At 61.8% G+C, this 56,282-nt stretch carries 54 protein-coding genes (2 of these 54 only partly in view); 21 read left to right on the top strand and 33 right to left on the bottom strand.

From position 1 onward, the window contains the following. Window positions 1–813, bottom strand: the 5' portion of a protein-coding gene (locus LDB26_RS05410) for an ABC-F family ATP-binding cassette domain-containing protein (RefSeq protein ID WP_257540838.1). The gene continues 966 nt to the left of window position 1, outside the view; only the first 813 of its 1,779 coding nucleotides appear in the window; it begins with the start codon at window positions 811–813; the stop codon falls past the left edge of the window. Window positions 814–955: 142 nt separating this feature from the next. Here LDB26_RS05410 and LDB26_RS05405 point away from each other — a divergent pair, with 142 nt between their 5' ends. From LDB26_RS05405 to LDB26_RS05385, 5 genes are all read left to right on the top strand, one after another. After that, window positions 956–1,693, top strand: a complete 738-nt coding sequence (locus tag LDB26_RS05405) for an SIMPL domain-containing protein (RefSeq protein ID WP_257540835.1) — start codon at window positions 956–958, stop codon at window positions 1,691–1,693. Window positions 1,694–1,772: 79 nt separating this feature from the next. Then, window positions 1,773–2,111 (top strand): hypothetical protein, encoded by a 339-nt coding sequence (locus LDB26_RS05400; RefSeq protein ID WP_257540833.1) that lies wholly within the window; start codon window positions 1,773–1,775, stop codon window positions 2,109–2,111. 39 nt (window positions 2,112–2,150) lie between these two features. Next, window positions 2,151–2,813, top strand: a complete 663-nt coding sequence (locus tag LDB26_RS05395) for a response regulator transcription factor (RefSeq protein WP_062064599.1) — start codon at window positions 2,151–2,153, stop codon at window positions 2,811–2,813. 145 nt (window positions 2,814–2,958) lie between these two features. Further along, complete coding sequence (locus LDB26_RS05390) at window positions 2,959–4,263, top strand: HAMP domain-containing sensor histidine kinase (protein WP_257541984.1); 1,305 nt, start codon at window positions 2,959–2,961, stop codon at window positions 4,261–4,263. Beyond that, entirely contained in the window at window positions 4,263–4,616 is a 354-nt protein-coding gene (locus tag LDB26_RS05385) for a YbaN family protein (RefSeq protein WP_062064595.1), read from the top strand. The genes LDB26_RS05390 and LDB26_RS05385 overlap by 1 nt, the downstream gene beginning before the upstream one ends. A gap of 13 nt (window positions 4,617–4,629) precedes the next feature. Here the strand turns inward: LDB26_RS05385 and LDB26_RS05380 are convergent, their stop codons facing one another. Next, complete coding sequence (locus tag LDB26_RS05380) at window positions 4,630–5,853, bottom strand: polyhydroxyalkanoate depolymerase (protein WP_257540831.1); 1,224 nt, start codon at window positions 5,851–5,853, stop codon at window positions 4,630–4,632. A 122-nt stretch (window positions 5,854–5,975) separates the two neighbouring features. Here LDB26_RS05380 and LDB26_RS05375 point away from each other — a divergent pair, with 122 nt between their 5' ends. Continuing rightward, on the top strand, window positions 5,976–6,632 hold the full coding sequence (locus LDB26_RS05375) for a glutathione S-transferase (protein ID WP_062064592.1): 657 nt from the start codon (window positions 5,976–5,978) through the stop codon (window positions 6,630–6,632). Window positions 6,633–6,651: 19 nt separating this feature from the next. On the opposite strand, the gene LDB26_RS05370 is transcribed toward LDB26_RS05375, so the two are convergent. The 4 genes from LDB26_RS05370 to LDB26_RS05355 form a co-directional block, all read right to left on the bottom strand. Continuing rightward, a complete protein-coding gene (locus tag LDB26_RS05370) occupies window positions 6,652–7,356 on the bottom strand; it encodes a glutamine amidotransferase (RefSeq protein WP_257540829.1) in 705 nt (234 codons plus the stop codon). A 231-nt stretch (window positions 7,357–7,587) separates the two neighbouring features. Next, the gene (acnA, locus tag LDB26_RS05365; protein ID WP_257540827.1) at window positions 7,588–10,257 is read right to left on the bottom strand and encodes an aconitate hydratase AcnA; all 2,670 of its coding nucleotides are present in this window, start codon (window positions 10,255–10,257) and stop codon (window positions 7,588–7,590) included. Between the two features lie 627 nt (window positions 10,258–10,884). Further along, window positions 10,885–11,088, bottom strand: a complete 204-nt coding sequence (locus LDB26_RS05360; RefSeq protein ID WP_257540825.1) for a DUF5818 domain-containing protein — start codon at window positions 11,086–11,088, stop codon at window positions 10,885–10,887. Window positions 11,089–11,092: 4 nt separating this feature from the next. Continuing rightward, window positions 11,093–11,278 (bottom strand): DUF1328 domain-containing protein, encoded by a 186-nt coding sequence (locus tag LDB26_RS05355; RefSeq protein ID WP_062064587.1) that lies wholly within the window; start codon window positions 11,276–11,278, stop codon window positions 11,093–11,095. A 121-nt stretch (window positions 11,279–11,399) separates the two neighbouring features. On the opposite strand from LDB26_RS05355, the gene LDB26_RS05350 reads away from it, so the two are divergent. The 6 genes from LDB26_RS05350 to LDB26_RS05330 are packed head-to-tail and all read left to right on the top strand — an operon-like array spanning window position 11,400 to window position 15,342. Next, on the top strand, window positions 11,400–11,663 hold the full coding sequence (locus LDB26_RS05350; protein WP_062064585.1) for a hypothetical protein: 264 nt from the start codon (window positions 11,400–11,402) through the stop codon (window positions 11,661–11,663). Further along, the gene (locus LDB26_RS05345; RefSeq protein ID WP_257540823.1) at window positions 11,660–12,100 is read left to right on the top strand and encodes a Spy/CpxP family protein refolding chaperone; all 441 of its coding nucleotides are present in this window, start codon (window positions 11,660–11,662) and stop codon (window positions 12,098–12,100) included. Before LDB26_RS05350 ends, LDB26_RS05345 begins: the two co-directional genes overlap by 4 nt. A 5-nt stretch (window positions 12,101–12,105) precedes the next feature. Next, window positions 12,106–12,429: an RNA polymerase sigma factor gene (locus tag LDB26_RS21525; protein ID WP_306812052.1), complete on the top strand. Its 324-nt coding sequence runs from the start codon at window positions 12,106–12,108 to the stop codon at window positions 12,427–12,429. A gap of 59 nt (window positions 12,430–12,488) precedes the next feature. Further along, window positions 12,489–12,677: an RNA polymerase sigma factor gene (locus LDB26_RS21520; protein ID WP_306812051.1), complete on the top strand. Its 189-nt coding sequence runs from the start codon at window positions 12,489–12,491 to the stop codon at window positions 12,675–12,677. Between the two features lie 8 nt (window positions 12,678–12,685). Then, entirely contained in the window at window positions 12,686–14,452 is a 1,767-nt protein-coding gene (locus tag LDB26_RS05335; protein ID WP_257540820.1) for a copper resistance system multicopper oxidase, read from the top strand. Then, window positions 14,449–15,342, top strand: a complete 894-nt coding sequence (locus LDB26_RS05330) for a copper resistance protein B (protein WP_257540818.1) — start codon at window positions 14,449–14,451, stop codon at window positions 15,340–15,342. Before LDB26_RS05335 ends, LDB26_RS05330 begins: the two co-directional genes overlap by 4 nt. Before the next feature lie 273 nt (window positions 15,343–15,615). On the opposite strand, the gene LDB26_RS05325 is transcribed toward LDB26_RS05330, so the two are convergent. After that, window positions 15,616–16,614 carry a D-glycerate dehydrogenase gene (locus tag LDB26_RS05325; RefSeq protein ID WP_257540815.1) on the bottom strand — a complete coding sequence of 333 codons (999 nt, stop codon included), beginning with the start codon at window positions 16,612–16,614 and terminating at the stop codon, window positions 15,616–15,618. 125 nt (window positions 16,615–16,739) lie between these two features. Here LDB26_RS05325 and LDB26_RS05320 point away from each other — a divergent pair, with 125 nt between their 5' ends. Next, entirely contained in the window at window positions 16,740–17,207 is a 468-nt protein-coding gene (locus LDB26_RS05320; protein ID WP_257540813.1) for an SH3 domain-containing protein, read from the top strand. A gap of 162 nt (window positions 17,208–17,369) precedes the next feature. On the opposite strand, the gene LDB26_RS05315 is transcribed toward LDB26_RS05320, so the two are convergent. Further along, entirely contained in the window at window positions 17,370–19,178 is a 1,809-nt protein-coding gene (locus LDB26_RS05315) for a peptide MFS transporter (protein ID WP_082635182.1), read from the bottom strand. Window positions 19,179–19,304: 126 nt separating this feature from the next. Here LDB26_RS05315 and LDB26_RS05310 point away from each other — a divergent pair, with 126 nt between their 5' ends. Further along, complete coding sequence (locus LDB26_RS05310; protein WP_257540811.1) at window positions 19,305–19,886, top strand: nitroreductase; 582 nt, start codon at window positions 19,305–19,307, stop codon at window positions 19,884–19,886. Window positions 19,887–19,958: 72 nt separating this feature from the next. After that, a complete protein-coding gene (locus tag LDB26_RS05305; protein WP_062064571.1) occupies window positions 19,959–20,303 on the top strand; it encodes a GntR family transcriptional regulator in 345 nt (114 codons plus the stop codon). Between the two features lie 13 nt (window positions 20,304–20,316). Here LDB26_RS05305 and LDB26_RS05300 read toward each other — a convergent pair whose 3' ends face one another. From LDB26_RS05300 to LDB26_RS05265, 8 genes are all read right to left on the bottom strand, one after another. Further along, the gene (locus LDB26_RS05300) at window positions 20,317–22,287 is read right to left on the bottom strand and encodes a tetratricopeptide repeat protein (RefSeq protein ID WP_257540809.1); all 1,971 of its coding nucleotides are present in this window, start codon (window positions 22,285–22,287) and stop codon (window positions 20,317–20,319) included. Window positions 22,288–22,303: 16 nt separating this feature from the next. Further along, a complete protein-coding gene (prsR, locus tag LDB26_RS05295) occupies window positions 22,304–23,662 on the bottom strand; it encodes a PEP-CTERM-box response regulator transcription factor (RefSeq protein WP_257540807.1) in 1,359 nt (452 codons plus the stop codon). After that, window positions 23,662–25,737, bottom strand: coding sequence for an XrtA/PEP-CTERM system histidine kinase PrsK (prsK, locus tag LDB26_RS05290; protein ID WP_257540805.1), 2,076 nt, complete (start codon window positions 25,735–25,737; stop codon window positions 23,662–23,664). The genes prsR and prsK overlap by 1 nt, the downstream gene beginning before the upstream one ends. 10 nt (window positions 25,738–25,747) lie before the next feature. Beyond that, window positions 25,748–27,136, bottom strand: coding sequence for a TIGR03013 family XrtA/PEP-CTERM system glycosyltransferase (locus LDB26_RS05285; RefSeq protein WP_062064566.1), 1,389 nt, complete (start codon window positions 27,134–27,136; stop codon window positions 25,748–25,750). 146 nt (window positions 27,137–27,282) lie between these two features. Further along, window positions 27,283–27,561 carry a hypothetical protein gene (locus tag LDB26_RS05280; RefSeq protein ID WP_156415267.1) on the bottom strand — a complete coding sequence of 93 codons (279 nt, stop codon included), beginning with the start codon at window positions 27,559–27,561 and terminating at the stop codon, window positions 27,283–27,285. A gap of 44 nt (window positions 27,562–27,605) precedes the next feature. Beyond that, a complete protein-coding gene (locus LDB26_RS05275) occupies window positions 27,606–28,238 on the bottom strand; it encodes a sigma-70 family RNA polymerase sigma factor (protein WP_156415266.1) in 633 nt (210 codons plus the stop codon). A 117-nt stretch (window positions 28,239–28,355) separates the two neighbouring features. Then, the gene (locus LDB26_RS05270; protein WP_257540803.1) at window positions 28,356–28,487 is read right to left on the bottom strand and encodes a hypothetical protein; all 132 of its coding nucleotides are present in this window, start codon (window positions 28,485–28,487) and stop codon (window positions 28,356–28,358) included. Window positions 28,488–28,564: 77 nt separating this feature from the next. Beyond that, window positions 28,565–29,359, bottom strand: a complete 795-nt coding sequence (locus LDB26_RS05265) for a response regulator (protein ID WP_062064558.1) — start codon at window positions 29,357–29,359, stop codon at window positions 28,565–28,567. 377 nt (window positions 29,360–29,736) lie between these two features. On the opposite strand from LDB26_RS05265, the gene LDB26_RS05260 reads away from it, so the two are divergent. Both LDB26_RS05260 and LDB26_RS05255 read left to right on the top strand, forming a co-directional pair. Then, window positions 29,737–29,889, top strand: coding sequence for a NepR family anti-sigma factor (locus LDB26_RS05260; RefSeq protein WP_197413742.1), 153 nt, complete (start codon window positions 29,737–29,739; stop codon window positions 29,887–29,889). Window positions 29,890–29,931: 42 nt separating this feature from the next. After that, a complete protein-coding gene (locus tag LDB26_RS05255; RefSeq protein WP_257540801.1) occupies window positions 29,932–31,509 on the top strand; it encodes a sensor histidine kinase in 1,578 nt (525 codons plus the stop codon). Window position 31,510: 1 nt separating this feature from the next. Here LDB26_RS05255 and tgt read toward each other — a convergent pair whose 3' ends face one another. Beyond that, entirely contained in the window at window positions 31,511–32,641 is a 1,131-nt protein-coding gene (tgt, locus tag LDB26_RS05250) for a tRNA guanosine(34) transglycosylase Tgt (protein ID WP_257540798.1), read from the bottom strand. A gap of 463 nt (window positions 32,642–33,104) precedes the next feature. Between tgt and LDB26_RS05245 the strand changes: the two genes are divergently transcribed. Further along, complete coding sequence (locus LDB26_RS05245; RefSeq protein WP_062064553.1) at window positions 33,105–34,058, top strand: crotonase/enoyl-CoA hydratase family protein; 954 nt, start codon at window positions 33,105–33,107, stop codon at window positions 34,056–34,058. Window positions 34,059–34,072: 14 nt separating this feature from the next. Here the strand turns inward: LDB26_RS05245 and LDB26_RS05240 are convergent, their stop codons facing one another. The 3 genes from LDB26_RS05240 to groES form a co-directional block, all read right to left on the bottom strand. After that, complete coding sequence (locus LDB26_RS05240) at window positions 34,073–36,058, bottom strand: bifunctional diguanylate cyclase/phosphodiesterase (RefSeq protein ID WP_257540796.1); 1,986 nt, start codon at window positions 36,056–36,058, stop codon at window positions 34,073–34,075. Window positions 36,059–36,270: 212 nt separating this feature from the next. Further along, window positions 36,271–37,914: a chaperonin GroEL gene (groL, locus tag LDB26_RS05235; protein ID WP_062064549.1), complete on the bottom strand. Its 1,644-nt coding sequence runs from the start codon at window positions 37,912–37,914 to the stop codon at window positions 36,271–36,273. Between the two features lie 50 nt (window positions 37,915–37,964). After that, entirely contained in the window at window positions 37,965–38,252 is a 288-nt protein-coding gene (gene groES / locus LDB26_RS05230) for a co-chaperone GroES (protein ID WP_021243753.1), read from the bottom strand. Window positions 38,253–38,602: 350 nt separating this feature from the next. On the opposite strand from groES, the gene LDB26_RS05225 reads away from it, so the two are divergent. Beyond that, entirely contained in the window at window positions 38,603–39,037 is a 435-nt protein-coding gene (locus tag LDB26_RS05225) for a universal stress protein (protein ID WP_062064547.1), read from the top strand. Between the two features lie 85 nt (window positions 39,038–39,122). Continuing rightward, window positions 39,123–39,995 carry a glutathione-dependent disulfide-bond oxidoreductase gene (gene yghU / locus LDB26_RS05220; protein WP_257540794.1) on the top strand — a complete coding sequence of 291 codons (873 nt, stop codon included), beginning with the start codon at window positions 39,123–39,125 and terminating at the stop codon, window positions 39,993–39,995. A gap of 18 nt (window positions 39,996–40,013) precedes the next feature. On the opposite strand, the gene ligA is transcribed toward yghU, so the two are convergent. The 4 genes from ligA to LDB26_RS05200 are packed head-to-tail and all read right to left on the bottom strand — an operon-like array spanning window position 40,014 to window position 45,761. Next, a complete protein-coding gene (gene ligA / locus LDB26_RS05215) occupies window positions 40,014–42,155 on the bottom strand; it encodes an NAD-dependent DNA ligase LigA (RefSeq protein ID WP_257540792.1) in 2,142 nt (713 codons plus the stop codon). A 49-nt stretch (window positions 42,156–42,204) separates the two neighbouring features. Then, the gene (gene recN / locus LDB26_RS05210) at window positions 42,205–43,866 is read right to left on the bottom strand and encodes a DNA repair protein RecN (protein ID WP_062064541.1); all 1,662 of its coding nucleotides are present in this window, start codon (window positions 43,864–43,866) and stop codon (window positions 42,205–42,207) included. A 44-nt stretch (window positions 43,867–43,910) separates the two neighbouring features. Then, window positions 43,911–44,684 (bottom strand): outer membrane protein assembly factor BamD, encoded by a 774-nt coding sequence (locus tag LDB26_RS05205; protein ID WP_062064539.1) that lies wholly within the window; start codon window positions 44,682–44,684, stop codon window positions 43,911–43,913. A 48-nt stretch (window positions 44,685–44,732) separates the two neighbouring features. Next, window positions 44,733–45,761 (bottom strand): sensor histidine kinase, encoded by a 1,029-nt coding sequence (locus LDB26_RS05200; protein ID WP_257540790.1) that lies wholly within the window; start codon window positions 45,759–45,761, stop codon window positions 44,733–44,735. A gap of 186 nt (window positions 45,762–45,947) precedes the next feature. On the opposite strand from LDB26_RS05200, the gene LDB26_RS05195 reads away from it, so the two are divergent. Further along, complete coding sequence (locus tag LDB26_RS05195; protein ID WP_257540788.1) at window positions 45,948–46,463, top strand: hypothetical protein; 516 nt, start codon at window positions 45,948–45,950, stop codon at window positions 46,461–46,463. Window positions 46,464–46,908: 445 nt separating this feature from the next. Here LDB26_RS05195 and pnp read toward each other — a convergent pair whose 3' ends face one another. From pnp to LDB26_RS05150, 9 genes are all read right to left on the bottom strand, one after another. Continuing rightward, entirely contained in the window at window positions 46,909–49,212 is a 2,304-nt protein-coding gene (gene pnp / locus LDB26_RS05190; protein ID WP_062064533.1) for a polyribonucleotide nucleotidyltransferase, read from the bottom strand. Between the two features lie 174 nt (window positions 49,213–49,386). After that, window positions 49,387–49,656, bottom strand: coding sequence for a 30S ribosomal protein S15 (rpsO, locus tag LDB26_RS05185; protein ID WP_062064532.1), 270 nt, complete (start codon window positions 49,654–49,656; stop codon window positions 49,387–49,389). A 17-nt stretch (window positions 49,657–49,673) separates the two neighbouring features. Further along, the gene (truB, locus tag LDB26_RS05180; protein WP_062064529.1) at window positions 49,674–50,567 is read right to left on the bottom strand and encodes a tRNA pseudouridine(55) synthase TruB; all 894 of its coding nucleotides are present in this window, start codon (window positions 50,565–50,567) and stop codon (window positions 49,674–49,676) included. Window positions 50,568–50,599: 32 nt separating this feature from the next. Continuing rightward, the gene (locus LDB26_RS05175; protein WP_257540786.1) at window positions 50,600–50,980 is read right to left on the bottom strand and encodes a DUF6491 family protein; all 381 of its coding nucleotides are present in this window, start codon (window positions 50,978–50,980) and stop codon (window positions 50,600–50,602) included. Between the two features lie 100 nt (window positions 50,981–51,080). Then, window positions 51,081–51,980 carry a S9 family peptidase gene (locus LDB26_RS05170; protein WP_257540783.1) on the bottom strand — a complete coding sequence of 300 codons (900 nt, stop codon included), beginning with the start codon at window positions 51,978–51,980 and terminating at the stop codon, window positions 51,081–51,083. A 169-nt stretch (window positions 51,981–52,149) separates the two neighbouring features. Continuing rightward, entirely contained in the window at window positions 52,150–52,545 is a 396-nt protein-coding gene (rbfA, locus tag LDB26_RS05165; RefSeq protein ID WP_257540781.1) for a 30S ribosome-binding factor RbfA, read from the bottom strand. A gap of 103 nt (window positions 52,546–52,648) precedes the next feature. After that, window positions 52,649–55,234: a translation initiation factor IF-2 gene (gene infB / locus LDB26_RS05160; protein WP_257540779.1), complete on the bottom strand. Its 2,586-nt coding sequence runs from the start codon at window positions 55,232–55,234 to the stop codon at window positions 52,649–52,651. Between the two features lie 69 nt (window positions 55,235–55,303). After that, entirely contained in the window at window positions 55,304–55,960 is a 657-nt protein-coding gene (locus LDB26_RS05155) for a DUF448 domain-containing protein (protein ID WP_062064521.1), read from the bottom strand. A gap of 93 nt (window positions 55,961–56,053) precedes the next feature. Next, window positions 56,054–56,282 carry the 3' portion of a 4-oxalocrotonate tautomerase family protein gene (locus LDB26_RS05150; protein ID WP_257540777.1) on the bottom strand. 23 nt of this gene lie beyond the right edge of the window, so the window shows 229 of its 252 coding nt (coding positions 24–252); its start codon lies off the right edge, out of view; the stop codon is at window positions 56,054–56,056.

Below are 56,282 nucleotides of genomic sequence, written 5' to 3'. Positions count from 1 at the left end.
GGCCGCGATCTTCGCGACACCCTGCGGCCCGACCATCGCCGCGCGCTGGGCACGCATTTCATGCAGTTTCGCAAGACGGCCCTGATTGCGCTTGCGCCGCGCAGTGACGCCGCGCTGGAGCCAATGCGCTTCCAGCTTCAGCTTGGCATCCAGCTTTTCGGCGGCGCGGGTTTCTTCCGCATAGATCGCTTCCATCCAGTCCTCGAACCCGCCGAAGCCGATCTCGTTGCGACGGAGCGCCCCGCGATCCAGCCAAAGCGTCTGGCGTGTCAGGCGCGTCAGGAAGGCGCGGTCATGGCTGATGACGATGAACGCGCCGGAATAACGGCCCAGCCACCCTTCGATCCAGTCAATCGCTGCAATATCCAGATGGTTGGTCGGTTCATCGAGCAGCAACAGGTCCGGCTCGCTCGCCAATGCGCGGGCTATGGCGGCGCGGCGGCGTTCGCCACCCGATGCGGTCGCAGCTTCACGGCTGAGGTCGATACCGAGTTGGCTCGCAATCGCCTCCACCTCATGTGCGGGCGGCGCATATTGGCCAGCCAGCGCAAAATCGCGCAGCGTCTTGAAGGCGCTGACGTCCGGGTCCTGTTCCAGCATGATGATGCGCGCGCCGGGGCGGGCGGAACGGGTGCCCTCATCCGCTTCGATCTGGCCGCCCAGCAGCTTGAGTAATGTCGTCTTGCCGGCGCCATTGCGGCCGATCAGCGCCAGCCGGTCCCGCTCGCCTACGAAAATGTCGATATTGCGGAACAACCAGTGAGTGCCCTGCGAAAGGCCCAGATTTTCGAAGGAGAGGATCGGTGCTGCCATGCCGGTGCAGCTAGGGCTTCACGCGCTTTCGGGCAAGAGGCGCATGGAACCCAAATCTGTCTGACGGCTTTCAACGCATGTCAGCGTCCATTCATCGCAGCCGATACAAAAGGCCTGCATCGCTTTTAGAGGAGAAAAGCCCATGAAATCCGCCCTCGCCCTGATGGCGCTCGGCGTCGCCGCGCTTCCCGTAGCGGCCATCGCCCAGACCAGCGTCACCATCGCCGAGACGGCGCCGGTCGTCACGCTGAACGTCACCGAAACCGTTCAAGCCGCGCCCGACATCGCGACGGTCGGCACCGGCGTTCAGACCCGCGCGCCCACCGCTCAGCAGGCCATGACCGACAATGCGGCAAAGATGGATAGCCTGATCGGTGCGCTGACCAAGGCGGGGATCGCCCGCAAGGACATCCAAACCAGCGGCATCAACCTGAACGCCCAATATGATTACAGCAATCGTGAGGGCGACAATTCCGGCCCGCGCTTCCTGGGTTATGAAGCGTCGAACCAGCTCAGCGTCAAGCTGCGCGATGTGAAGCGCGTCGGGTCGCTGCTCGACACCATGGTGAAGGCGGGCGCCACCAACATCAATGGCCCCAGCTTCTCCATTGACGACCCCGCACCGATGCTGACGCAGGCACGCGCCACCGCGCTCAAGAGCGCCAAGTCGCAGGCCGATTTCTACGCGCAGGCCGCCGGTTTCCGTTCGGCGCGTCTTGTCTCCATCTCGGAAGGCAACAGCGGCGGCAATCCGCCCATGCCGATGATGCAGTCGGCCCGCTTCAAGACAGAGGCGGCGTCAGACGTTCCCACGCCGGTGGAACCGGGACAGGTAGGATCGTCGGTGACGCTGACGGTGCAATACGCGCTGGAACGCTGAGAACTGACAATTTGGCCAGCGCGGCGCATGGCCGCGCTGGCATCCTGTCGGAACCGCGCAACCATTCACCGGCTGTTCAATGGCATTGGCCTATGCCATGGTCATGACGATGAAGAGGAAAAGCCTGATCGCCGGTCTGGGCGCCCTGAGCGCCCTCATGGCGATGACGCCCGTGGCCGACGCCGGGAACCGGCGCGACGAACAGGATGCCGCGCGGCGGGCGATGCTGGACGGGCAGGTCATGCCATTTTCCCTCATCAAGCGCCGGGTCGACGCTGCTGTCGGCGATGCGACCTATCTGGGAAGCGAGTTCAATCCCTCTTCCAACCGCTATCGCCTGAAATATGTTAAGAATGGCAAGGTCGTATGGGTTGATGCGGACGGTCGCACAGGCGATATAACGGGCTGGGCGCGCTAGGCGTCCGCCACGGAAACATCAAAACAAGAACGGGGCCATATGCGTCTGCTGATCGTCGAGGATGAACCCAGCCTGGGGCAACAGCTCCGCAATACGCTCGAAGGCGCAGGCTACGCCGTGGATCTGGCGGATGATGGCGAAGACGGTCATTTTCTGGGATCGACGGAAAATTACGACGCCGTGGTGCTGGACCTGGGCCTGCCGACCATCGACGGGCTGACGGTGCTGGACCGCTGGCGCAAGGAAGGCCGCGGCTTTCCGGTCCTGGTGCTGACCGCGCGCGATAGCTGGTCGGACAAGGTGGCGGGTCTCGACGCGGGCGCGGACGACTATCTGGCCAAGCCGTTTCAGAGCGAGGAACTGATCGCCCGTCTGCGCGCATTGATCCGCCGCGCTTCGGGCAATGCGTCGAGCGAACTGACGGCGGGCGACGTGCGGCTTGACACGCGGTCGGGCAAGGTGACGCTGAAGGGCGAGCCAGTGAAGCTGACCGCGCAGGAATATAAGCTCCTGTCCTACCTGCTCCATCACAAGGGCAAGGTCGTGAGCCGCACCGAACTGATCGAACATATTTACGATCAGGATTTCGACCGCGATTCCAACACCATCGAAGTGTTCGTGACGCGCATCCGCAAGAAGCTGGGCGCGGACGTCATCACCACCATCCGGGGCCTTGGCTACAGTCTGGACGAACCCGTATAATCTCTCTTCCTCCCTCCCCCGTTCGCGCCATGCGAAGTCGAAGGACGGGGCGAGCGCGGCCCATTGCCTCGGCTTCGCGTGAACGGGGATGATGGACGCCAACTCGCCCTCCACTGTGCGCTCCACCGGATCGCTCAGCCGACGCATGATCGGCGTCGCGGCGTTGTGGATCAGCGTCCTGTTACTGGGCGGCGGCGTCGCGCTGGACCGTGTCCTGACGGACGCGATCACGCGCAATTTCGACGATGGCCTTAACTATGTGCTGACCGCCATGATCGCATCGGCCGAAATCGGTCCCGATGGTGAAGTGCTGTTCAACCGGCCTTTGGCCGACCAGCGGTTCCTCGAACCCAATAGCGGCCTTTACTACCAGATCAGCGCGAAAGAGCATGAGGACTGGCGATCCCGTTCCCTGTGGGACCGCGCCCTCAAGGTGCCTGACGGACATGCCGACCAGAATTTCCACACCTATGACAGCAAGCAGTTTCCCGGAGAGGATTTGCGGATCATGGAGCGGACCGTCATTCTGCCGGGATCGAATACCCGCTGGATGTTCATGGTCGCGGCGGCCCGCGAAGGACTGGACAGGCAGATACATACACTGCGCTCAACCCTGTTTCAGAGCTTCGCCCTGCTCGCTCTCGGCTTGATCGTGCTGACGACATTCCAGACCATCTATGGCCTGCGCCCTCTTCGCAGGGTTCGGCATGAGATCGTTCGGATGCGGGGCGGAGAGAAAAATCGCGTGACGGAGCCGATGCCCGCCGAAGTGCTGCCGATGGTCGAAGAACTCAATGCGCTACTCGCGCATAATGAGCGGCAGGCGGAGGAGGCGCGGACCCATGCGGGCAACCTTGCCCATGCGCTCAAAACGCCGCTGACGGTCATCATGAACGCCGCGACCGCGCAATCGCCGGACCTTGGCGACACGGTGATTCGCGAAGCGACCACGATGCGGCGGCAGGTCGATCACCATCTCGCCCGCGCCAGGGCCGTGGGACGGCGCGGCGCCGCGCAGAGCCGGGCTGAAGTATGGACCAGTCTTCAGGCGGTCGAACGGGCGGTCCAGCGCCTTTATCCCGAAACACGCATCGACATGAGCGGCGACAAGCTTGTGGCCGTCCGCGTGGAACGGCAGGATCTGGATGAAATGCTCGGCAATCTCATCGAAAATGCCGCAAAATATGGCGGGGGCAGCGTTTTCGCGACCGTCGAGAAAAAAGAGAGCATGGTCGAGATATTGGTCGAAGATGACGGCGCCGGTATTCCAGAGGCCGATCGCATCCGTATCTTCGACCGTGGCGTGCGGCTCGATTCAGGCAAGCCCGGCACCGGCCTTGGCCTTGCCATCGTGCGCGATGTGGCCGAAATCTACGGCGGGTCCGTCGCGATGGAGGAAAGCGATGACCTGGGCGGCCTGCTCGTCCGTTTGCGGCTGCCCATGGCCTGATGCGCCGGACTTTCTATCTTCTTGCGGGTTTCCTGTCTCTGGGCCTTGGGGCCATCGGCGCCTTCCTGCCTTTGCTGCCCACAGTTCCCTTCATGATCCTCGCCGCGTTCTGCTTCGCGCGATCCAGCCCTTCGCTTGAAGCCCGCCTGCTGGAGCATCGCCATTTTGGCCCGCACATCCGACGCTGGCGCGAGCGTGGCGCGATCAGTCGCCGAGGAAAAAAGGCCGCACTGGCCGCTTTTCTTTTCAGCGCAATACTGGCGCTGTTATTTTCGCCCTTCCCCTGGTTTCTCGTGCCTCTGGCCGCCGCCTTGATCGGGGGAATGTGGATATGGACGAGACCGGAAAGCTAAGCATCCTCGCTTGTCAGTTCATCGCCAGAATCATGTTCCGCACTTGGGGGTAGACGAGCTTTTCCCATTTGCTGCCTGAAAATACGCCATAATGGCCCACGCCGGTCTGAAGGTGATGGCGTTTCAAATGGGGGCGCAGTCCCGTGCAAAGACCATGAGCGGCAGAAGTCTGACCGATTCCGCAAACATCATCCCTCTCCCCCTCTACGGTCAGCAATGCGGTCTTGCGTATGGCGCCGGGATTGACCAGCCGGTCGCGGTGCATCAATTCTCCCTTCGCCAGCAAGGTTCGCTGAAACACGCGGTCGATGGTTTCGATGTAGAATTCCTTCGTCATATCCAGGACGGCGAAATATTCCTCGTAGAAATCCTTGATATGCTGCGCTTCGTCATCCTTCCCATCGGCAAGGAGCTGATAAAGCTCACGATGCTGCGCGCCATGCCGCCCCAGATTCATGGAGACAAAGGCCGCGAGTTGCAGAAAGCCCGGATAGACTTCCCGCCCGCGCCCCGTAAAACGGAACGGGACAACCGAAATCAGATTCCGTTCGAACCAGCCGATCGGCTTGTCCTGCGCCAGCTCATTAACCACGGTGGGCTGCATGCGCGTATCGATGGGACCGGCCATCAACGTCATGGAGCGAGGCGTCGAGGGATCCTTGTCCTCCGCCATCAACGCCACAGCGGCCAATGCCGGCACGCAAGGCTGGCACACGGACAATAAATGCGCGCCGGGGCCGAGCTCCTGGAAAAAGCTGATCACATAATCGACATAATCATCGAAACCGAAGGCGCCGGCGCTAAGCGGCACGTCGCGCGCATTCTTCCAATCCGTTATGTAGACATCGTGATCGCGCAGCAATGTCGTCAGCGTGCTGCGGAGCAGGGTGGAAAAATGACCTGACATCGGCGCGACCACGAGCACCTTGGGCTGGGCCGTCACCACATCGTCCTTGGCAAAATGCAGAAGATCGCCAAACGGCATCTCCAGCACGACTTCCTCCCTCACCGCGACGTCGGCGTTGCCGCTGCTTACGGTCTTGATGTCGTAGGAAGGGCGCTTGTGCGTGAGTTTCGCGCCTTCAAACACGTCCATCAGGGCGAAAAGACGGCGAGGGGCAGGTAAGTCGGCGAACGAGCCGAGACTATCCTTCATTCCCAGCGCCAGCCTCGCGCCCCAACGCGAGGGGGCCAGCATATCGTTCCAAGCCTGATAGCCTGTATAGAGCATTCGCATTGTTCCCCGCTGCGCCTTTTTTACTGCCATGCCGATTCGGCCTTGCGTAAAACGCTTTTCCGACGTTTCATGGTGCACTGCATCATACGCAATTGGAAGCCTTTCTCTACGGGGAAAACGTCATGGCGATCGCGGAACTTACCCTATCGAGCAAAAATTATTCCTCCTGGTCGTTGCGCGGATGGCTCCTGTGCCGTCTGGCGGGCCTGCAAATCATTGAGCGGATGATCGCCCTCGATGACCCTGAAAACAGGGCGGAACTGCTGCTTCTTTCCCCATCGGTGCTGGTTCCGCGCCTCACGCATGAAGGCGCGAGCGTGTGGGACACCCTGGCCATCGCGGAATATCTGCATGAGCTTTATCCGCAGGCTGGACTCTATCCCGCCGAACGAATCGCCCGCGCCCATTGCCGGTCGGTGTCGGGAGAGATTCATTCGGGCTTTTCCAATCTGCGGTCGGCGCTGCCGATGAATCTGAAGGTTCGGCACGACAAATTCCCTGTATTTCCAGGCGCCAGGCCGGATATTGAGCGGATCGAAGCCATATGGTCGGAATGTCTGGGCAGCTATGGCGGCCCCTGGCTATTTGGACAGAAGCCGACGGTGGCCGACGCCATGTTTGCGCCAGTGGCCGAGCGTTTCCTGACCTACGCCGTTACGCTTTCCCCCGCATCGGCCGCCTATTGCAGGACCATCAACGGTTGGGATCTGATGCGCGAATGGATTGACGAAGCACGGCGGGAACCGGATGAAGTCGAAGAATTGGATTACGAATTCTGATTTCGCATCTGGCGCGCGCTTAATCTAGCCGGATATTGCCGAGCCATTCGGCGATCATCGCACGCCCTGCGGCCACGGCGCCCGGCCCATGCCTGTCATGATCATCGCGCAGGGCAATGCCGCATTGTCCCGCCATATCGAGATCGGCCCAGAAATGGGTCAGCCAATCTTCGAATCGGGCATCTTCTCCCATCTCCGCATGGAATTGCAGCGCCAGCACATTGCCCCCACGCCGAAACGCCTGATGGGCATAGTGCCGGGTCGATGCCAGCAATTCCACGCCCTGCGGCAGGTCGAACGTGTCGCTATGCCAATGCAGCACCGGCACATCCTCCAGATGCCGGATGGGGGAATCGGTGCCCGCCATATTAAGAGCGATGGGCGCGAAGCCGATTTCCATGGTCCCGCCGGGATAGACCGGCGCGCCCATGGCAGCGGCTATCATCTGGCTGCCCAGGCAAACACCCAGCGTCGGCCGGTCGCGTTCCAGCCTCTGCGCCAGCTTGGCTATCTGCAAGGGAATCCAGGGATGCGCGTCCTGCTCATAAACGCCCATCGGGCCGCCCATCATGATAAGCAGATCAGGCTCGCAAAGATCAACGCCGGCAAAATCGGGATTTGCCACGTCCACCCGTTCTATATGATAGCCTGCGGCCTCGATCGGCTGAAGATATCCTGCCGCTCCTTCACGCGGCACATGACGAACGATAAGCGCTTTCTTCATCGTCGCATCGCATAAGCGCAAAGGCCCTCGATTGGCTACAGAGCCAATCTTGTCCGGACCAAAATCCTTCTTTCGGCGGAAAGGGCGTAGAAGCCGCGCAACTTAACGTCGCATCCATCGCACAGGACAGGACATTTTGCGGGCGCAAATGGCCTGATAACCTGAGCTTCACTCCAAGAAAAAAGGCCCCCTCCAGCGGAAAGGGCCTTTCCATATCAGCACATGCCGCGATCAGGCGGCGAGCTTGCGAAGCACATATTGCAGGATGCCGCCGTTCAGGAAATAATCCAGTTCGTTAACGGTATCGATGCGGCAAAGCGCGGTGAAGGTGAAGGTCGAACCGTCGGCGCGCGTCACCTTCACGTCCACGTCCTGACGCGGCTTGAGGCCAGCGACGCCCGTGATGGTAAAGGTTTCATCGCCCGTCAAGCCCAGCGTATCCTTGTTCTGGCCATCCTTGAACTGGAGCGGCAGCACGCCCATGCCGACCAGGTTCGAGCGGTGGATACGCTCGAAGCTCTCGACGATGACCGATCGGACGCCCAGCAGGTTGGTGCCCTTCGCGGCCCAGTCGCGCGACGAGCCGGTGCCATATTCCTTGCCACCGATGACGACCAGCGGCGTGCCGTCGGCCTTATGCTTCATCGCCGCGTCGTAAATGGGCATGATTTCGCCCTCATAGCGGGTCATGCCGCCTTCGACGCCGTCCAGCATCAGGTTCTTGATGCGGATATTGGCGAAGGTACCGCGCATCATGACTTCATGATGACCACGGCGCGCGCCGTAGCTGTTGAAGTCGGCCTGCGCGACCTGATGCTCGGAGAGCCACTTGCCTGCCGGGCTGCTGGCCTTGATCGAACCGGCCGGAGAAATATGGTCGGTAGTGATCGAATCGCCGAAAATCGCGAGTGGCTTGGCGTCCACGATGTCGGTGACGGGCGCCGGGGTCATGGTCAGCCCTTCGAAATAGGGCGGGTTGGCGACATAGGTCGAACCCGCGCGCCAGCTATAGGTGTCCGATCCCGTGACGTTGATCGCCTGCCAGCGGGCGTCGCCGGTAAAGACGGTCGCATAGCGGCTTTCGAACATATTGCGGGTCAGCGCGCCATCCATGACGGAGCGAACTTCGTCATTGGTGGGCCAGATGTCCTTGAGATAGACGTCCTGACCGTCGCTGCCCTGACCGATCGGGGTTGCGACGAAGTCGGTGGTGACGGTGCCCTTCAGCGCATAGGCGACGACCAGCGGCGGCGATGCGAGGAAGTTGGCGCGCACGTCGGGCGACACGCGACCTTCGAAGTTGCGATTGCCCGACAGAACCGACGCGGCGACGATGTCGTTGCCGTTGATCGCCTTGCTGATCGGCTCGGCGAGCGGGCCGGAGTTGCCGATGCAAGTGGTGCAGCCATAGCCGACAAGGTTGAAGCCGACCTGATCGAGATAGGACTGGAGACCAGCCTTCTCCAGATAATCGGTGACGACCTGCGAACCGGGGGCGAGCGAGGTCTTGACCCAGGGCTTGGGCTTCAGGCCCTTTTCGACCGCCTTCTTGGCGACGAGGCCGGCGGCGACGAGGACGCCGGGGTTCGACGTGTTGGTGCAGCTCGTGATCGCAGCGATGACCACGTCGCCGTCGCCGATGTCATGGGTCCGGCCTTCGACAGCGACGCGGGCGGGCGCGGCCTTCTTGTAGAGCTTTTCGAGGTCGGCGTTGAACACGTCATCGACCTGCGTCAGGATCACCTTGTCCTGCGGGCGCTTGGGACCGGCGAGCGACGGGACGACGGTGCTCATGTCCAGTTCGAGAATGTCGGTGAAGACCGGATCGACCGACGCGTCGAGCCAGAAGCCCTGCTCCTTGGCATAGGCTTCGACCAGCGCGATATTCTCTTCGCTGCGACCGGTGAGGCGCATGTAATCCAGCGTCTTGTCGTCAATGCCGAAGAAGCCGCAGGTCGCGCCATATTCCGGCGCCATGTTGGCCAGCGTGGCACGGTCGGCAAGGCTCAGCGAAGCAAGGCCGGGGCCGAAATATTCGACGAAACGGCCGACGACGCCCTTGGCGCGCAGCATCTGTGTGGCGGTCAGCACCAGATCGGTGGCGGTGATGCCTTCGCCCAGCGTGCCGGTCAGCTTGAAGCCGACGACTTCGGGGATGAGCATGGAGACAGGCTGGCCCAGCATCGCGGCTTCGGCCTCGATCCCACCGACACCCCAGCCAAGCACGCCGAGGCCGTTGATCATGGTGGTGTGGCTATCCGTGCCAACGCAGGTGTCCGGATAGGCGACAATGTTGCCATCGGCATCGACCGACGACCAGACGGCCTGCGCGATATTTTCCAGGTTGACCTGATGGCAGATGCCGGTGCCGGGAGGAACGACCTTGAAATTGTTGAGCGACTTGGAACCCCATTTCAGGAAGTCATAGCGTTCCATGTTCCGCTGATATTCCAGCTCGACATTGTCCTCGAACGCCTGCGGCGTGCCGAATTCGTCCACCATCACCGAGTGATCGATGACGAGGTGCACAGGCACCTGCGGATTGATCTTGCTGGCGTCGGCGCCCAGATTGTTCATCGCATCGCGCATGGCGGCGAGGTCGACGACGCAGGGAACGCCGGTAAAGTCCTGCATCAGCACGCGGGCGGGACGATACTGGATTTCACGTTCTGACCTGCGATCCTTCTGCCAGTCCACGATGGCCTGGATATCCTCCACCGTGACGGTCACGCCATCCTCGAAGCGGAGCAGGTTTTCCAGCAGCACCTTCATCGAGAAAGGCAGGCGCGAAACGTCGCCCAGCCGGGCTGCGGCCTTCTTCAGCGAATAATAGGCGATGTCCTTGCCGCCGACCTTCAAAGTATCGCGCGTGCCAAGTGTGTCCTGTCCGATGGCGGTCATGAGTCGTGCGTCTCCTCGCAAGTGCCACGGCCATGCGGCGGGAGGATGACGCGGTTCCACCAAAGCATCACCGAACAGCGAAAAACCGCCGACGGGAAAGGTGGACAGATGCGCCCCAACCGATGGTCGAAGCGGGTATGTCCCGATGCAGCAGCGCCATAGCGCCTGTCGCTCCGGAGTCAAATGGACAAAGCGCGAATCCGCGCCTTGACGGCAAATCCGTTGTTTCGCGCATCGGTGATCGAAAATGGAGCCCAGGGAATTGGGAACCTTGGTGCCTGCGGCCCGTTCTTCCTGCACGACGAACGGAGTTTATGCCCATGCCTGAGCCCGTATGTTCTCCCATGTCCCGATTTCGGCGCGGATATGCGCTGCTTTATCATCCGGGGGAAACAAACCACTGTCCCGCTTGTGGACAGCGCCATTGGATCATCGGCCGCATGATGGCGCAATGTGCCCGCTGCGATACCGCGCTTCCCCTCGATGGAGTGCATGGCATCGGTTATGCGCCCCGCTTCATTAACGGGCATCATGCAGACGGGGTTGGTTCTCTTCCTCAGCCCGTTGCCTGAATAATGGGTCGACCGGCGCTTTTCAAAGATGGTTCTGGGAAGCGTGGAACCATGCTCAGGCGGCTGCGACGCCTTCCACTTCGACGACATCATCGCCGACGCGCCACCCCCTGATCCTCACACGCTTTTCGACATGATCCACCGGCACGCGCAACAGCACAAGCCTGTAAGTCCCGCCGACATCCCGCTGGAGCAGAAAGCCGGCCGCATCCCTTATCAGGCGTCCGGTTTCGTCCACTCCAGCGTCATGTCCATTCATGAAGTCAGTCTATAGCGTCCTTGACGCCCTTGCCAGCCATGATGCCGAGCACGAGGAAAATCAGGAACAGCACGATCGCAATACCGAATAGGATCTTGGCGATGCCAACAAACGTGCCCGCCGCGCCGCCAAAGCCCAGCAGGGCCAGAACAGCGGCAATGACGAGGGAGATAAGCGCGAGCTTGATCATGGAGAGCGTCCTTTTCCATAACAGGATAGACTTCCAACGAGCCGCGAAATGTCTTGTTCCGCCAAATATCGATGAGGGCCGGGCGTGGACGGCGCGTAAGGCAGGGTGAAGGAGAAGCAGGATGGAGCCCTTTGACGAAATACTGAAGCGCGCGGGACACGGCGCTGTCCCGGCTGCTCTCGCCGATATGGAGGGGAATGTGATGGCAGGACTTCGCCATCACCGCGACGCGCGGGCGCAGCGCCGGCTTCTGGGCGCGATAGCGCTGGTGGCCTTGTCTGCGGGTGGAGCCGGAGCCTGGGTGCCAGATCGGGAAAACAGTGCCCTGGTCATTGCGCCTTCACTGGAACTGGCGCCTTCCACATTGCTGGCCCCGGACGCATGAGCGCCGTCCGGTTGATCCTGATCAGCCTGCTGGTCGCCTTCCTTGCCGCTCTGGCGGGTGTGCTGGCGGGGCGCGCTCTGACGAAACCCGCGCCTGCTTCCGAAACAGTTCTCCATGCGCTGCTCTATGATGAGCTGGCACTCGACGCGGGGCAGAAGGCGCGCCTCGATGCGCTTAACCGCGCCTTTGCCGCGCGCAAGACAGCGCTGGAAAGGGAAATGAAGGCGGACAATATCGCGTTGGCGGAGGCTATTCGCCGCGACAAGGCTTACGGCCCGGCCGTCTCGGGCGCGGTCGACCGCATCCATCATGTGATGGGCACATTGCAGAAGGAAACGATCGAGCACGTCTTTGCCATGCGCGCGATCCTGAAGCCGGATCAGGTGGCTCGCTATGATGCCGCCGTGGAGCGGGCTTTAACGTCTCCGGCGCGTTGAATTTCGTGGCCATAGCCGATCCAACAGACGCAAATCTTGCTAAGCGCGCACTCGCGGGCGATGAGGCGGGCTATGCCGGATTGATGGCCCGGCACCGCGAAGCCGTCTATCGCCTCGCCCGCGCCCATGGCGGGGAAAATGACGCGATGGACATCGTACAAGCCAGTTTCATCGCCGCTTTCGACGCCCTTCGCCGCTATGACTCCGCAAAGCCGTTCCGCCCATGGCTGCTGCGGATCGCACTCAACAAATGCCGGGATCGCGCCCGCCGCAATGCCGTGCGCGCCCTCTTCCTGCGCGCCCGACCGATGGATGAGCACTGGACATAGCCGATCCGGCGCCCGCCATCGACCGGCAGGCAGCGGACAGGCAGATGCTGGCGCGCGCCATGGCTGCCCTTTCCGACCTGCCCGCTTCGCTCAAGGAGCCGCTCATCCTCTGCGCCATCGAAGGCATGATGCAGGAGGAAGCCGCCGCCCTGCTCGGCCTTTCGACGAAGGCGGTCGAAATGCGGCTCTATCGCGCCCGGGCCGCGCTCAGGAAAAAAATGGGAGGGGTGGAGACGGACGGCGCGTAAAGGAAAGCATGAACCTTTCGTCCCATCTGGATCGCCGCACCCTTATCCGCGCCACCGCCGCCGGCTTGCTGCTCCCCGCCCTTTCGCCCGCATGGGCACGCAGCGGAAGCCATGGCATCCTGCCGGGCCAAGGCGTCACATTATCGGGCGAGGACATAGCGCTCAGCATCGGCCATAGCCCCTTTGCGCTAGGCGACAGGCAGGGCCATGCCGTGACGGTGAACGACGCCTTTCCCGCACCGCTCATCCGCCTGCGCGAGGGCCAGAATGTTCGCATCGCCGTCACCAACACGCTGGACGAGGACAGCTCCATCCATTGGCATGGCCTGCTGGTCCCGTTCCAATATGACGGTGTACCGGGGATCAGCTTTCCGGGGATCGGACCTGGCGAAACCTTCACCTATGATTTCCCGGTCCGGCAGGCGGGCACCTATTGGTATCACAGCCATTCCAACATGCAGGAAGCAATGGGCCTCTATGGCGCCATCGTCATAGACCCAGCCCATGGCAACGGGGTGACAGCGGATCGCGAGCATATTCTCGTCCTCTCCGACTGGAGCTTCACGCATCCGCATATGCTGCTGCGGCGGCTGAAGCAGATGGGGGGCTATTATAACCGGCAGCGGCAGACCGTGGCGGGCCTGCTGGGCGGACGCGGCCAGCCGCTTGGGGAACGGCTGGACTGGGCCGCGATGCGGATGGACCCGACCGATATTTCCGATGTGACGGGCGCGGCTTACAGCTACCTCATCAACGGGCATGACAGCGGGGCCAACTGGACCGGCCTGTTCACGCCCGGCGAAACGGTTCGGCTCCGTATCGTCAACGCATCGGCGATGACGAATTTCAACATCCGCCTGCCCGGCCTGCCCATGACGGTGGTGCAAGCGGATGGGCAGGATGTGCGTCCGGTGGAGACCGACGAATTCCAGATCGCCATTGCCGAAACCTATGATGTCCTTGTCCAGCCGCAGGAGCATCGGGCCTATGGCTTCGTGGCGGAGGCTATCGACCGATCCGGTCAATGCCGCGCCACGCTTGCCCCTCAAATGGGGATGGTGGCGGACATTCCGGCCATGCGGGAACGTCCGTTGCTGACGATGCGCGATATGGGAATGGATCATGGCGGGATAAGCCACGGCGGGATGGACCATGCCGCCATGGGTCATGAGGGGATGAACCATTCCATGCCTGCCTCCCCCGCTCCCATGGATCATGGTTCGATGAAGATGCGCGATCCTTCGGTCGCCCCGCAAGTGCCGCTCGGTCCCGGCGTCGCCAGCCTCTCTCCGATGCCGGTGGATCGTTCAGGCGACCGGCCCACGGGACTGGAGCATGTTTCCCACCGCGTCCTGACTTATCGCGACCTGGTGGCTGCCCTGCCCAATCCCGATACGCGACCGCCCGCGCGGGAAATCGAACTGCATCTGACAGCCAATATGGAACGTTACATGTGGTCCTTCGACGGCGTTAAATATAGCGACGGCGCGGACCCCATCCCCTTTCGGCTGGGGGAGCGTGCGCGCGTGACGCTCATCAACGACACGATGATGCCGCACCCCATCCATCTGCACGGCCATTTTTTCGAACTGGTGACGGGAGGCGACGAAACCGCGAAACCGCGCAAGCATACGGTCAATGTGCTGCCCGGCGGCAAGCTGAGTTTCGATCTGACCGCCGACGCGCCGGGCGACTGGGCCTTTCACTGCCATATGCTGCTCCACATGCATTCCGGCATGTTCCGCATAGTGACCGTGCGGGAGGATGAGGCATGAAGATCGCTTTTCTGCCGCTGCTGCTCCTCACCGCGCCCGCCATGGCGCAGGAGCATGATCATCATGCCGGTCACGCCATGCCTTCGATGGAAGCCCCGCCTGCCCATCCAACGCCTCCACAGGCCGACGAAGGCCATGGCGCGCATCATGGCATGGGTCATTCCATGGAAAGCGCACCAGCCTCCGCGCCACCCATTCCGGCGGATCATGCCGCGGACGGGATCTTTGAACCCGATGCCATGAAACGTGCCCGCGCTCTGCTTGCCCACGAAAATGGCGGAATGGCGCACAGCATGATCCTGATAGACCAGCTCGAAGCGCAGGTGGGCAAGGGGCGCGACGGATATCACTGGGCGGGCGAAGCATGGTTCGGCGGGGACACGGACCGGCTCACCCTCAAGACGGAGGGTGAAGGAAGCCGGGGCCGCCGCCTCGACAGCGCCGAGGTGCAGGCGCTCTGGTCCCACGCGCTCGACCCATGGTTCAATCTTCAGGCTGGCATCCGGCAGGATATTCGCCCCACGCCCGCGCGAAGCTATGCCGCGATCGGGATCGAAGGACTGGCGCCCTATTGGTTCAAGGTGGAGGCGACCGCTTTCCTGTCGGACAAGGGCGACCTGTTCGCGCGGGTGGAAGCCAGCCACGACATGCGCCTGACGCAGCGGCTGATCCTGACGCCCCGTGCGGAACTGAACTTCGCGGGACAGGGGAAAGTGCTACGGGAAGCGGAGCTGGGGGCACGGCTCCATTATATGATCGAGCCGCGTTTCACCCCCTATGTCGGCGTGGAATGGCGCGGTGTCTATGGCACGGAAGCGGCGGAAATGCGGGCAGAGGGCGACCATCCCCGCGCCGTGCGGCTGGTGATGGGCATGCGCTTCTGGTTTTGAGAAAGCGATCATTATTTGCAAATGACCCGCGGCCAACGGCCATTAGCGATCAGGTGGGAACGTTCCTGTTCCCTTCTCCCGCAGGGGGAAGGGAGGACATGAAGCCTTGCTCGCGCAACGAGTTAGGCGAAGCTGGAGGAGGGAGAAATGCGCCGTATCGGCCCCCTCTCCCCAGGGACGAGGGACAAAGCTGTATCCGCTCCCCACCCAAATCGGCCGACAAGTGGGGGCGCTCTAATGCGGAGACATCGCCTTTGGATAGGGAACCCGCCCCTAGACCCAGCCTTCCAGCACCTGATTGGGTGGGCGGTGCCCGTCGACCCAACTGCGGATATTCGCGATCACGCGGGCGCCCGTCGCGTCGCGCCCCTCGAATGTCGCCGATCCCATGTGAGGCAGAAGGACGACGTTGGAAAGCGACAGCAGGTCCGCGTCCACGGCTGGCTCATGCATATAAACGTCCAGCCCCGCCCCCGCGATCCGGCCTTCGTTGAGCGCCGCGATCAATGCCGGTTCGTCCACGATTTCTGCGCGCGACGTGTTGATGAGATAGGCATCCGGTGTGAGCAACGCGATCCGCCGCGCGTCGATCATTCCCCTGCTGTCCGCATTCAGCGGGCAATTGATCGAGATGATGTCCGACGTTTCCAGCAGCCCGTCCAGTTCCGGGCACCAGCTCGCCTCCAGTTCCTGTTCCACCTCAAAGGGCAGGCGGTGGCGATTATGATAGGCGATGGTGAGCCCAAAGGCGCGGGCGCGGCGAGCCACGGCCCAGCCTATCCGGCCCATGCCGATAATGCCCAGCTTCTTGCCGCCGATGCGGTGGCCCAGCATCCCCGAAGGGCTCCATCCACGCCACTCGCCGGAACGGACCAGCTTTTCTCCTTCGGCCAGGCGGCGCGGCACCGACAGGATGAGCGCCATCGTCATGTCGGCGGTATCTTCCGTCAGGACACCCGGCGTGTTGGTGACGATAATGCCCTTTTGCCGGGCAGCGCCCAGGTCGATATGATCGACGCCGCTGCCAAAGCTGGCGATCAACTGCAACCGCTCGGGCGCAGCTTCGATCAGAGCGCCGTCAATCTGGTCGCTGATACAGGGGACCAGTACGTCGCATTGCGCCATGGCGCGGATCAGCGCGGGGCGATCCATCGGCACATCGCCGACATTGAAACTGGCATCGAACAGTTCGGCCATGCGCGCCTCTACATTGGGAGGCAGTCGGCGCGTGACGATGACACGCGGTTTGGCGGGGCGCGGTTTCTTGGCCATGGCCTCGGCTATTCTCCCCCAGCCTGCCGGTCAAGCGCCTTGTGGCGGCCCGCAAGACAGCGGTTGTCGCAACCGGGGACCAGCGGCTATGGTCGCGATCTGGCGATAAGGGAACGGATCAAAAGATGAAGGGGTTTTTGCTGGCCGCTGGCATGATCGGCGCCTTGTCGGTTGCTGGGCAGGGCCATGCCGCGCCGAACAAGCCGGTGCCCTATTGGGCTTCGCTGGCCCAGGATGAGGCGCGGATGCGGGTCGGCCCCAGCCTCGACTATCCGTCCAACTGGGTCTATCGCCGCCGCGACCTGCCGGTGAAGGTGGTTCAGGTGCTGGGCCTGTGGCGCAAGGTCGAGGATTCGTCCGGCGCGCAGGGTTGGATGCATGTCCGGCTGCTCAGCGACACCCCCACCGCCATCGTGACATCCGAAATAGCGCCGATGCGCGAATCCCCGCGTGACGACGCACGGTCGCTGTTCCGCGCGGAAAAAGGCGTCGTCGGCCGGCTTTCCTCCTGTTCGAACGGCTGGTGCGCCTTCGACGTCCGCGGACAGAAGGGGTTCATCAAGGCTGAGGACATCTGGGGCGCTGCGCGTTAGCTATCGAGGGAGGAGGCACACGCCCCCTCCCTCCCGGCCTCACCAGTCATGGGCCTTGGGCAATGACTGCGGCACAGGGTTCGCATAGCGGTGCGCCACAGGCTGCGGCCAGTCCAGTTCCGGCGCAGGCGGCCAAGGCCCGCGCCCATGCGCGCGCCTTCATCATTGCACGCCGTGCATCCATCGCTTGATCAGCGGCGCCACGATCAGCAGCGTCGCGCCGATCCCTGCTGCCGCGATGCCGATGGTCCAGAACACGCCGACATAGGTATCGAGGCTGAGCTTGAGGTTGGTCACCTGTCCCCCCACGGTTTCGACGCTGGCGACCTGCGCGACCATGCCCGCCACATATTGCGCCACGGAAATCGACAGGAACCACACGCCCATCATCAGCCCGACGACCCGCGCGAGCGACAGCTTGGTGATCATGGAAAGGCCGACGGGGGATATGCACAGCTCGGCCGCGGAATGGATAAGGTAGAGTCCGGCAAGCCACCAGATCGCGACCTTGAAATCCGCCCCGGCATGATGCGCGCCCCAGACGAGGAACAGGAACCCGACGCCCACGCCGATGAGGGCAATGGCGAATTTGACGGGGATGGACGGTTCCCGCCCCCTTTTCGCCAGCGCGTTCCACATGATGCCGAACAGAGGCGCCAGAGTAACGATGAAGAAGGCATTGAAGAACTGCGTCTGCCCGGCACTGATCGAAAACAGTCCGAAAACCGACAGGTCCGTATTCCGGTCCGCAAACAGCGTCAGCGACGATCCGGCCTGTTCGAACAGGGTCCAGAATACCACGTTGAACACCACCAGCACCATCGCTGCCAGCATCATCTGAAACTCGGCCCGGCTCCCTTCGAACCAGGACCACAGGAGGATGCCGGGAATCGACAGGATGAAGGTCGCGAATAGCACCTTGCCCATGATCGGCAGCGACAGCAGGTAGGCGATGATCCCCTCGCCCGCCTTCGCGTCCGCATTGTGCATCAGGTTGACGAAGAGGAACCAGGCCAAAGGCACCGCCAATACCGCGCCCGCATAGATCAGCAGGCTGCGGTCCGGGCCGGACTGCGGCGGCGTTTCACCATAGCCGGATAGTTTGCCGCCATCGAACTGGACCAGGCTCCAACTGAAAACCATGCCCAGCGCCGCAAGGCCAAAGCCCGCCCACCAGCCGACCGTATCGGCCAGCAATGGACAAAGAAGCTGCGAGAAGAGCGATCCCACATTGATGCCCATATAGAATATGGTGAAACCCGCATCCCTGCGCCGGTCGCCCTTTTCATAAAGCTCACCGACGATGGTGGAGATATTGGGCTTGAAGAAGCCATTGCCGACCGTGACCATGGAAAGGCCGATGAGGAGCAGCATCGTATAAAGCGGTGCGCGTTCGCCATCCGCCTTGAAGCCACCTTTTTCGACGGTGCGCGAAACATGACCGCTGCTGTCGAGCAGGGACACGGTGCCATCTTCATTGCCGCGTATTTCGAGGCGTTGGCCGCCATCGACGAGGAAGCGTTTTTCCGATCCCGTGCTGGTAGGTCGATCGACGAAATTCTCGACCTGCACTTCATAGCGCTGTCCGTCGACGATCGCATGGGGTTTGGCCGTTTCTCCACCGAAACAGAGGATGAAATAGCCCAGCGCCATCATCAGCGCGCCGAACTTGATCGAGCGTTTCGCGCCCAGATAGCGGTCAGCGATCAGCCCGCCGACCAGCGGCGTCAGATAGACAAGGGCGGTAAAGCCGCCGTAAATGCCGTTGGTTGTCTGGTCGTCGAAAAGGAAATGCTTGGTCAGGTAGAGCGTCAGCAGCGCCCGCATCCCGTAATAACCGAACCGCTCCCACATTTCGGTCGTGAAAAGCCGCGCCAGTTGTCGCGGATGGCCGAACCACTGCGGTCGGTCGTCCACGGGCTGACGGGCCGCATCCGCGCCGGTATCTCTACCGGCGGATGGATTGGCCATGATTGTAACTCCCTTGCTATGCTTCCCGGCCCTTTGCAGAGCCTTGGCATGGGCAGGAACCTAGCGAAGAAATTGCGCGTGTGAAGAATATCATTACAAAGCACGCAAACAATCGAAGAGAGAAATGTGACTTTCAACGACCGCACGACCCCGCTTTCGCTGCTTCGCACGCGCCGTTCCGGCAAACCGCGCAACCTGATCGCGCCCGGCCCCGATACCGGCCAACTGCGACAGATTCTGGAGATCGCGTCCCGCACCCCCGACCATGGGAAGCTCTTTCCCTGGCGCTTCGTCATCGTGCCGCAGGAAAAGCGCACGACGCTGGCCGACCTGCTGGAAGCCGCATATCGGAAGGAAAAATCCGATGCGGGACGGCTTGAGATAGAAGCCATGCACCAGTTCGCGCATCAGGCGCCCGCATTGGTGGTCGCCCTGTCATCGCCTGTTTTGGACAGCAAGATTCCCGCATGGGAGCAGGAATTGTCGGCGGGAGCCGCCATCATGAACCTGCTCCATGCTGCCCATGCGCTTGGCTTTGCCGGAGGATGGCTGACGGGCTGGCCCGCTTATAATGAGGATGTGCGGGCTGCCTTCGGCCATGAAGGCGAACGCATTGCCGGTTTCGTCTTTCTGGGCACGTCCGGGAAACCGCTCGAAGAACGGCCAAGGCCAGATTATGACAAGATAGTTTCGCTCTGGGACAGATAAATATAGCGAAAAGCCGTCATTCCGTAATGCTATGGCTTGACCCGCGATGCTGTATTATGGCACTGATGCACCATGGCCGACGACAGCAAGCCCGTTTATCTGCGCCTCCGCGACACCATCGCCGCATCCATATTGGATGGCGAGTATAGCGATGGCGATCTGCTCCCGTCCGTTCGCGCGTTCGCCGCGCAACAGGGCGCCAATCCCCTGACGGTGGCGAAAGCCTATCAAAGTTTTCAGGACGACGGCCTGGTTATCGTGAAACGCGGCGTCGGCATGTTTGTGGCGGACGGCGCCACTCGCCGCCTGCGGGAAGCCGAACGCAAACACTTCCTGGAAGATGTGTGGCCGCCGGTGGCCGCGCAAATCCGCCGACTTGGGCTTCGGCCCGAGGAACTGGATACGCAGCAAGCCTGATCCGGCGTGCCTGTCATCGGGCCACGAGGCGATCTTTCCGCTTGTCCAGCTCCGCACGGGCCTGTTCCAGATGCGCCCGCAAACGGGGCTGCCCCGGTGCAAGCGCAACCGCTTTTTCCAGCAGGTCGACGGCGGCCTGCCCATTCGCGCCAGTTCTGAACAGGGTCCAGCCGTAAGCATCCGCCGTGATGGGGCTGCCCGGCATCTGGCGATAGGCGAAGGCGGCATAAACGCGCGCCCTTTCTTCATCGCCGGTTTCCAGCGACGCACGGGCCATGTCGGCCATGAGCAGGGCATCGTTCGAACCGATGCGCGCCTCCACCGCTTTCAGCATCCGCAGCGCCTCCCGCCATTTTCCGCTCGCCATATAGCCAGCGGCGGCAAGCCTTTGCATTTGCGCGTCGTCGGGATTTTGCGACAGGAACAGATGCACGACCTGCATGGACCGGGCGGGATCGCCCGCCCGCTGCAAAGCCGCGGCAAGGCGCAGCGCTATATCCCGGCTGAAACGGAGATTGGCCGCCATTTCATAGGCCTTCACCGCTTCCCCCTGCCGTCCGGCGGCACCAAGCGCATCGCCCCATATGACATAGGCATCGGGCGCACCGGCATTGGCTTGGCTGAGCAGACGCGCCCGCGCCACGGCCTGTTCCGCCTGTCCCGTGCTGAGCAGCGCCCGAATATAGGGAATATTCTCCTGCGCGGTGGCGGCATTGGAGGGGGCGGAACGAGCCAGGGCGGCATCGTCCGCGCTGGCAAAGGGATCGGCCGAGGGGCGATTGGGCCAAAGCGCGCGAGCGAGCATATCGTCCGCCATGATCCTCTCGCCCATGGCTTCCTGCGCGCGCGCGGCCAGCGTCAGGACATAGGGATCGGCATCCCTTTGCGCGACGATCGGCGCGAGGGTCGTCGCGGCGGAGGGGAAATCCGCGGCCAGATAATAAGCCCGGCCCAGCAGAGTGCGGGCCATGGCGTTGTCGGGCTGTTGCTGGACTAGGGGCGCAAGGGCTTCAATGGCCAGCGTCGCATTGCCGTCGTCCAGATGAAGCACGCCGCGCAGGAGCATCGTCGCCGGTTCGCCGTCCAGCCGCCCTTGCGTCCGCGCCAATAGCGACCGGGCAAGGTCGGCCCGACCCGCTCGCGCCGCCATGACCGCCTGCATGAACCACGCCCGCGCATTGCCCGGCGTCAGCGCCAGCAGGCGGCGCGTGACGCTCAGCATCCGGCGCGCTTCCCCGGCGTCAGCCAGTGTGGCGGCATATTGCTCCAGCACCGGCACGGAGTCAGGATTGAGGGCCAGCGCTCGCTCGAACCATGGCAAAGCGGCGACCAGCCCATATTGGCTTCGCGTCAGTTCGCCTCGAAGCAGCAGGGACTTGCCATTTTTCGGCGCCAGCGCCACGGCTCGGTCCGCCGCGACGATGGCGCCAGCCTGATCGCCCATCATCAACCGATAGCGCCCCGTGTCGATCCAGCTTTCCGGGTCATTCCCGGCCATTTCCCTTGCCCGGTCCAACGCTGCTTCGGCTGCCGCCATATCGCCCCGCGCCATGTGGATATTCCCGGCGACCCGCATCGCGGCTCCGGCGAAGGACGGGGGAATATCGTCCGCTTCTATCTCCGCAAGGGCGGCATCCGCACGCCCCTGCAAAAGCAAGGCCCGCGCCATCAGCACCCGCATGTCGCCCGGCCTGCCGCCCAGCGCGCGTGCGCGTTCGATTTCGGCCTGCGCGCCGTTCCCGTCATCCAGATCCACCAGCGCCTGCGCCTGCGCGATGCGGGCGGGAATGGACTGCGGGTCGGCGCGGATGGCGTTCAAAAGCTCGACGCGAGCCGTTCGCGCATCGCCCTTGATGAGCGCGGCGATCCCGCGCGCGAGCGGGGCAGTTCCATCCGCCTCATGTGCGCGCCATTGCCACAATGCCGCCGCCGACAGCAGCAGGGCGCCGATGCCGACGAGCAGGAACAGGCGCTTGCGGTTCATCCGTTCAGCCCTGCCCCTACATCTGATATTGTTTCAGCAGGTCATATAGCGTCGGCCTGCTGATCCCCAGCATCTTCGCCGCCCCCGAAATATTGCCATCGGTCCGAGCAATGGCCCGACGAATAGCCCGACGATCCGCCATTTCACGCGCGGCCTTCAAATTGACGACATCGCCGCCAGCCTCCCGCTCACCGTCCAGGTCGAGGTCGGCGGCCGTCACATGCTTGCCATCGGCCATGATGACGGCGCGCTTCATCCGGTTTTCCAGTTCGCGCACATTGCCCGGCCATTGCCAGGCATCGAGCGCCGCCAGCGCATCGGGCGCGAGGCCCTTGACCTGCGGGTTCATGTCCTTTGCGAAGCGGTTGAGGAAATGCCGCGCCAGCAACGCCGGATCGCCCGCTCTGTCCTTGAGCGCGGGAATCCGCACGATGATTTCCGCGAGACGGTAATAAAGATCCTCGCGAAAAGTGCCCGCGGCGATCATCTCCTCCAGATTCTGATGGGTGGCGCATACGATCCGCGTGTCGACGGCGATGGGTTGTCGCCCGCCGATCCGCTCGATCACCCTTTCCTGAAGGAAACGCAGCAATTTGACCTGAAGCGGCAAGGGAATATCGCCGACTTCATCCAGAAACAGCGTGCCACCCTGCGCCTGTTCGATCTTACCGGGGGTAGTTTTTACCGCGCCGGTGAAAGCGCCCTTTTCATGCCCGAACAGTTCGGATTCCAGCAGGGTTTCCGGTATCGCGGCACAGTTGATCGCGACGAAATTACCTGACTTGCGGGGGCTGGCGTCATGCAGTCCCTGCGCCAGCAATTCCTTGCCGGTGCCGCTCGCCCCAAGCAGAAGCACGGAAACCTGCGCGCTGGCGACTCGCTCGATCGTACGCGCGACCTTCAGCATTTCAGGCGCGCTGGTGATGAGCTTGCCGAGCACAGCCGCGCCCTCCGGCGCGATCTCTGCTAGCCGGGCATTTTCCCTTTCAAGCGCGTGGACGTGGAAGGCACGGCGCACGATCAAACCCAGCTCGTCAATATCAACCGGCTTTTGATAGAAATCATAGGCGCCGCCCGAAATCGCATCCAGCGCACTTTCCCGCGCGCCATGCCCCGATGCCACGATGACCTTCGTCTCGGGCTTGATCCGCAGTATTTCCGACAGCGTCGCGAAGCCTTCGCTCGTCCCATCTGGATCGGGCGGCAGGCCAAGGTCCAGTGTCACCACGTCGGGCACTTCGGCGCGCAGCAGTTCGATGGCTTCCTCCCGGTCGCCCGCAATGAAAAGCTGATATTCCTCATAGGCCCAGCGCAACTGGCGCTGCAGGCCCGGATCATCCTCCACGATCAGCAATTTGGGCCGCATGTCGCTCATCAGGCAGCCTCCCCTTTCATTGTCATCGACGTTCCTTCAGGCGCCAGAGGCAGGCGCAGTATGAACCGGCTGCCAACGCCGGGCTTGCTCTCCACCTCGATTCTCCCACCCATTGCGGCGGCCAGTTCGCGCGCCTCGAAAGCGCCGATGCCGAAGCCGCCCGTCTTGCTGCTCGAAAACGGCTTGAAAAGCTCACGCCGCACGAACTCCGCCGTCATTCCGATGCCGCGATCCACAATCTCCACGCAGGCTTCGCTCCCCTCTGTGGCCAGACAAAGTTCAACCGGACTGTCGGGCGCGCTGGCGTCGATCGCATTTTGAAGCAGATGCACCAGAATCTGCTCAACCCGAACCGGATCGGCCATGGCTGGCAGCGCGTCGCCCGTCACGCGCACGGGGTGCTGGCGCGAGCGGGAACGCGCCACGCCATCGGCCATTTCCCGCAGCATCATCGGTCTGGGTTCTTCCATCCGTCCTTTATTGTGCTGGGACAGGCGCGCCAGAAGGTCGTTCATTTTTCCCACCGATTCCTTGAGCGTCAGGATCATGTCCGCGCGGAAATCGGGATTGTCGGCATGGCGTTCGGCATTGCGGGCGAGGAGCGAAAGCTGGCTCACCAGATTCTTGACGTCATGCATGATGAACGCGAACCGCCGATTGAACTCGTCGAAACGTTGCGCGTCGCTCAGCGCCTCCTGTCCCTGCGCTTCGCTGATATAGGTCGCGGCCTGCCGTCCGGCGGCACGCAACATATCCAGATCCTCCCAGTCGAGCCGTCGGTCGATCGGCGGACGCGCGAGCAGGATCGCACCGATCAGCTTGCCGAAATGAATGAGTGGCACCAGCGCCCAGCCCCGTCCGTCGCCCTTCACCCAATCGGGCAAGGCGCCGGCATCGCCCTCCATCCCTTCAATATCGATGATCCATCCTGTCTGCTCCAGACGAACAGCCAGTTCCCGGGAAAGCGAAGGCGTTTCGGGAAAGTCGATGTCCCAATTCCACTGGGTTTCCAAAGTCAGCCGCCCATCTTCCCCGCGTAGCAGCAACAAGGCGCCTGATGAGTCCGTAATATCGGCGACCGCCTTAGCCACGCGCTCTCCCAGAGCGGGCGCGTCGCTGCCTGGTCGGCCAATGGTTTCGCCGAACCGCATCCATTCAGTGCGATAATCATAGCGATGCTGAAAGAAATGCTTGGCGACCTGCACTTTCCAGAGCGCACGCAACTGCGGCGAAGGCAGGAGGATCAGCGCCGTCACCGCCATGAAGAAAACGCCGCCGATCTCCATGACTCGCGCATAGGGCCCGGCGATAAGTTCGATCAGGACGGTCGCTGCCGCGAACAGGATGATATAGAGCGCCACCGCCGCGACGGAGAGCGACTGGAATGTCAGGCTGCGCGATAACTGGATGCGTCCGGCTAGTTCCTTACGCAGGCTCACTGCGATGACGGGGGCAAGCAGCGCCATCATAAGGCCGCGCAGGGCGTAAAGCTCATCCATATGATTCGGCGTGAAATAGCCGACAGCATAAAGGCTGAAGTCATAGGTCCACATGGCGGCGAGCGCGGCAAGCAACAGGACCACCCTTCCCCTATCCCGCACGGGCCATGCCGTATAAAGCTGGTGAACCAGAACCAGGCTGCCGATCGCCGTCATCATCCGCAATATCAGCGAAAGCAGGGTCAGGGCGCGCTGTAGTTCATTTTCGTCCGAAAGCTGCTGCGTCACGAAATCGGTGAAGCTCTGAAGCATCAGCAAGCCAACGACGGCGGCATAGACCAGTCCGATCGCGAAGATCGGTCCCGTGCGTCCGGCAGGGCCACGCCGCAACAGAACGAACATCAGGAGCAGCCATGCCGCGTTGCGTATGCTTTCGCCAAGACCGGAAAGCGTCTGACCGACCCCGCCGAACGAAACATAAAGCGCCCAGCAGGATGTCATCAGCAAGGCACTGGCTAACAGGCGCGGCTCGATCTCGCCATCGCGTCGGCGCAGGATGAATATGCCCAACGCAGCGAACAGCGCCGCGGCCAGCGCGTGTCCCCAATTGCCGATGAATTGCAGCAGGATGCTCATCGCCCCACCCTCAACGCGCGCCGTCTGGCCAAAGGACGACGCGCACCGTCTGGATGAGGATCAGCAGATCAAGGAAAGGCGTATAATTCTTGGCATAATAGAGGTCATATTCCAGCTTGTGCCGGGCATCCTCGATCGAAGCGCCATAGGGATAGTTGATCTGCGCCCAGCCCGTGATACCCGGCTTCACCATATGGCGTTCCGCATAGTAACGCAGATGCTGCTCCAGATCCTCGACGAACTGGCGCCGTTCGGGGCGAGGCCCGACAAAGCTCATTTCCCCTTTAAGGACAGTCCATGTCTGCGGCAATTCATCGACACGCAGCTTGCGAAGCCAATAGCCGAGGCGAGTGATGCGCGGATCGTTCTTTTCCGCCCAGACCGCCTGTCCCGCGACTTCGGCGTCCTGACGCATGGTGCGTAATTTGACGATCCAGAATTCCTGGCCATACAGGCCCACGCGCTGCTGGCGATAGAAGGCCGGGCCACGGCTGTCGAGCTTCACCAGCATCGCCGCAAGCAGGATGACCGGTCCGGTGAGAATGAGCAGGAGCAGGCTGGCGACGATATCGAAAACCCGCTTGGCGATGCTGGACAACCGGCGGCCAGCGGAAAAGCCGTCGGAAAAGATGAGCCAGCTCGGGTTTACACTGTCGAGGTCGACCCGGCCCGTCTCCCTCTCCAGAAAGGTGGAAATTTCATTGACGTGAACCCCGGTTGTCTTGACGCGCAACAGGTCGCTGAGGGGCACTGCATTGCGACGCTCCTCCAACGCCAGCACAACCTCGCTTGCGCCCAGCCGGACCACGAAATCCGCGAGATTATATATGGCGCTGCGATTGATGGATTCGGGGATCACCTGGGGGCCATCGTTCATGCCGATATAGCCAACGACCAGAAAACCCGCCCCCTTTTTCCGCTCCAGTTCGCGGATGCGGGCGGCACGGGTTCCCGCTCCCAACACGACCAGGCGCCGCTTGAAAGCTTCCCCGCCAATCATGGAGCCAAGCAGCAGGCGGATCAGGATCAGCAATCCCATCGCCAGCCCCATCGCGTAAAGCGAATTGGAGCGCCACAGGGTCATGTCTGGCCCGATAAAGTGCATCACCGACAGGAAGATGACACCCAGCGATACAGCTACCAGCAGCCGGGCAAAGGCGAAGCGGATCGATTGCAACGCCTCTGTCCCATAAACGCCAACTGCGATCATGGCCGTCTGGATAGCAATAACGAAGCTGAGCAAAGGCCAAACCCGGGTCATAGCGGGATCGACATCCATGCCGATCTGCCGCGCCCGCAGCACCCAGCCCCCCTCCGCCGCGCATAGCAGCAAGGCAAAATCCAGAAGGCCCAGCAGCAACACCGCATGCGGCACATAATGTTTGAAAAGCCTAATCATGATCCCGTGCATTCCCCAGGCCGCTGCAACGCGGCCCTATCGCACCGGATCTATCTTACATACGCTGTAAGGAAATCCGACACCCCCGGGAGAGTGCCTGAAAATGGCAAATAATTCCTGAATGGGAAAATGGGCGGGAATACAGGTTAATTCGGCCCGGAATCATTGTCCCTGCGAAAACTGTCTGCGGCATTTCTGGCCGCGTCGCCTACGACCCTTGCCGCATCGTCGACTGAATTGGCCGCTTGCGTCATCCGGTCAGCCTGCCGGTCCTCCCGGGCCTTCGAAAGATAGAAAAACCCGATGGCCAGGATCAGGGCGAGAGCAACCAACAGGAAAACGAGCCCGCTACCGTGCGGCCGTCCCGCGTCGGATGGCCGTGCCGATCTGTCTGGCAGATCGTCTTGCGATTGCTCCTCGTCCATCTCCATCTCCCTCGACGCGGACGGGCCATATCCGGCCGTTTCGTTCAGCCTGTTTCATCCCCCGGCGAAGTCGCTTCACGCCCACGGCTCAAGCGATCGACATCTTCCATGATTTCATCGAGAACCGCGGTGGCCGTGGTTTCCTGGGTACGGCGCGAAGGCAAATCCCCATTTTCCATGATCTGTTCCAGCGCAGCACGGCCACGCGCCACGCGGCTTTTGATCGTCCCCACCGCAACGCCGCAAATTTCGGCCGCTTCTTCATAGGCGAAGCCACCGGCCCCCACCAATATCAACGCTTCCCGCTGGGGCTGGGGCAGTTGCAACAGCGCTCTTTGCATGTCGGAGAGTTCCACATGCTTATCCTGACCCGCCGGGGCAGCCAGCAGGCGATCCGCCGTCAGGTCGTCCCAATCTCCCCGGAACCGCGAACGGCGCATTTGCGAAAGATAATGATTACGCAGGATGATGAAAGTCCAGGCTCGCATGTTGGTCCCAGCCTGGAACCGGGTACGCGCGGCCCATGCCTTCAACAGCGTTTCCTGAACAAGATCATCCGCCACATCCCGATTGCCCGCCAGCGACCGGCCGAACGCACGAAGATGAGGGATGACTGCGGCAAGCTCGCGCTTGAAATCCGAATCGGACAATGTGGTGCGTTCAACCGCCTCATCCATAGGAGCACTCCCTGTGCCGCCTGCCGCTTTTGCTGCGTGAACCGAAGTGGTCAAAGCCATATAAATGCTAGCGCCTTATGCTGATAACAGCCAATCGAAAAATCCATCGTCAAGGCTTCAACGCCAAAGAACCAGCAGCATCGCGATGACGACCAGCGCCAGCGAAATCCCCAGAACATATCGCACGATATGAGGCGTCGATCCCGCACGGACATCCACTGTCGAAATATGCTGCTCCTCGTCAGCCATGCCTTCTCTCCCCATCGTTACGCATCAATAACGCAACGAACGGGCGGGGGTTCCGATGCGCCCCCCGGTCTATTCCGTCAGGCAGGCGCGGTAGCTTCGTCAAAGAAAAGCGCCTGAGAAATCGCCGCCTTGACCGTGGCGCGCTGAAATGGCTTGGTGATCAGGAATGTCGGCTCAGGCCGCTCGCCCGTCAACAACCGTTCCGGGAAAGCGGTGATGAAGATCACCGGAACGGCAAATTCCGCCAGGATATCCTTTATCGCGTCGATCCCGCTGGAATCGTCGGCCAGTTGTATATCCGCCAGCACCAATCCTGGACGCTGCGCCATCGCTTCGCGCACCGCATCCTCCCGCGTGACCGCTATCGCCGTCACTTCATGGCCCAGATCGCGAACGATGGTTTCGATATCCATCGCGATGATCGGTTCGTCCTCGATAATCAGAACCTTGGCGCGGGTCTGCGACTCGATCGCGTGCAGCGCTTCCTCCACCAAGGCTTCCACATCGGACGCATCCATGCCGATGAGATAGGCCGCGTCGTCAATCGTGAACCCTTCCAACGCGGTCAGGAGCAGCGCCTGGCGAGGCAAAGGCGTCAGCCGCCCGAGTCGCGCCTGGGCAATCGCCTCCTGCCCGTCGGGACCGATAACGGCAGGCACGTCATCCAGATGAGACGACGACCAGATCGCATGGAAAATCTTGTAAAGGCCCAGACGCGGATCAACGCCGGCGGGGAATTCTTCCGGCGCGGCTACGATTGCTTCAAGCGAGGCGCGTACATAGGCGTCACCATGCATCTGATCCCCTGTCAGCGCGCGCGCATAACGGCGCAGAAAGGGAAGATGGGGGTGCAGCTGTTGTCCAAGCGACATGTGTTGGTCTTCTCCCTACCCTTATAGGCATAATGCTGCGAAATCTGTTTCGAACAAGAAGGATGGATCGACAATGTCCCCATGGCAAGACCAGCCCCCTCGCCATCGGTAATACCGATGATACAAAAAACGCCTTGGACTGGGGAACCATCAACGGACAGATTTGTTTCACTGACGTTCGGTTTTTTTCGACGGCAAAGCCAAGGTTTACGGATTTTACAGGGTCCAGGAATTGACGCTGCCCCGGAAACTCGCAAAAAACAGATCGGCAGGCAGGGCACGGGTTGTTTCAGAGGGGCTGAGTTTTGGTTTCTTCAACAAAGGAACGGAATGCGACACAGACAGTCGATATCGGTCCAGATGTCGCCGTTACAGGTATGAAACGTGCACAGCCTTCCGCGCGCGGCAAACGAGGTTCCCGTTCCAAGAACAAGGAACATGTCGCCGACGCCTTGCGATCAGTTTATCAACGCGCCATCGATGAGGATATTCCCGCGGAAATGCTAGACCTCCTCAGCAAACTGGATTGATGGCATCATGATCGGGGCAGCCATCCTCAGGCGGGTTGCCACATGTCTGCACATCCCCCATCCGTGATAATGAGCAGCTATTTTCGTTCGACCGGCGTCAAGATGTTCCTCATCCTGACATTGGCGCTGCTGCCGCTCGGCATATTGGCGCTCGTCGCCTCGCTTCAGGCGATCCGCACCGCCGACCTCGAAAGGGAAGCCCTGCTCCGGGTAGCCGTGACGCAGAGCGCCCGCAAACTGACCGCCGATCTTGCATCGGACCGAACCGCCATCGCCCTTACGGTCAATGCCATCGCAGCTCGGACGGCCGATTCGGCCATGTGCGGGCGCCTCGCCTTTTTCCTGCAATCGCATACCCGTGGCGAAGGCACCTTCTATATCTATGACCGGACGGGACAGCGACTATGCGGATCGCCACAGGCTGAACCGGCCGGAATAGCGCCGGAGCGGCGATTTGATTCCGCCGATGCGGCATTACTGCCCCAAGCCGGCTTTCTCGTCAGCCGCGAGATCAGCTCGGACGGCAAGATCGTGGCGCTTGCTTATTATTCCCGCGCCCATCTGGAAAGAGTGACCGACCCCGCCACTGCCCTTCAAAATCGCCAATTGAGCCTGCGGCAGGGCTCCAGAACACTGTTTATCACCCAGCGGCCCGATGATCGCGAGCAATCCCGATATCGCAACACCAGCCTGTCCGCCCGGGTCGTTCAGCCTGACATGGTTCTGACCATGACGACGCAGGATCCACCCGCGACCGCGGCCCGGCTGCTCTCGCTTTTCCTGCCCCTCGTCATGTGGTTTGCCGCCGCCGCGATCGGATGGTTCGTGGTCAACCGGCTGCTGATCCGCCCGCTGGTGGGGTTGCGCCGTTCCGTGGCGGCCTATCAACCGGGCGAAGTTCTGGAACCCCTGCGCCGCATGCGGACCCCCGCACAGGAAATCGTGGCTCTCGGCCAGACATTCCGGGCCATCAGCGAAGAAGTCGCCACCCATGAGGCAGAAATGGCCGAAGCGCTGGAAACCCAGCGGAAGCTGACGCGCGAGGTGCATCATCGCGTCAAGAACAACCTTCAGATCATCGCCAGCCTCATCAACCTGCATGCACGATCCGCCGTCACCTTCGAAGCGGGGGAAGCCTATGCTTCGATCCAGCGCCGGGTCGATGCCCTGTCGGTCGTGCATCGCAATCATTATGCGGAGTTGGAGGAAAATCATGGCGTGGGGGTCCGCTCGCTCATCAGCGAACTGTCCGCCAGCCTGCGGAGCAGCGCTCCGGCGGAAGCACGCCGATTCGCCATCCAGATCGACAGCGACAACCTGCACATAAGTCAGGATGTCGCCGTGCCGGTCGCCTTCCTGCTCACGGAACTGATCGAACTGGCCATGCTGTCCGATCCCCTTGCAACCATGCAGATATCCATTCACGGGGACAGCGGATCAATGGGTCGCGCCAGGCTGGAAATCCTTTCTCCTGCCCTGCGCGCATCACCCGACATGTCCGTTCGCCTGGAGGAGCGCTACGGACGCATCCTCACCGGCCTGTCCCGGCAACTGCGTTCGCCGCTGGACCATGATGGGGCGACGGGCCTCTATGCGATCGTGATCGCAACCCTGGCCTGACTCACGCCCGCTTATATCCGCTCCGGAAACCGGCAGCAAAAGCGGCAAAGCGCCCTTCTGCGATGCTGCCTCGGATATTCTGCATAAGATCCTGATAGAAATGAATATTATGCTGCGTCATCGCCATCGCACCCAGCATTTCTCCAGCCTTGACGAGATGATGCAGATAGGCGCGGCTCCATGTGGAGCAGACTGGGCAGGCGCAGCGCGGATCGAGCGGTCCCTGATCTTCCGCGAAACGCGCATTGCGGATATTGAGCGGGCCATTCCATGTGAAAGCCTGACCGTTGCGGCCGCTGCGCGTCGGCAGCACGCAATCGAACATGTCGATGCCCCGTTCCACCGCGCCCACAATATCGTCCGGCTTGCCCACGCCCATCAGATAGCGGGGCCTGTCCGCAGGCAACATATCCGGCGCGAAATCGAGGCAACCGAACATGGCTTCCTGCCCTTCGCCCACGGCAAGACCACCCACGGCATAGCCATCGAAACCGATGTCGATCAGCTTGTCGGCGGAAATGCGCCGCAATCCTTCATCCAGCGATCCCTGCTGGATACCGAACAGCGCGGCGCGCTCCGCATGGGCTTCCCCGGCATCGAAGGCGTCGCGGGACCGCTTCGCCCAGCGCATCGACCTTTCCATCGACCGTGCCGCTTCATCATGAGTGCAGCCGTTCTTCGTGCATTCGTCGAACGCCATGACGATATCGCTGTCCAGCAGGCGCTGGATTTCCATCGATCGTTCGGGACTGAGCATATGCTTCGACCCGTCGATGTGGCTGGAGAAGGAAACGCCTTCCTCGCTCATTTTGGTGAGCGCGGAGAGGCTCATCACCTGATAGCCGCCGCTGTCGGTCAATATGGGCCTGTCCCAGCCCATGAAACCGTGCAGTCCGCCCAGTCGCGCCATGCGCTCCGCGCCCGGGCGCAGCATCAGGTGATAGGTGTTGCCCAGAATGATGTCGGCCCCCGCTGCCCGCACCTCGGCGGGCCGCATGGCCTTCACCGTGGCCGCAGTGCCAACCGGCATGAAGGCCGGTGTCCGAATATCGCCCCGGCGCATCGAAATAACGCCGGTGCGAGCCTTGCCATCGGTGGCGGCGACGGAAAAGGAAAAGCGCGATTGGGTCACGAGCGCCCTCTAGGAGCGAACGGCAGCAGGCACAAGTGCGCCATGGCAGCCCGCCGGATCAACCCGACTTGCGTAAGCCTTCGAACAACATCATCGCGTCGACGTGGAAACCTTCGACCCGCTTATATCGACCTATAAAACGCAGGCAATCATCGGACAATCGCAACTGCCATGGGCTATCCGTGGCGTCATGCAGCATCAGGTTCACGGTTTTAGGATTTGACGGGCGCCGATACATGAACACCGATTTAGCCTGTAAAGGTTAACAAAGGCCAAGCCTGCTTACCCAAGAAGCAGTCGTTGCAATAATGCAACAAAGCTGCCATTTTCGGCTGCCAGTAATAGGTTTGAAGGTAACAGTTTTATATAAAAATTGGTTAATAGCCTGGCATTTATCCTGTCGGCATTGCATCAGACCTACAACCCTGTTCTGCTAACGGAAAATGGGAATTCGGGGGCGCAGATGATTGATTCAGGTCGATTTAATCCGACCCATGCTGACGCACGAACGTCGCATGAGGATGATATTCCCCTTCCCGTCGACACCGGTGATCTCGACGCTAGGGAAAACAGGGCTTCCGAAGAATTCAGCCAGTCCATGCTGTTCGATCTGGGACAGATCGACGTGCGCTGGGATGCAGAAGCGGGCACATTATGGGCTTTCATGACACCCCATGAACGGCCTAATTCGAACCAGGGCCTGATTCGCGACACGATGACCTGGCTCAGCGAAAGCAAGCGGCTCTTCAGCGCCCACCCCAGCGCCCTCAAATTCATGGTTCTGGGGTCCCGCTTTCCCGGTGTCTTCAATCTGGGTGGCGACCTGGAGATGTTCGCCGAATGCATCCAGAACCGCAATCGCGACGCCTTGCTGAAATATGGCATTTCCTGTGTCGAGATCGTCGATCGCATCTGGCACAGCAATGACATGGACATCATCAACATCGGCTTGGCGCAGGGAGATGCGCTCGGCGGCGGTCTGGAAGCGCTCATGTGCTTCGATGTCATCATCGCGGAACGGCAGGCGCGCTTTGGTTTGCCGGAGGTTTTGTTCGGCCTGTTCCCTGGCATGGGCGCCTATTCGATCCTGTCCCGCAAGATCGGTCCGGTGCTGGCCCGGCGCATGATAATGGAAGGTCATGTCTATACCGCCGAAGAAATGTGCGACATGGGCATCGTCTCTCAGGTGGTTGAGGCAGGAGAAGGTGAGGAGGCAACCCGCCAGTGGATTGCCGAACACAGCGCGCACCATGCCGGTTATGTCGGAATCGCGCGTGCGGGCCGTCGCGTCAATCCCATGACGTTGGAAGAATTGACCGACATCGTCACCACCTGGACCGACACCGCGCTGATGCTTTCGGATCGGGATTTGCGGATGATGCGCCGGCTGGCGTCGGCCCAGACCCGCCTGCGCTGAAATTCTCGGGCCAGTCAGCTCAACCGGCGGCGCGGATAGGTTATGATCGGCGGCTCTTCCGACGGTATCAGCGGGCCACTGGCAATCAGTGCCGCAACGGCCTCGCACGATATGGGTCTGCTGAACAGATAGCCCTGCACGTTGGTGAAACCGGCATCCCGGGCATGATCGAGTTGATCGAGGGTTTCTATCCCTTCGGCCACCGTATCCATCGCCAGATCGCGGGCCAGATTTCCGATGGCCCTGACAATGGCCCGGTCCTCCGCATTGGCGCTGACGCCCGCCATGAAGCTCTGATCCACCTTCAGCGTGTCGAAACGATAGGACCGCAGATAGGAAAGCGAGGAATATCCCGTCCCGAAATCATCCAGTGCCAGCCGTAATCCAATGCGTTGCAATTCAAGCAAAATGGTGTTGGCCTGGCCACTGTCATCCAGGAAGATGGATTCCGTCACTTCCAGTTCCAGCCGGCGCGCAGGCAGGCCCGATTCCAACAGAGCCGCGATGACGCTGCCCGGCAGCTCCGCAGATTTGAGGGAGGCGGGCGATATATTGACGGCGACCCGCGCATCCGTGGGCCAGGACGCGGCCGCCAGACAGGCATTACGCAGAACCCAGGAAGTGATGTCCTCGATAATGCCCATGCCTTCCGCGATTGGAATGAACTCGGATGGCGGTATCGGCCCCAAAGTGGGATGCTCCCAGCGCAGCAGCGCTTCACAGGCGTCGATGTGCAGGCTTTCCAGATCCACGATCGGCTGGAACACCAGCTTGAGCTCCTGCCCCTCTATAGCGCGGCGCAGACCTGTTTCGATCTCGTGAACGCGGTTGAAGCGTTCCTTGAACAGCCAGCTGAAGCTTGACGCGCGATTGCGCCCTTCCCGCTTGGCTTCATACAGGGCGATATCCGCATGTTGCATCAACTCGTCCATGTGACGGCCGTCCTGCGGCGCAACCGCGTAGCCGATGGACGCGGTCACTTCGAGATGATGGTCGCCGATGCCAAATCCATGCGCGAAATATTCAATGATCTCCCGAGACATGGTTTGCGCCGTCAATCGGTCGGCATTGGGGCAGATGATGACGAATTCGTCGCCGCCGAAGCGCGCGATCCAGCCATTGTCGCGAACGACTTCCTTCAATCGTTGAGCAACGATGCGGAGCAATTGGTCGCCAACGATATGACCCAGCGAGTCATTGATCTCTTTGAACCTGTCGATATCCATCCAGAGGATGGCTACCGCGTCGTGCGAACTCATGTGATTGTCGAAAATGTCCTGCAGCCGCATCTGCATGGCCATGCGGTTTTCCAAACCGGTCAGGCTGTCATATCGCGCCAGACGCTCGAATTTTTCCGCCAGGGCAGACTGGTCCCTTTTACCTTTGAGCGCCTGAACGACGATGCGGTGCGTCGTGGAACTGATCTCCGCCAGCCCCAGGATCATCATCACCATGGCAACAGCCAGAACCCGATAGCCGGTTGACCCCTCCAGCCACAGCCCCGTCGTCGTCGGCAGCAGGGCAAGGCAGACCTGCCCAATGGCGATGTGAACCCGCCCCGCATTGCGGCCCGAAATACCGCCGGCGTAGCCCGTTGCCATCGACACGCTGAGCATGTGCATGACCGAATTGCCCGATGCGACGAGCGTCGCAAAGCTCATGAGGCCCAGCAGCCCCGCATAGGCCCATGCGCCAAGCTCATAGACCAGTTCCCAGACGCGGGAAGCGACCGCGGTGCCGCGCACCAATTGCCGGTGGAAGAATATCGCCGTGACGACCCGCAAGGCCGCCACGATACACACCGCAGCGACGATAGCATCGATCGTCGGATCTTGGCTAAGATTGGCGATGACTATGCCGACAGCGGTTCCCGTTACCGCGCCAATGGTCAGCGATGCGGGAGAAGCATAGAGCGTTTCCACCAGACTGCGGCGCACATCCGCGTCCTGCGCCGTGTGCCGGGCAAGTCGACTGATGAGAAAGGTTCTTATGGCGCGCAAATTGGCGGGTCTCCGGTTCCCAATCCTCAAAATGGGGCCGTTGATTTATTTTTTGGTTAATCTCGCGAAAATATCACGCGCGGGGCGCGGCGATGGCGCAGCAAAAAAGCCGGCGGATTGCTCCGCCGGCTTTTTTATATCGCTTGAACGCGGACTTCTCATCGCCGCGATCGGACCGCAGGCGAACATGCGTCCGCCTGCGACGATCGGCTTTAGAAGTCCATGCCGCCCATGCCGCCCATGCCGCCGGGCATGGCCGGCATCGCCGGCTTGTCGTCGGGCAGTTCGGCAATGGTCGCTTCAGTGGTGATCAACAGACCGGCAACCGAAGCCGCGTCCTGCAGAGCAGCACGAACAACCTTGGTCGGGTCGATGACGCCAGCGGCAACCAGATTTTCATAGGCGTCGGTGGCGGCGTTGAAGCCCTTGGTCTCGTCATTTTCGCGCAGCAGGTTGCCGGCGACGACGGCGCCGTCAACGCCCGCATTCTGGGCGATCTGGCGCAGCGGCGCTTCGATGGCCTTGCGGATGATGTCGATACCGCGGGTCTGGTCGTCATTGGCGCCCTTGAGGCCGCTCAGGGCCTTGGTCGCGTAGAGAAGCGCCGTGCCGCCACCGGGGACGATGCCTTCTTCAACGGCCGCGCGCGTCGCGTGCAGCGCGTCGTCGACGCGGTCCTTGCGCTCCTTGACTTCGACTTCCGATGCGCCGCCAACCTTGATGACGGCCACGCCGCCAGCCAGCTTGGCCAGACGCTCCTGCAGCTTTTCGCGGTCGTAGTCGGACGTGGTCGTCTCGATCTGAGCGCGGATCTGCTCGGTGCGGCCCTTGATCGCTTCGGCGTCACCGGCGCCATCGACGATGGTGGTGTTGTCCTTGTCGATGGTGACGCGCTTGGCGGTGCCGAGCATGCCCAGGGTGACGTTTTCGAGCTTGATGCCGAGGTCTTCGGAAACGACTTCGCCCTTGGTCAGGACGGCGATGTCTTCCAGCATGGCCTTGCGGCGGTCGCCGAAGCCCGGAGCCTTGACCGCAGCGACCTTCAGGCCGCCGCGCAGCTTGTTGACGACCAGGGTCGCCAGCGCTTCGCCTTCAATGTCTTCCGCGATGATGAGCAGTGGACGGCCCGACTGCACGACTGCTTCGAGGATCGGCAGGATCGACTGGAGGTTCGACAGCTTCTTCTCGTGGATCAGGATGTAGGGGTCAGCGAGTTCGACCTGCATCTTTTCCGGGTTGGTGATGAAATAGGGCGACAGGTAGCCGCGATCGAACTGCATGCCTTCCACGACATCCAGTTCGAATTCGAGGCCCTTGGCTTCCTCGACGGTGATCACGCCTTCCTTGCCGACGCGCTCCATCGCTTCGCCGATCTTCTCGCCGACGACCGTGTCGCCATTGGCCGAGATGATGCCGACCTGCTGGATTTCCTTGGTGCCGGACACCGGCTTGGAACGGGCCTTGAGGTCTTCGACAACCTTCGTGACGGCAAGGTCGATGCCGCGCTTCAGGTCCATCGGGTTCATGCCGGCGGCAACCGACTTCATGCCTTCGCGAACGATCGCCTGGGCAAGGACGGTCGCGGTGGTGGTGCCGTCACCGGCGACGTCGTTGGTCTTCGAAGCGACTTCGCGGACCATCTGGGCGCCCATATTCTCGAACTTGTCCTTCAGTTCGATTTCCTTGGCGACCGAAACACCGTCCTTGGTGATGCGGGGCGCGCCGAAGCTCTTGTCGATGACGACGTTGCGGCCCTTCGGCCCCAGAGTCACCTTGACCGCGTCGGCCAGAATGTCGACGCCGCGCAGGATGCGCTCACGGGCGTCGCGGGAGAATTTTACTTCTTTTGCAGCCATGGGTAAAAACCTCTTTCTTGCAAATTGGAGTGCGGGAAATCGGCGATTCTTTAGGCGACGACGCCCAGAATGTCCGATTCCTTCATGATGAGCAGGTCTTCACCGTCGACCTTGACTTCGGTGCCCGACCATTTGCCGAACAGGATGCGGTCGCCGGCCTTGACGTCCAGCGGAGTGACCTTGCCGTCTTCGGCCTTGGAGCCGGTGCCGACAGCGACGATTTCGCCTTCCTGCGGCTTTTCCTTGGCGGAATCGGGGATAATGATGCCGCCAGCTGTCTTCTCTTCCGCCTCTACGCGGCGAACGAGAACGCGGTCATGCAACGGACGAAATGCCATGTTGAGTGCCTTTCCCTCTTACGGACGTTTGCGGGATCTGGAAAAGCGCGCGGGGACACCCCCTGATGCGCGCTCTGGCCCTTCTCCCAATGAACCTTCACTTGCTAGCACTCCTCTTTCAGGAGTGCTAGCAGGCGTGAATATGGAAGGAGGATTTTTTCGGTCAAGAGGTGGCCGTCATTTTTTCCGCGGGACGATCAGATATCCCCTCCCCTGCCATCACAGCGTTGCAGGATTGTTGCGGCCGTCGCCATGCCATTGCCAGCAGGCATTATTTCATGTCGCGCCCGCTCCGTGCTTCCATCTCTCCACCGAACCGGAACAATAGCGGGAAGGCAAAGGAGAGAAAGATGCGCTTTTCGAACATCATCGTAGCGGTGGACGTCAATGATCCGGATAATGGCCGCGCGGCCCTGGCGCGCGCTGCCGCCATCGCGGGGAACGAGGGGCGGCTTCACCTTCTCTATGTCCGCTATTATCTGCCGTCCCGCTATGCCGAACTGCTCGCGGAGGATTTCGATCTGCATGAACAGCAAGATGCCATGGCCGCCATGCGTGAATGGTGTGGGGATCTGAGTATCGACGAAAGCCGCATCGATTTCATCACCAAACGCGGTCCGGTGCGCGACGAGGTGATTTCCTACGCGCAGGCCCAGGCAGCCGACCTTATCGTCCTCGGCTCGCATCAACCCTCTTTCTCCTCGAAGCTGCTTGGATCGAATGCATCAGCCATCGCCCACCACTCGCCGGTGAGTGTCCTTATCGCGCGGACAGGAAAGAAATAAATCCGCCATGGTGGCAGGAACGGTTGCCGGGTCGGGGGCCGCTTCCTACCTGCGGGGGTAACTGCCATCCAAGGGAGCACCCTGCATGACCGAAAGCTATACCCCGCCGCGCGTCTGGACATGGGACAAGGCGAATGGCGGCACATTCGCCAATATCAACCGCCCCATCGCCGGACCGACACATGACAAGGATCTGCCGGTCGGCAAACACCCACTGCAGCTTTATTCCCTCGCGACGCCCAATGGGCAAAAAGTCACAATCCTGCTCGAAGAACTGCTGGAAGCCGGACATAAGGAAGCGGAATATGACGCCTGGCTGATCCGCATCGGCGAAGGCGATCAATTTTCCAGCGGCTTCGTCTCCGTCAACCCCAACAGCAAGATTCCCGCGCTGATGGATCACAGCGTGTCTCCGCCCCAGCGCATATTCGAATCGGGCGCGATCCTGCTTTATCTGGCTGAAAAATTCGGCGCTTTCCTGCCTGCCGATCCGGCCAAGCGCGCGGCGACGCTGTCCTGGCTGTTCTGGCAGATGGGCAGCGCGCCCCTGCTGGGCGGCGGCTTTGGCCATTTCTTTGCCTATGCGCCGGAAAAATACGAATATCCGATCAATCGCTACACGATGGAGGTGAAGCGCCAGCTCGATGTGCTCGACCGCCATCTCGCGGACAATGAATATATGGCGGGCGATGAATATGGCATCGCGGATATGGCAATCTGGCCCTGGTATGGCGGCGTCGTCCTCAATCGCACTTACGAAGGGGCCGGCGAGTTTCTCGACGGAGCCAGTTACAAGCACCTCAATCGCTGGGCGAAAGAGATCGACGCACGTCCGGCCGTGAAGCGTGGCCGTATCGTCAACAAGGTCTCCGGTCCGCTGGACGAGCAGTTGCACGAACGCCATGAAGCCCGCGATTTCCAGACGAAAACGCAGGACAAGCTGGAGCAGGCGTCCTGAGGTAAAGGCCGGGCCAGCTTACCCCTGGCCCGCCGCCTTCACGATCTCGGCCCAGGCGGCTTCATCGATCACCTCTATGCCCAGAGCCGCAGCCTGCTTGAGCTTCGAACCCGCGCCGGGGCCAGCGACCACCAGATCCGTCTTGGCGCTGACCGATCCCGCCGCCTTCGCGCCCAGACGTTCCGCCTGCGCCTTCGCCTCATCGCGGCTCATCGTTTCCAGCTTGCCGGTGAACACCACGATCTTACCCGTGACGGCGCTGGCCGTGGTTTGCACCACATAATCGGGCGGCGATACTTCGCCCAGCAGATCGTCCCACACCGCGACATTATGTGGTTCATGGAAGAAATCGGCGAGCGCATGACCGACCGCCGCGCCGACATTTTCGACGCCGATGATTTCGGCAATCGCCTTGTCCCCCCGGTTGAGGAAACGGCTTTCCTCCTCTCCTTCCACCCGTATCATGGTATCGCGCAGGGCGACGATCTCCTGCGCCAGCAAGCGGATGGCGGGCAAGGTCGTGTACCGTTTCAACAAGTCGCGCGCGGTCACCGCGCCGACATGACGTATCCCCAGCCCGAAAAGCAGCCGCGCCGCATCCGGTTTCCGCTTCGCCTCAATCGCGGCGAGCAGATTGTCGACGGATTTCTCCTTCCATCCCTCCCGGCCGAGCAGCGCCGCGCGATGGGCTGACAGACGGAAAATATCGCCCGGCTCCGAAATCCAGCCAAGGTCGAGAAATTCCTCGATCGTCTTTTCGCCAAGGCCCTCTATATCCAGCGCACCGCGGCTGACGAAGTGGCGCAAACGCTCGAACCGCTGGGCCGCACAGACAAGTCCTCCAGTGCAGCGTATGTCCACTTCTCCCTCCTCCCGCACGGCTTCGGAACCACAAACCGGGCAATGATCGGGAAAAAGGAAAGGCGCGCGAACATCCTCGCGGGTGAGATTGTCCACGACCTGCGGGATCACGTCCCCCGCGCGCTGCACGACGATCCGGTCGCCCGGACGAACGCCCAGCCGTTCGATCTCATCGGCATTGTGGAGCGTCACGTTGGAAACCACGACGCCACCGACTGTCACGGGGGTCAACCGCCCCACAGGGGTCAGCTTACCAGTTCGCCCGACCTGGATATCGATGGCTTCCAAAGTGGTTTGCGCTCGTTCCGCCGGAAATTTATGCGCGATGGCCCAGCGGGGCGCCTTGGCCACGAAGCCCAGCCTCTGCTGCCAGTCGAGCCGGGCCACCTTGTAGACGACGCCGTCGATATCAAACGGCAGTTCGGCGCGCTCTGCCTCGATCCGGCGATAATGCTCCAATATGGCGCGCAGCGTATCGACCCGGACCAGCAGGTCGGAAACAGGCAAACCCCAGCCATTTATGGCCCGCATCACGTCCAGTTGGGTTTCACCGGGTATCGCCGAACATTCCCCCCACCCATGCGCCAGGAAGCGAAGCGGACGGCCAGCCGTGACCGTGGCGTCCTTCTGCCTAAGAGAACCTGCGGCCGCATTGCGGGGATTGGCGAATTGCCGCGCCTTTTCCGGGTCATCGGCTTCTGCAAGGAGGCGCTCGTTCAGGGCAGCGAAATCGGCTTTCGCCATATAGACTTCGCCCCTGATCTCGAAGATCTCCGGGATATTGGCGCCTGTCAGCCTCTCTGGAATATCCGTGATCGTGCGGACGTTGGCGGTCACATCCTCACCCGTGGCGCCATCCCCCCGCGTAGCCGCGAGCACCAGTTCGCCCCTCTCATAACGCAGGGAACAGGAAAGCCCGTCTATTTTGGGTTCCGCCGTCAATGCGACAGGCACATCCTCCGGCAAAGCCAGAAAACGGCGAACACGCGCAAGGAATTCCGCGATGTCATCGTCCGCGAAACCATTGTCCAGGCTCATCATGCGAATGGCATGCTGAACTTTTTTCAGCCCGGAAGTGGGGGCCGCCCCTACCTGACGATTGGGGGAATCCGCGCGCACCAGGTCAGGAAATGCTGCCTCCAGCGCATTGTTTTCCCGCATCAGGGCGTCATATGCCGCGTCCGTGATCTCCGGCTGATCCTGATCGTGGTAAAGCCGGTTGTGCCGCGCGATTTCCTTTGCAAGGCGCATCAGGCGATTGGCTGCTTCGGCTTCGGTCATGGAGGCAGGTTCAGTCATGCGCCTTCCATAGCGCCGTGCCTTTCAAGCGGAAAGGCTGAAGCCGCCCTCAGACCTCCAGTAACCGTTCGGCCTGCGCTCGCGCCTCTGCGGTGATTTCCGCGCCGGACAACATGCGCGCAATCTCTTCACGGCGTTCGCCCGCATCGAGCGCATGGACGCCGGTACGCGTGACCGTCCCGTCGCTGGACTTGGCGATCAGCATGTGCCCAGCTCCACGGGCCGCGACTTGCGGGCTATGGGTGACAACCAGAATCTGGCTGCTTTGCGCCAAGCGGGCCAGGCGATCTCCGATAGCGGACGCGACCGCGCCGCCCACGCCCCGATCTATCTCGTCGAAGATCAACGTATCGGCCCCTCCCCGCTCCGCCAATGCCACCTTCAACGCCAGGATGAAACGCGACAATTCGCCGCCCGAAGCGATCTTCACCAGCGGTGCGAAGGGTGCGCCGGGATTGGTCGATATCTCATATTCAACCCGATCCAGACCCTGCGCGCTCCACTGGCCCTCGTCCAGCGGCGCCACCACCGTGCGGAAACGAGCCGCATCCAGTTTCAAGGGTGCCAGTTCCGCCGCGACGGCCGCATCCAGCCGCTGCGCCGCCGATTGGCGCTCGGTCGAGAGCTCTTGCGCCGCTTGCCGGTAAGCATCCGCTTTGGCCGCGACGGCCGCTTCCAGCGTGGCGAGATGTTCCTCACCCCCTTCGATGGCGGAAAGTCTGTCTGCCATCTCTTCCCGCAATGCTGCGAGGTCATCGGGCTGCACCTGATGCTTGCGGGCAAGGCCGCGCAGATCGAACAGGCGCGTTTCGATCGCATCCAGTCTTGCCGGATCGAAACTCAACGCCTCGGCCGACTCACTCAGCCGCTCCTCCGCCTCCCCGGCCTCGATCACGGCACGGTCGAGCGCCGCCAGCACATCGGCCAGCGGAGCATATTCCACCACAATCCGGTCCAGCCGCCGCGCCGCCTGCCGCAATTGCGCCAGTCCGCCGTCCGATCCTGTCAGGCACTCCGTCACGGCGGCAAGATCATCGGTCAGGCGAGCGCCCTTCTGCATGGTGGCCCGTTCGTCGGCCAAAGCCGCTTCTTCGCCCGGTCCCGGCGCAAATCGCGCTAGTTCCTCGACCGCATGGGTCAGGTAATCGCGGTCACGCGCTGCGCTGCGAACCGTTTCCCGTGCATCCGCCAAGGCATCGGCAGCCGTTCGCCATGCCATATAGGCCGCAGCGACATGGGCGACATCGCAGCGCCCATAGACATCTAACAGCGTCCGATGACCGCGCGGATTGAGCAATCCCCGATCATCGTGCTGCCCGTGAATTTCAACCAGCGTCCCGCCCAGTTCCCGCAACAGCGCAGCGGAGCAGGGTTGATCGTTCACAAAAGCCCGGCTCCCACCATCGGCCTTGAGCGTCCTTCGGATGATGAGCGGTTCGCCCGGTTCAAGGGCGATCATGTTTTCTGCAAGGAGCGCGAAGGCACGATGGTCTGGCGCAGGCGCATCGAACGTCGCGGTGACGCTTGCCTGCGATTCGCCGTTCCGCACAAGCCCGCTGTCGGCCCGCGCGCCCAGCGCCAGTCCCAGAGAATCGAGCAGGATCGATTTGCCCGCCCCGGTTTCCCCCGTCAGCACGCCCAGACCTGGCCCGAACTCCAGATCGAGCGCCTCGATCAGCACGACGTTGCGAATGGACAGGGCGGTCAGCATGGCCTGCTTCTACCCTTTGCTGTACAAAAGGGGAACAAATGATCCTATGCCTTGGGCGCATATTCCCGAATGAGCTTGAAGGAGCGTTCATACCATTTGGTGCCGGGATAGTTGGCCCCCAGGACAGCCGCTGCCTTCTTCGCCTCATCGGGAATACCCAGGGCAAGATAGCTTTCGACCAGACGCTCCAGCGCTTCGGGCGTGTGAGTCGTGGTCTGAAATTTGTCGATCACCGTGCGAAAACGCAGCGTTGCCGCCAGCCACTGGCCACGGCGCTGATAAAAGCGGCCAATCTCCATTTCCTTGCCAGCCAGGTGGTCGTTGACGAGGTCGACCTTCAGCCGGGCATCGGAAGCATAGCGCGTATCGGGATAACGGCGGATCAATTCGCCCAGCGAATCCAGCGCCTGCTGCGTGATCTTCTGGTCGCGGGTGACGTCTGCAATCTGCTCATAATAGCAGAGCGCGATCAGATAATAAGCGTAGGAAGCGTCCTTGTTGCCGGTATGGATCGACAGGAAACGCTGCGCGGCGCCGATCGATTCATTATAGTTGCGATTCATGTAATAGCTGAACGCCGACATGAGCTGCGCGCGCCGCGCCCATGGCGAATAGGGGTGCTGGCGTTCCACTTCGTCGAATAATGCGGCCGCCAGCTTATATTGTCCGCGATCCAGCCGGTATTTACCCGCATTGTAGAGCGTGGACACGTCACGGGCGACATATTGGGTGTCGGCCTTGTTCTTCGATGTCGCACATCCCGCGAGCAGGACCAGAGCGGCGGCAGCGCCAAGGCGCATCATGGTTTTCGTCAGCATGGGCCGGGTCATAGCCGAGCGAATGGCCGCCGCCAAGCGGCAGAATGGTTAGTCGGATGTTACATTCGCCGATGGCGGAAGATCAAGGCGCGCAACCGCTCCGCCGCCGGCGCCCGGCTCCAGCACGAAACGCCCGCCAAGCTGGGCCGCCAATGCAGCCGCGATGCGAAGGCCCAGGCTGTTCGAAGCGCCGATTTCCTCACCTGCCGTTATGCCCTTGCCGTCATCGACGACCCGCAGGGCAAACCCTTCCTCCGATGCGTCCAGCGAAACGCGTACCGTGCCCGCGCGATCGGGCAGGCCATGTTCGATCGCGTTGCTGACCGCCTCCGCCACGATCAGCGCCAACGGAACGCTAACATGCGATGCGAGCAGCAATTGACGCGGGGCTGCGACATGGACGGCAATGTCCTGCCGTCCGCTGGCTTCGATAATATCGCCACACAATGTCGTCAGAAACGCGCCGACATCCTGTCCTTCTCCGGACGGATGATACATGGCGCGGCTGATCTTGCCGATCAATGCCAGCCTGGCCGACGCATCATCCAGCGCGCGGCGTGCGGCGTCATCATCGATATCACGGCGTTGCAGGGCCAACATGGCCGCGACCACCTGCAGATTATTCGATACGCGATGCTGCAATTCGCGAAACAGCAGATCCTTGGTATCCGCCAGTTCCCGGCTGCGCTTGCGTTCCACGGCCAGATGAAAATTCACCCGCTGCATGAAATGGATCAGGGCGATAGCCACGACCATGACTATTACATAAAGGCACAGGATCATCACCAGGTGGGGCGTGACTTCATATCCCGTATAAGGAAGCAGGAAAAAATAGCTGCCAAACAGCAGTCCCAGCATCGCCGCCCACAGGCCCGGCCACACCCCGAACAAAAAGGCCGACAGAATCACCGCCGGGAAAAAGGCGGCGAAGGGCGCGGCGCTCAGCAACAATGGCCTCATGGCCAGACGCAGCCCCAATGCCGCAAGGCAAAATAAGGCCGCCCAGAAAAAGCCCATCCAGCGCTGGCCGAGCGCAAGCGGCAAACGTTCTATGAATCGATCATTCCCGCGCTGCATGAAAATCCCCAGACAGTCCTTTGTTACAGTAGCATAACTTTCTGGGGATGCATTGATGGAGATTAGTCCGACGCCGTTTCAAAAAGGGGTTATGCCATTTGCAACCTGTGATCATGCATGGCGGTTTTCGACCAAAGCCAATCATTCAGGAGCCCAAGTTCCTCACTTCGAAACGGACATCGAAGGATGGGCGGTACGCTTATGTCGGTGGTTGCCGCCGAAGAAACGGGAAGGATGATCATTCAACCACGGCTTCCTGCGTTCATTCTCTTCGCGATCATCCTGTCCGGCGGATTCGGAATCGCGCGCATGACCTTCTTCCGCCATGACTTCATCGGAATGTTGGCCATCATCGTCGCATTGGCTCTAACGGCGGTGTACAAGCGTCTCGCAACTTCGAGGCGTCCTTATGTCCGCTGCGCTATGGGCAATCCGCGGTCGAAATGGCCAATCAATCTCGCGCCAGCAGCCAGTGATAGCTTTGAAATTTTTCCAGGCCGACCGGAAGGTTACGCCGGTTACACCGACTACACTGCGGTGAGTGTCGATGTTAACGACGATCTTGCAACGCGACAGCCAGCCCAGCAGTTTGCGCTTTTGGGTTTCGGGAATGGTTTTCTTCAAGGAGTTCCGAACAGGCTCCCTGATGTTGAAGGCTCTTGCCGCACTCATTTTCGTGATCGATGCCTCCCAACAATATAGGGAGTCGATCGGCTGGCTAACTTGTCTCCAGCGGTCCGGCACAGACAACGCAGCACCCTCCACAGAAAACCTTCATTCGGTCATCCAGCCCGTCGCATCGGCGGTTTGCTCCAAAGGGCCGATCACCATGAAATTTTGGGACAGGGTGCACAACACCTCGACGCAAGTGGCGCATCGCCCGAAATGCTTAAGGAATGGACGGACATCTATGAGACGGCCTTTATAGAGGGGCAACGACAGGCGCGCGATGCAGCCGTCATAACTAAGCCAATCTAGTCGGCGTGGACGCTTTCCGACACTTGCGGCCGAGAAGCTGACTGACCGCTACCTACCCACTCCGACATCCGCTGCACAATTTTGCAAACCGCATAATCGCCTCACAAAAAAGGGCGCCCGGAAATCCGGACGCCCTTTTTTTATTGGCACGATTGCCGCGATGGACCGTTCAGTCCTGCGTCAGGAAATCGGGCAAGCCGGCGTTGGAGCCGTCATCGCCATCCTTATCGTCGCGAGGACCACGGTCGCGACGAGGGCCGCGCTCGCCACGCTCGCCGCCACGGCCACCGCCATCACGACGCGGGCCACGGCCACGGTCGCCGCGATCACCACGAGGCTCGCGGGGTTCGCGCGGAGGACGGGTGTCTTCCAGTTCCTCGCCGGTTTCCTGATCTACGACGCGCATCGACAGGCGCACCTTGCCGCGCGGATCGATTTCGAGAACCTTGACTTTCACTTCCTGGCCTTCGGACACGACATCGGTCGGCTTTTCGACACGCTCATTCTTCATTTCGGAGACGTGGACGAGACCGTCCTTGCCGCCCATGAAGTTCACGAACGCACCGAAGTCGACGATGTTGACGACTTTGCCGTTGTAGATCTTACCGACTTCCGCTTCCTCGACGATGCCGAGAATCCACTTCTTCGCGGCTTCGATCTGGTCGATGTCGGACGAGCTGATCTTGATGATGCCTTCGTCGTCAATGTCGACCTTCGCGCCGGTTTCCGCGACGATTTCGCGAATGACCTTGCCGCCGGTGCCGATGACGTCGCGGATCTTGGACTTGTCGATCTGGATCGTCTCGATGCGCGGAGCATGGGCCGACAATTCGGTCCGGGTCGAAGACAGCGCCTTGTTCATCTCACCCAATATGTGCGCGCGGCCTTCCTTGGCCTGACGCAGCGCGACTTCGAAGATCTCCTGCGTGATGCCGGCGACCTTGATGTCCATCTGCATGGTGGTGATGCCGCTTTCCGTGCCCGCCACCTTGAAGTCCATGTCGCCGAGGTGATCCTCGTCGCCAAGAATATCGCTGATGACCGCGAAATCCTTGCCTTCCAGGATCAGGCCCATGGCGATGCCCGACACCGGACGCTTGAGCGGTACGCCCGCGTCCATCATCGAGAGCGAACCGCCGCAGACCGTCGCCATCGAGGACGAGCCGTTGGACTCGGTGATGTCGCTGAGGACGCGGATGGTGTAGGGGAAGTCTTCCTTGCTCGGCAACACAGGGTGCAGCGCGCGCCATGCCAGCTTGCCATGGCCGACTTCGCGGCGGCCCGGTGCGCCGAAGCGCCCTACTTCACCGACCGAATAGGGCGGGAAGTTATAGTGCAGCATGAAGTTTTCATAATAGACGCCGTTCAGGCCGTCGATCATCTGCTCGGCGTCCTTGGTGCCCAGCGTGGTGGTGCAGATCGCCTGCGTTTCACCGCGGGTGAACAGCGCCGAACCATGGGTGCGCGGCAGGAAGCCCACCATCGCTTCGATCGGGCGGATCTGCGTGGTGTTACGGCCGTCGATGCGCTGACCATCCTTCAGGATCGCGGTGCGGACGATTTCGGCTTCCAGCTTCTTGGTCAGCTTGATGCCGGCCATCACCATCTGCGGGGCAAGACCGTCGGCCTCGAACATCGCCTTCGCCTTGGCGCGGGCTTCGTTCAGGGCGTTGGAGCGGGCCGACTTGTCGGTCAGCTTGTAGGCGGCGGCGATATCCTTGCCGATCAGCTTCTTGAGCTTCGCCTTCAGGTCGCCCAGATCGTCCTGTGCGGCCATTTCCCACGGATCCTTGGCGGCCTTTTCAGCCAGTTCGATGATCGCGCCGACGACCTTCTTGCTCGCTTCATGGGCGAACAGCACGGCGCCCAGCATGACGTCTTCCGAAAGCTCCTTGGCTTCGGATTCGACCATCATCACCGCGTCGTGCGTAGCGGCGACGACCAGATCCAGATCGCCGGTCTTCACTTCGTCGAGCGAAGGGTTGAGCTGATATTCGCCATCCTTGTAACCGACGCGCGCCGCGCCGATCGGACCCATGAAGGGCACGCCCGACAGGGTCAGCGCAGCCGAAGCGGCGATCATCGCAACGATGTCCGGCTCGCTATCGCCATCGAACGACAGCACCTGGGCGATGACGTTGATCTCGTTGTAGAAGCCTTCGGGGAAAAGCGGGCGGATCGGGCGGTCGATCAGGCGGGAAACCAGCGTTTCCTTTTCCGTCGCGCCACGCTCACGCTTGAAAAAGCCGCCCGGAATGCGGCCGGCGGCGGAATATTTTTCCTGATAATGGACGGTGAGCGGGAAGAAGTCCTGCCCGTCCTTCACCGACTTGGCGGCGGTCACGGCGCACAGCACCACGGTTTCGCCATAGGTCGCCAGCACGGCGGCGTCAGCCTGACGCGCAATGCGGCCGGTTTCGAGAGTCAGGGTCTTGCCTGCCAGCTCGATGGATACTTTCTTTACGTCGAACATGTGTTTTCCTTCGCCCGCCTGGCCCTATTGCCCGGCGGGGCCTCATATGCGGACAAAGCCGGTCCGCGGCGGCTGTGGGGCATCTTTTGGCCCCTGACGGAATGCACCGCCGAATTGCGATGCCCCCGGAATCGGAAACGGCCCCGCTGGGGGGCCGTCCCTTCTATAGCAGGCTTACTTACGCAGGCCCAGCTTGGAGATGAGGTCGGTATAGCGGCCCTCATCCTTATTTTTGAGATAGTCCAGCAGCGAACGGCGCTTGTTGACCAGCATCAGCAGGCCGCGACGGCTGTGGTTATCCTTGTGGTGACCCTTGAAGTGCTCGGTCAGGTTGGCGATACGCTCGGAGAGGATCGCGACCTGGACTTCAGGCGAACCCGTATCGCCTTCGGCACGGGCATATTCCTTGATCAGCGCTTCTTTGCGCTCTGCAGTGATCGACATCGGCTTCCTTTCTTCAACTAGAGATTAAAGCCGCGCACCACCCGGATATCCGGGCCACTGGCCTCCACCAGCGCGACGGGCGTATCGCCCTCCATCGCCAGCATGAGACCGGTATGCGGTTTCCCCATCAGCGCCTTCCCCTGTCGGAGAGCCAGCGCTTCATCGGGAGAGACGGGGAGAGCCGGGATGTCGTCCAGCCCCGCCGTCAACGGCAGCATAAGCTGCACGATGCCGCCGCCCGTAGCAGCTTCGTTCAATTTGTCCAGCGAAATAGCGGAGTCGAGCGTGAACGGCCCCGCTTTCACCCGGCGCAGCATGGTGACATGGCCGACCGTGCCCAGCGCCAGCGCAATATCGCGAGCGAGGCTGCGGATATAGGTGCCCTTGGAAACATGGGCGGTAAGGGTGATGGAAGCCAGCCCCTCCCCTTCCGCTTCACTGGCCGTGATGGTGAGGGAATGGATCACCACGCCCCGCATCTTCATCTGCACATCCTGCCCGGCGCGGGCGAGGTCATAGGCGCGCTGGCCGTCGATCAGGATCGCGGAATAAGCGGGCGGCGCCTGTTCGATGGGTCCGGTAAAGCGAGACAGGATCGCTTCCACCTGCGCTGGCGTGGGGCGGATGCTGCTGGTCGCGATCACCTCCCCTTCCAGATCGAGCGTGTCGGTCTGCGCGCCAAAGTCGATGGTGAAATCGTAAATCTTGTCGCTATCGAGCATCCGCCCCGCAAGTTTGGTCGCTTCCCCTATGGCGACCGGCAGCACGCCCGTCGCCAGGGGATCGAGCGTGCCGCCATGGCCTACCTTCACTTTCCCCGCGCCGCTTTGGCGCAAGGCACGCTTGACCGCGCCCACCGCCTGCGTCGAGCCTAGTCCCAAGGGTTTGTCGAGGATGATCCAGCCATGCATCCGCGCGCCTGTATCTTGCGCGGATGCCTCTGTCAGCCCTTATGCGTCTTGGCTGGCGGTGGGGCGCTGGTGACCAGGCTCTCGATCGGACAACGCTGACCGCCGACCTGGATCGCGGAAAAGCGGTCGAGCCTGTCTCCGCCCCATGTGCGGAATCCCACCGCTTCGGCATAGGGCAGGTCCGTGCACGCTCCCATCAGGCTGGCGCGATACCAGTTGCGATGCTGGTCCTGAATATACAAACCCTCATCGCCGTCGGCGCGCCAGTTGGATATGCCACCATGATTGACGAAGGGGATGCTGGCTTCGCGTCCCAGCGGACGGTCCGATCCCGTCACCGCCATGGCCGTTCCCGCAAGCGTCAGCACCGCCGCCGCGACAGCGAAACGGGCCAATTGAGCAATGTTCTTCATTTTCCGGCTCCAATCTTGTTTCAGAGCCCCTGTTGAAAAGGAGGTAAGTGGTGGCATCCCGTCGTTCAACGGAATGCGACACTTTGCTACAAATCTCTCTTCAGCGCAGCGGCGGCGTGACGCCCGCCAGAAAGCGGACCAGCGCATCGGCCAGCGCGATCCGCTTATCGGAAAAGCCATGATCCGTCGGCCAGACCATCAGGCGGGATGAAGGATTGGCGGATTGGGCATCGGCGGCGACTTTGCGCGCGGTAGCGCCAAGGCCCCGTTCCGCGCCGATGATCGTCAGCGAACGCTGGCCCAGTGCGACAAGGCGCTGACCAAGGTCGAGGCGGCTTGCATGGGCTTTGAGTTCCTCGGTGAGGGTGTCATAGGTCGCGCCGTGCAGCGGCGCCAGATCGCCCGTCACCTCCGCTTTCCATGCCGCTTCGCCCTGCGCCGTGGAGAGCGATGCCGCCGTTTCGGCCGGGTTCCACGGGTCGATAAGGAAAAGGCCCGCAACCGCCCGATCATCAGCCGCTGCATCTGCCGCCATGAAGCCACCCATGCTGTGTCCGGCCAGCACGATCGAGCCGGCGTCGATCCGGTAACGGGCCACGACGCCGGGCTGGCGCAGAAAATCGAGCGCCGTGCGGGCATCCTCCGCCGCATGGGTGAAGGAGAAAGTGCCGGGGCTCCCCCATGAACCGCGATAATGCAGGGTCAGCACATTCCATCCAGCGCGTCGGGCGGCTTGCGCGAGGTCAAGGTTCTGCTCATTGCCGGGGAAGCCGTGCAGCAGGAGCAGGGTCGGATGCAACCCCGCCCCCGCGGCGGTATACATGATCGCGTTCATCGCTCCCTCGCCAGCCGGGATGACAAAGGCGCTCATGCCTGCTGGAAAGGCGGTATCCGGCGGGGGATCGGCGGTGACGGCGGAATGAATCGCCGACTCCTTCGCCATCGCTGCATCAGGCAGGCCCACCATCCTGGAGGTGGAAAGCCCCAGAAGCAGGAACATTCCCGCCAATCGTCGCATATGTCTCGCGGGATGCGCCATTTTCCGTCCATTCCCTGAAATATTATGCCCAATCGCCAGCCAAACGATCTGGAAGAAACAGCTTAAGCCGATCCGTCCGAAATAGGCAGCGATTTTGAGATCAGGGCGGGGCAGCAACTGGCCTTGCGGCTCAATCTTCCTGAGGTTTTTCCAGATCTTGGACGACTTTTGGGTCACGCAGCAGGCGGTCGATATGACTGCCCTCCTCGAAGCTATCGTCCGCGAGGAATTTGAGCTTCGCCGCATATTTGAGGCGGATGCGGTGCGCGACTTCCCGCTGGAGATAGGCGGTGTTGGTCCGCAGCGCCTTCAGCACCGCTTCCTCATCCTGTCCCAGCAGGGGTTTCACGAACACCGTCGCATGGCGCAGGTCGGGGGACATGCGGACTTCGGTGACGCTGACGACATGATTGTTCAGCACATCGTCATGCACATCGCCGCGCGTCAGGATTTCGGACAGGATATGACGCACCTGTTCACCCACGCGAAGCAGGCGGACGGAAGGGCCTTCGGGTTGTTGAGCCATAGCAAATCCTCATCACCCCGGCGCGAGCCGGCGCATCAGGCCACGGCGCACATCGTAAACGGCGCGTCATCCCAGCGTCGGCTGGGATGACGCATTGCCCGTTTTACAAGGTGCGCGCGCGTTCCTCGACCTCGAACAGCTCCAGCGTGTCGCCGGGCTTGATGTCGTTCGTGTCCTGCAGGACAGCGCCGCATTCCATGCCCGCGCGGACTTCGGAGACATCGTCCTTGAAGCGGCGGAGCGAAGCGATGTGCGTGCGCGAAACGATGACATCGTCGCGGGTGAGACGCGCGGACAGCCCCTTGCGGATGATGCCGTCGAGCACGAGCAGACCGGCTGCCTTGTCCTTCTTTCCGGCCGGGAATACCTGAAGCACCTCGGCGCGGCCGACGATCGTTTCGATGCGTTCCGGCGCAAGCTGCCCGGCCATTTCGCCGCGCACTTCCTCCAGCAGATCGTAGATCACGTCATAATAGCGCAGCGACACCTTCTCACGTTCGGCAAGCTGGCGCGCCTTCGCATTGGGACGCACGTTGAAGCCGATCAGCGGCGCGCGGCTGGCCGCGGCCAGCGTGACGTCGCTCTCAGTGATCGCGCCAACACCCGAATGGAGGATGCGGACCTTGATCTCGTCGGTCGAAATGCGATTGAGCGACGTGACGATCGCTTCGACGGACCCCTGCACGTCGCCCTTCACCACCACCGGATATTCGATGACGGTCGTGTTGAGCGCCGAGAACATATGTTCAAAGCTGGTCGGAGCCGCAGTGGTCCGCTTGCGCGTCGCCTGTTCCTGACGATAGGCGGCGACTTCGCGGGCGCGGGCTTCGTTTTCCACGACCGTCAACTGATCGCCCGCGAGCGGAACGCCCGACAGGCCCAGCACCTCGACCGGAGTCGACGGACCAGCGACCTTCACCTGCTGCCCCTTGTCGTTGACCAGAGCGCGCACCTTGCCGCTTTCCGCGCCGATGACGAAAGTGTCGCCGACCTTGAGCGTGCCGCGACGGACCAGGACGGTCGCGACCGCGCCGCGCCCCTTGTCGAGCTGCGCCTCGATCACATTGCCTTCGGCTGCGCGATCCGGGTTGGCGGTCAGTTCCATCAACTCGGCCTGGAGCAGGATCTTCTCGATCAGTTGGTCAAGGCCGATCTTCTTGAGCGCGGACACTTCGACGTCCTGCACTTCACCGCCCATATCCTCGACTACGACTTCATGCTCCAGCAGGCGCTCACGCACGCGCTGGGGATTGGCTTCGGGCTTGTCGACCTTGTTGATCGCGACGATCATCGGGACGCCGGCGGCCTTGGTGTGGTTGATCGCCTCGATCGTCTGCGGCATCAGCCCGTCGTCCGCCGCCACCACCAGGATGACGATGTCGGTGACGTTGGCGCCGCGCGCGCGCATTTCCGAGAAAGCCTCGTGACCCGGCGTATCGAGGAAGGTGATCGTGTCACCGCCCTTGGTCTTCACCTGATAGGCGCCGATATGCTGGGTGATGCCGCCGCTTTCGCCCGCCACCACATCGGTGCCGCGCAGCGCGTCGAGCAGACTGGTCTTGCCGTGATCGACATGGCCCATGATCGTGACCACGGGAGGACGGGGCTTCAGCGTTTCGGGCGCATCCATCTCGCCTTCCATGCCGATTTCGATGTCGGATTCGGAAACGCGCTGGATGCGGTGGCCAAATTCCTCGACCAACAGTTCCGCCGTATCCTGATCGATTGGCTGGTTGAGCGTGACGGCGGTGCCCATCTTGAACAGGGCCTTCACCAGGTCCGCGCCCTTTTCGGCCATGCGGTTGGCGAGTTCCTGCACCGTGATGCTTTCGGGCACCACGACGTCGCGCACCTGCTTTTCACGGGGCTGGCTGCCGCCCTGATAATGCGCGCGGCGTTCCTTTTCGCGTGCGCGCTTCAAAGCGGCGAGCGAGCGGGCACGGGCGCTATCGTCGTCCGACAGGGCGCGGGTGACGGTGAGCTTGCCGGACTGGCGACGATTGTCGTCGCCGCGCTTGGCCCGATCGGGTTTGGCCGGTTCGGGGCGCTTGGCCGGCGTGACCGGGGTAAAGCGGCGCGGCGGCGGCGGCGCGGAAACCACGCGTTCGCTCGCTGCGGCAGGAGCCGGGGCGGGAGCAGCAGGCTCTGCAGCGGCGGGCGCGACTTCAGGCGTTGCTTGCGCGGCTTCCTGCGGGGCCTTCGTTTCTTCGTCGGCGCGCTCGGTCGGGGCGACCTCGGCAGGCTCGGCGGCGGCACGGTTTTCTTCCGCGCGGCGGCGTTCCTCCTCGCTCGCGGCCTGGCGCTGAGCATCCTCGCGGCGGCGCGCTTCTTCCAGAGCGGTCATGCGGGCTTCTTCCGCCTCGCGCAGAAGCTTGGCCTGCAATTCCTGACGCGACATCAGATTCTGCGGCGGCGCCTGACGGGCGGGCGCGGCAGGTTGCGGCGCCCGCTGCTGCGGCGCGGGTGCGGCAGGGCTGGGCGCGGGCGTCGGATCGGGCTGAGGCGCAGGCGCGGCGCCGCCGGCGCTTTCGCCCGGCTTGCCCAGGACGCGGCGCCGCTTCACCTCAACCACGACCGTATTCTTGCGGCCATGGCTGAACTGCTGCTGCACCTGACCGGACTCGACCGTGCGCTTGATCCCCAGCGGCTTGCGGCCCAGAACCGGTTTGTCTTCCTTGCTGTCACTCATACGACTGAACTTAACCCTTCACTTCCAATCCGGCCGGAGAGGCCCGCCGGCGCCTTTATTCCATGCTCCTCAGGCGCCCAGCGCATCGGCGGAGTCCTGCTCCCCATGCACCGGCGCCCCGGTAGCGCAACCCAGATAGCTTTCCAAGCGGCCAAGAGCCGCACGCAGACGCGACGCGGCTCGCGAGTCGGTCACCGCAATATGGACGACATTGTCCCGCCCCATTGCCATAGATAGGGCGCTGCGGTCCACAGGCAAGACGATGCCCGAAAGATCGGTGCCTTCCGCTTCCTGCCCGACACGCAGCGCCTGGTCCAGTTTTCGGTTGCCATCCGCCGCCGCGTCGGCGGCATGAAGCAGCAGCGTCACCTTGCCCTGACGCGCCGCAACGTCGATCTTTTCAGAGCCGGTGAGCAGCATGGACGCTTTCGCTTCCAGCCCCAGCCTGTCGAGCAGCGCCTTGCGAAGCCCGGTTTCGATGAGGTCGGGCAGATTGTCCGGAATCTGCAATTCGCCGGTCTTGAACGCGCGGGCGAGCGCGCCCCGCAGCTTACCCTTGGCCAGCGCGGTTTCAAGATCGTTCCGCGAAACACCGATCCATGCCCCCCGTCCCGGCGCCTTCGCGCGGATGTCGGGCAGCACTTCGCCATTGGGGCCAAGAGCCAGCCGAACCAGCATGTCCGGGTCGGCACGATCGCCCGACAATATGCATTTGCGTTCGGTCATGCCCGCGCCTCCGCATGGACATGGGACGGCAGGACTGCCCCCCCGCCTTCGCAGGAGCGCATTTCTCGAACAACGATAGTGGCGCTTAGCCTCTCATCGGGAAGTGACCGCGACATGGGCGTCCTCCCCGATTGACGGCCCGCCAGCTTGCGCCGTAGCCGCACGGTCGGCGATCAATTGACCGCCGGCCCCATAATTTTCCGTCGGGACTTCGGAAATCACCACCTGAACAGCCGCAGGCGACTTGCCCAGCCGCTCCACGAGCGACCGGGTCACGTCAGCCACGATGGCGGCTTTCTGTTCATGGGTGGCGTTTCCCGCC

The sequence above is a fragment of the Sphingobium sp. CFD-1 genome, from assembly GCF_024611115.1.
In the GTDB taxonomy this organism is placed as follows: domain Bacteria; phylum Pseudomonadota; class Alphaproteobacteria; order Sphingomonadales; family Sphingomonadaceae; genus Sphingobium; species Sphingobium baderi_A.
The sequence above is the reverse complement of the archived record's forward strand: the minus strand, read 5'-3'. Positions and strand labels throughout refer to the sequence as shown.

What these genes read in the sequence shown, in the direction of transcription:
- LDB26_RS05195 (WP_257540788.1), top strand. Translation starts at nt 45,948, where the DNA reads ATGGGCGGTACGCTTATGTCGGTGGTTGCCGCCGAAGAAACGGGAAGG.
- LDB26_RS05390 (WP_257541984.1), top strand. Translation starts at nt 2,959, where the DNA reads ATGATCGGCGTCGCGGCGTTGTGGATCAGCGTCCTGTTACTGGGCGGC.
- recN (WP_062064541.1), bottom strand. Translation starts at nt 43,866, where the DNA reads ATGCTGACCGCCCTGTCCATTCGCAACGTCGTGCTGATCGAGGCGCTC.
- rpsO (WP_062064532.1), bottom strand. Translation starts at nt 49,656, where the DNA reads ATGTCGATCACTGCAGAGCGCAAAGAAGCGCTGATCAAGGAATATGCC.
- infB (WP_257540779.1), bottom strand. Translation starts at nt 55,234, where the DNA reads ATGAGTGACAGCAAGGAAGACAAACCGGTTCTGGGCCGCAAGCCGCTG.
- LDB26_RS05375 (WP_062064592.1), top strand. Translation starts at nt 5,976, where the DNA reads ATGGCGATCGCGGAACTTACCCTATCGAGCAAAAATTATTCCTCCTGG.
- LDB26_RS05280 (WP_156415267.1), bottom strand. Translation starts at nt 27,561, where the DNA reads ATGGACGAGGAGCAATCGCAAGACGATCTGCCAGACAGATCGGCACGG.
- LDB26_RS05355 (WP_062064587.1), bottom strand. Translation starts at nt 11,278, where the DNA reads ATGATCAAGCTCGCGCTTATCTCCCTCGTCATTGCCGCTGTTCTGGCC.
- LDB26_RS05345 (WP_257540823.1), top strand. Translation starts at nt 11,660, where the DNA reads ATGAGCGCCGTCCGGTTGATCCTGATCAGCCTGCTGGTCGCCTTCCTT.
- LDB26_RS05330 (WP_257540818.1), top strand. Translation starts at nt 14,449, where the DNA reads ATGAAGATCGCTTTTCTGCCGCTGCTGCTCCTCACCGCGCCCGCCATG.
- LDB26_RS05395 (WP_062064599.1), top strand. Translation starts at nt 2,151, where the DNA reads ATGCGTCTGCTGATCGTCGAGGATGAACCCAGCCTGGGGCAACAGCTC.
- LDB26_RS05255 (WP_257540801.1), top strand. Translation starts at nt 29,932, where the DNA reads ATGTCTGCACATCCCCCATCCGTGATAATGAGCAGCTATTTTCGTTCG.
- acnA (WP_257540827.1), bottom strand. Translation starts at nt 10,257, where the DNA reads ATGACCGCCATCGGACAGGACACACTTGGCACGCGCGATACTTTGAAG.
- LDB26_RS05225 (WP_062064547.1), top strand. Translation starts at nt 38,603, where the DNA reads ATGCGCTTTTCGAACATCATCGTAGCGGTGGACGTCAATGATCCGGAT.
- LDB26_RS05320 (WP_257540813.1), top strand. Translation starts at nt 16,740, where the DNA reads ATGAAGGGGTTTTTGCTGGCCGCTGGCATGATCGGCGCCTTGTCGGTT.
- LDB26_RS05275 (WP_156415266.1), bottom strand. Translation starts at nt 28,238, where the DNA reads ATGGATGAGGCGGTTGAACGCACCACATTGTCCGATTCGGATTTCAAG.
- LDB26_RS05385 (WP_062064595.1), top strand. Translation starts at nt 4,263, where the DNA reads ATGCGCCGGACTTTCTATCTTCTTGCGGGTTTCCTGTCTCTGGGCCTT.
- prsK (WP_257540805.1), bottom strand. Translation starts at nt 25,737, where the DNA reads ATGAGCATCCTGCTGCAATTCATCGGCAATTGGGGACACGCGCTGGCC.
- LDB26_RS05380 (WP_257540831.1), bottom strand. Translation starts at nt 5,853, where the DNA reads ATGCGAATGCTCTATACAGGCTATCAGGCTTGGAACGATATGCTGGCC.
- groL (WP_062064549.1), bottom strand. Translation starts at nt 37,914, where the DNA reads ATGGCTGCAAAAGAAGTAAAATTCTCCCGCGACGCCCGTGAGCGCATC.
- LDB26_RS05405 (WP_257540835.1), top strand. Translation starts at nt 956, where the DNA reads ATGAAATCCGCCCTCGCCCTGATGGCGCTCGGCGTCGCCGCGCTTCCC.
- truB (WP_062064529.1), bottom strand. Translation starts at nt 50,567, where the DNA reads ATGCATGGCTGGATCATCCTCGACAAACCCTTGGGACTAGGCTCGACG.
- LDB26_RS05305 (WP_062064571.1), top strand. Translation starts at nt 19,959, where the DNA reads ATGGCCGACGACAGCAAGCCCGTTTATCTGCGCCTCCGCGACACCATC.
- LDB26_RS05155 (WP_062064521.1), bottom strand. Translation starts at nt 55,960, where the DNA reads ATGACCGAACGCAAATGCATATTGTCGGGCGATCGTGCCGACCCGGAC.
- LDB26_RS05265 (WP_062064558.1), bottom strand. Translation starts at nt 29,359, where the DNA reads ATGTCGCTTGGACAACAGCTGCACCCCCATCTTCCCTTTCTGCGCCGT.
- LDB26_RS05175 (WP_257540786.1), bottom strand. Translation starts at nt 50,980, where the DNA reads ATGAAGAACATTGCTCAATTGGCCCGTTTCGCTGTCGCGGCGGCGGTG.
- yghU (WP_257540794.1), top strand. Translation starts at nt 39,123, where the DNA reads ATGACCGAAAGCTATACCCCGCCGCGCGTCTGGACATGGGACAAGGCG.
- pnp (WP_062064533.1), bottom strand. Translation starts at nt 49,212, where the DNA reads ATGTTCGACGTAAAGAAAGTATCCATCGAGCTGGCAGGCAAGACCCTG.
- LDB26_RS05205 (WP_062064539.1), bottom strand. Translation starts at nt 44,684, where the DNA reads ATGCTGACGAAAACCATGATGCGCCTTGGCGCTGCCGCCGCTCTGGTC.
- groES (WP_021243753.1), bottom strand. Translation starts at nt 38,252, where the DNA reads ATGGCATTTCGTCCGTTGCATGACCGCGTTCTCGTTCGCCGCGTAGAG.
- LDB26_RS05200 (WP_257540790.1), bottom strand. Translation starts at nt 45,761, where the DNA reads ATGCAGCGCGGGAATGATCGATTCATAGAACGTTTGCCGCTTGCGCTC.
- LDB26_RS05325 (WP_257540815.1), bottom strand. Translation starts at nt 16,614, where the DNA reads ATGGCCAAGAAACCGCGCCCCGCCAAACCGCGTGTCATCGTCACGCGC.
- LDB26_RS05270 (WP_257540803.1), bottom strand. Translation starts at nt 28,487, where the DNA reads ATGGCTGACGAGGAGCAGCATATTTCGACAGTGGATGTCCGTGCGGGA.
- LDB26_RS05335 (WP_257540820.1), top strand. Translation starts at nt 12,686, where the DNA reads ATGAACCTTTCGTCCCATCTGGATCGCCGCACCCTTATCCGCGCCACC.
- LDB26_RS05400 (WP_257540833.1), top strand. Translation starts at nt 1,773, where the DNA reads ATGGCATTGGCCTATGCCATGGTCATGACGATGAAGAGGAAAAGCCTG.
- LDB26_RS05245 (WP_062064553.1), top strand. Translation starts at nt 33,105, where the DNA reads ATGATTGATTCAGGTCGATTTAATCCGACCCATGCTGACGCACGAACG.
- prsR (WP_257540807.1), bottom strand. Translation starts at nt 23,662, where the DNA reads ATGAGCGACATGCGGCCCAAATTGCTGATCGTGGAGGATGATCCGGGC.
- LDB26_RS05170 (WP_257540783.1), bottom strand. Translation starts at nt 51,980, where the DNA reads ATGTTCCTGCTTCTGGGGCTTTCCACCTCCAGGATGGTGGGCCTGCCT.
- LDB26_RS05300 (WP_257540809.1), bottom strand. Translation starts at nt 22,287, where the DNA reads ATGAACCGCAAGCGCCTGTTCCTGCTCGTCGGCATCGGCGCCCTGCTG.
- LDB26_RS05360 (WP_257540825.1), bottom strand. Translation starts at nt 11,088, where the DNA reads ATGAATGGACATGACGCTGGAGTGGACGAAACCGGACGCCTGATAAGG.
- rbfA (WP_257540781.1), bottom strand. Translation starts at nt 52,545, where the DNA reads ATGGCTCAACAACCCGAAGGCCCTTCCGTCCGCCTGCTTCGCGTGGGT.
- LDB26_RS05260 (WP_197413742.1), top strand. Translation starts at nt 29,737, where the DNA reads ATGAAACGTGCACAGCCTTCCGCGCGCGGCAAACGAGGTTCCCGTTCC.
- LDB26_RS05350 (WP_062064585.1), top strand. Translation starts at nt 11,400, where the DNA reads ATGGAGCCCTTTGACGAAATACTGAAGCGCGCGGGACACGGCGCTGTC.
- LDB26_RS05315 (WP_082635182.1), bottom strand. Translation starts at nt 19,178, where the DNA reads ATGGCCAATCCATCCGCCGGTAGAGATACCGGCGCGGATGCGGCCCGT.
- LDB26_RS05370 (WP_257540829.1), bottom strand. Translation starts at nt 7,356, where the DNA reads ATGAAGAAAGCGCTTATCGTTCGTCATGTGCCGCGTGAAGGAGCGGCA.
- ligA (WP_257540792.1), bottom strand. Translation starts at nt 42,155, where the DNA reads ATGACTGAACCTGCCTCCATGACCGAAGCCGAAGCAGCCAATCGCCTG.
- LDB26_RS05285 (WP_062064566.1), bottom strand. Translation starts at nt 27,136, where the DNA reads ATGATTAGGCTTTTCAAACATTATGTGCCGCATGCGGTGTTGCTGCTG.
- LDB26_RS21520 (WP_306812051.1), top strand. Translation starts at nt 12,489, where the DNA reads ATGGCTGCCCTTTCCGACCTGCCCGCTTCGCTCAAGGAGCCGCTCATC.